The organism is Variovorax soli, assembly GCF_031454625.1.
Lineage (GTDB): Bacteria > Pseudomonadota > Gammaproteobacteria > Burkholderiales > Burkholderiaceae_C > Variovorax > Variovorax soli_A.
The window spans coordinates 166,918-223,578 of the sequence record NZ_JAVDRF010000006.1 but is presented as its reverse complement, the minus strand read 5'-3'; the positions used below and the strand labels follow the sequence as shown (position 1 = coordinate 223,578).

Annotated in this window: 54 protein-coding genes (2 of these 54 cut by a window edge); 36 read left to right on the top strand and 18 right to left on the bottom strand. The window is 67.7% G+C overall.

Going from position 1 to position 56,661, the window contains the following annotated elements; all coding sequences use genetic code 11:
- Both pcnB and hda read right to left on the bottom strand, forming a co-directional pair.
- A protein-coding gene (gene pcnB, locus J2739_RS16270) for a polynucleotide adenylyltransferase PcnB (RefSeq protein ID WP_309903447.1) crosses the window boundary here: on the bottom strand, positions 1-808 show its 5' portion. 767 nt of this gene lie to the left of the window's left edge; only the first 808 of its 1,575 coding nucleotides appear in the window; its start codon is at positions 806-808; its stop codon lies off the left edge, out of view.
- Between the two features lie 27 nt (positions 809-835).
- Positions 836-1,522, bottom strand: a complete 687-nt coding sequence (hda, locus tag J2739_RS16265; protein WP_309903445.1) for a DnaA regulatory inactivator Hda — start codon at positions 1,520-1,522, stop codon at positions 836-838.
- A gap of 208 nt (positions 1,523-1,730) precedes the next feature.
- Here hda and purM point away from each other — a divergent pair, with 208 nt between their 5' ends.
- The 6 genes from purM to J2739_RS16235 all read left to right on the top strand — a co-directional run bounded on the left by purM (position 1,731) and on the right by J2739_RS16235 (position 8,959).
- Positions 1,731-2,771, top strand: coding sequence for a phosphoribosylformylglycinamidine cyclo-ligase (gene purM, locus J2739_RS16260; protein ID WP_309903443.1), 1,041 nt, complete (start codon positions 1,731-1,733; stop codon positions 2,769-2,771).
- 16 nt (positions 2,772-2,787) lie between these two features.
- Entirely contained in the window at positions 2,788-3,846 is a 1,059-nt protein-coding gene (locus tag J2739_RS16255; RefSeq protein WP_309903442.1) for an AI-2E family transporter, read from the top strand.
- Between the two features lie 110 nt (positions 3,847-3,956).
- On the top strand, positions 3,957-4,529 hold the full coding sequence (locus J2739_RS16250; protein WP_309903440.1) for an isochorismatase family protein: 573 nt from the start codon (positions 3,957-3,959) through the stop codon (positions 4,527-4,529).
- Positions 4,530-4,550: 21 nt separating this feature from the next.
- Positions 4,551-5,546 (top strand): GlxA family transcriptional regulator, encoded by a 996-nt coding sequence (locus tag J2739_RS16245; RefSeq protein ID WP_309903438.1) that lies wholly within the window; start codon positions 4,551-4,553, stop codon positions 5,544-5,546.
- 183 nt (positions 5,547-5,729) lie between these two features.
- A complete protein-coding gene (locus tag J2739_RS16240) occupies positions 5,730-6,794 on the top strand; it encodes a glycosyltransferase family 4 protein (RefSeq protein ID WP_309903436.1) in 1,065 nt (354 codons plus the stop codon).
- 14 nt (positions 6,795-6,808) lie between these two features.
- Positions 6,809-8,959 carry an amylo-alpha-1,6-glucosidase gene (locus J2739_RS16235; protein WP_309903434.1) on the top strand — a complete coding sequence of 717 codons (2,151 nt, stop codon included), beginning with the start codon at positions 6,809-6,811 and terminating at the stop codon, positions 8,957-8,959.
- Between the two features lie 12 nt (positions 8,960-8,971).
- Here the strand turns inward: J2739_RS16235 and J2739_RS16230 are convergent, their stop codons facing one another.
- The 3 genes from J2739_RS16230 to murJ are packed head-to-tail and all read right to left on the bottom strand — an operon-like array spanning position 8,972 to position 11,865.
- A complete protein-coding gene (locus J2739_RS16230) occupies positions 8,972-9,394 on the bottom strand; it encodes a bleomycin resistance protein (protein ID WP_309903432.1) in 423 nt (140 codons plus the stop codon).
- Positions 9,394-10,245 (bottom strand): SirB1 family protein, encoded by an 852-nt coding sequence (locus J2739_RS16225; protein ID WP_309903430.1) that lies wholly within the window; start codon positions 10,243-10,245, stop codon positions 9,394-9,396. Before J2739_RS16225 ends, J2739_RS16230 begins: the two co-directional genes overlap by 1 nt.
- A 54-nt stretch (positions 10,246-10,299) precedes the next feature.
- A complete protein-coding gene (murJ, locus tag J2739_RS16220; RefSeq protein ID WP_309903428.1) occupies positions 10,300-11,865 on the bottom strand; it encodes a murein biosynthesis integral membrane protein MurJ in 1,566 nt (521 codons plus the stop codon).
- 118 nt (positions 11,866-11,983) lie between these two features.
- Here murJ and rpsT point away from each other — a divergent pair, with 118 nt between their 5' ends.
- A complete protein-coding gene (gene rpsT / locus J2739_RS16215) occupies positions 11,984-12,295 on the top strand; it encodes a 30S ribosomal protein S20 (protein ID WP_309903426.1) in 312 nt (103 codons plus the stop codon).
- A gap of 110 nt (positions 12,296-12,405) precedes the next feature.
- On the opposite strand, the gene J2739_RS16210 is transcribed toward rpsT, so the two are convergent.
- The gene (locus J2739_RS16210) at positions 12,406-12,738 is read right to left on the bottom strand and encodes a DUF3579 domain-containing protein (protein WP_309903424.1); all 333 of its coding nucleotides are present in this window, start codon (positions 12,736-12,738) and stop codon (positions 12,406-12,408) included.
- Between the two features lie 162 nt (positions 12,739-12,900).
- Between J2739_RS16210 and J2739_RS16205 the strand changes: the two genes are divergently transcribed.
- The 6 genes from J2739_RS16205 (at position 12,901) to J2739_RS16180 (ending at position 19,175) form a co-directional block, all read left to right on the top strand.
- Entirely contained in the window at positions 12,901-14,106 is a 1,206-nt protein-coding gene (locus J2739_RS16205; RefSeq protein ID WP_309903422.1) for an aspartate aminotransferase family protein, read from the top strand.
- A complete protein-coding gene (gene argF / locus J2739_RS16200) occupies positions 14,103-15,035 on the top strand; it encodes an ornithine carbamoyltransferase (RefSeq protein WP_309903419.1) in 933 nt (310 codons plus the stop codon). The genes J2739_RS16205 and argF overlap by 4 nt, the downstream gene beginning before the upstream one ends.
- Positions 15,036-15,120: 85 nt before the next feature.
- The gene (gene kynB, locus J2739_RS16195) at positions 15,121-15,759 is read left to right on the top strand and encodes an arylformamidase (RefSeq protein WP_309903417.1); all 639 of its coding nucleotides are present in this window, start codon (positions 15,121-15,123) and stop codon (positions 15,757-15,759) included.
- Positions 15,760-15,764: 5 nt separating this feature from the next.
- Positions 15,765-17,051: a kynureninase gene (kynU, locus tag J2739_RS16190; RefSeq protein WP_309903623.1), complete on the top strand. Its 1,287-nt coding sequence runs from the start codon at positions 15,765-15,767 to the stop codon at positions 17,049-17,051.
- A 13-nt stretch (positions 17,052-17,064) separates the two neighbouring features.
- Positions 17,065-17,901, top strand: coding sequence for a tryptophan 2,3-dioxygenase (kynA, locus tag J2739_RS16185; RefSeq protein ID WP_309903415.1), 837 nt, complete (start codon positions 17,065-17,067; stop codon positions 17,899-17,901).
- A 26-nt stretch (positions 17,902-17,927) separates the two neighbouring features.
- Entirely contained in the window at positions 17,928-19,175 is a 1,248-nt protein-coding gene (locus J2739_RS16180) for an SMI1/KNR4 family protein (RefSeq protein WP_309903413.1), read from the top strand.
- A 4-nt stretch (positions 19,176-19,179) separates the two neighbouring features.
- Here the strand turns inward: J2739_RS16180 and J2739_RS16175 are convergent, their stop codons facing one another.
- From J2739_RS16175 to J2739_RS16160, 4 genes are read right to left on the bottom strand one after another with little or no spacing between them, the layout of a single operon-like run.
- Positions 19,180-20,361 carry an FAD-dependent monooxygenase gene (locus J2739_RS16175; RefSeq protein ID WP_309903622.1) on the bottom strand — a complete coding sequence of 394 codons (1,182 nt, stop codon included), beginning with the start codon at positions 20,359-20,361 and terminating at the stop codon, positions 19,180-19,182.
- 5 nt (positions 20,362-20,366) lie between these two features.
- The gene (locus J2739_RS16170; RefSeq protein ID WP_309903412.1) at positions 20,367-20,636 is read right to left on the bottom strand and encodes a DUF6587 family protein; all 270 of its coding nucleotides are present in this window, start codon (positions 20,634-20,636) and stop codon (positions 20,367-20,369) included.
- Position 20,637: 1 nt separating this feature from the next.
- Entirely contained in the window at positions 20,638-22,536 is a 1,899-nt protein-coding gene (gene feoB, locus J2739_RS16165) for a ferrous iron transporter B (protein WP_309903410.1), read from the bottom strand.
- Positions 22,529-22,810: a FeoA family protein gene (locus J2739_RS16160; RefSeq protein ID WP_106555306.1), complete on the bottom strand. Its 282-nt coding sequence runs from the start codon at positions 22,808-22,810 to the stop codon at positions 22,529-22,531. Before J2739_RS16160 ends, feoB begins: the two co-directional genes overlap by 8 nt.
- Positions 22,811-22,919: 109 nt before the next feature.
- Between J2739_RS16160 and J2739_RS16155 the strand changes: the two genes are divergently transcribed.
- Positions 22,920-24,383: a C13 family peptidase gene (locus J2739_RS16155; protein WP_309903408.1), complete on the top strand. Its 1,464-nt coding sequence runs from the start codon at positions 22,920-22,922 to the stop codon at positions 24,381-24,383.
- Positions 24,384-24,408: 25 nt separating this feature from the next.
- Here J2739_RS16155 and J2739_RS16150 read toward each other — a convergent pair whose 3' ends face one another.
- The gene (locus J2739_RS16150; protein WP_309903406.1) at positions 24,409-27,276 is read right to left on the bottom strand and encodes an aconitate hydratase; all 2,868 of its coding nucleotides are present in this window, start codon (positions 27,274-27,276) and stop codon (positions 24,409-24,411) included.
- A gap of 29 nt (positions 27,277-27,305) precedes the next feature.
- Entirely contained in the window at positions 27,306-27,455 is a 150-nt protein-coding gene (locus J2739_RS16145; RefSeq protein WP_309903404.1) for a hypothetical protein, read from the bottom strand.
- On the opposite strand from J2739_RS16145, the gene J2739_RS16140 reads away from it, so the two are divergent.
- A complete protein-coding gene (locus J2739_RS16140; RefSeq protein ID WP_405053899.1) occupies positions 27,445-28,296 on the top strand; it encodes a helix-turn-helix domain-containing protein in 852 nt (283 codons plus the stop codon). The genes J2739_RS16145 and J2739_RS16140 overlap by 11 nt on opposite strands.
- Before the next feature lie 37 nt (positions 28,297-28,333).
- Here J2739_RS16140 and acnB read toward each other — a convergent pair whose 3' ends face one another.
- The 5 genes from acnB to J2739_RS16115 form a co-directional block, all read right to left on the bottom strand.
- Complete coding sequence (gene acnB / locus J2739_RS16135) at positions 28,334-30,919, bottom strand: bifunctional aconitate hydratase 2/2-methylisocitrate dehydratase (RefSeq protein ID WP_309903400.1); 2,586 nt, start codon at positions 30,917-30,919, stop codon at positions 28,334-28,336.
- Positions 30,920-30,987: 68 nt separating this feature from the next.
- The gene (locus J2739_RS16130) at positions 30,988-31,548 is read right to left on the bottom strand and encodes a hypothetical protein (protein WP_309903398.1); all 561 of its coding nucleotides are present in this window, start codon (positions 31,546-31,548) and stop codon (positions 30,988-30,990) included.
- Positions 31,549-31,579: 31 nt separating this feature from the next.
- Positions 31,580-32,581, bottom strand: coding sequence for an HpcH/HpaI aldolase/citrate lyase family protein (locus tag J2739_RS16125; RefSeq protein WP_309903396.1), 1,002 nt, complete (start codon positions 32,579-32,581; stop codon positions 31,580-31,582).
- Positions 32,578-33,354 carry a trans-aconitate 2-methyltransferase gene (tam, locus tag J2739_RS16120; RefSeq protein ID WP_309903394.1) on the bottom strand — a complete coding sequence of 259 codons (777 nt, stop codon included), beginning with the start codon at positions 33,352-33,354 and terminating at the stop codon, positions 32,578-32,580. Before tam ends, J2739_RS16125 begins: the two co-directional genes overlap by 4 nt.
- Before the next feature lie 22 nt (positions 33,355-33,376).
- Complete coding sequence (locus J2739_RS16115) at positions 33,377-34,363, bottom strand: malate dehydrogenase (protein WP_309903392.1); 987 nt, start codon at positions 34,361-34,363, stop codon at positions 33,377-33,379.
- A 190-nt stretch (positions 34,364-34,553) separates the two neighbouring features.
- On the opposite strand from J2739_RS16115, the gene J2739_RS16110 reads away from it, so the two are divergent.
- From J2739_RS16110 to accD, 19 genes are all read left to right on the top strand, one after another.
- Entirely contained in the window at positions 34,554-35,315 is a 762-nt protein-coding gene (locus J2739_RS16110) for a GntR family transcriptional regulator (RefSeq protein ID WP_309903390.1), read from the top strand.
- A gap of 168 nt (positions 35,316-35,483) precedes the next feature.
- Positions 35,484-35,930, top strand: coding sequence for a succinate dehydrogenase, cytochrome b556 subunit (gene sdhC / locus J2739_RS16105; protein WP_309903388.1), 447 nt, complete (start codon positions 35,484-35,486; stop codon positions 35,928-35,930).
- 51 nt (positions 35,931-35,981) lie between these two features.
- Positions 35,982-36,347, top strand: coding sequence for a succinate dehydrogenase, hydrophobic membrane anchor protein (gene sdhD / locus J2739_RS16100; RefSeq protein WP_309903386.1), 366 nt, complete (start codon positions 35,982-35,984; stop codon positions 36,345-36,347).
- 5 nt (positions 36,348-36,352) lie between these two features.
- Positions 36,353-38,164: a succinate dehydrogenase flavoprotein subunit gene (gene sdhA / locus J2739_RS16095; protein WP_309903384.1), complete on the top strand. Its 1,812-nt coding sequence runs from the start codon at positions 36,353-36,355 to the stop codon at positions 38,162-38,164.
- 22 nt (positions 38,165-38,186) lie between these two features.
- Positions 38,187-38,888, top strand: coding sequence for a succinate dehydrogenase iron-sulfur subunit (locus J2739_RS16090; protein ID WP_106555149.1), 702 nt, complete (start codon positions 38,187-38,189; stop codon positions 38,886-38,888).
- A gap of 14 nt (positions 38,889-38,902) precedes the next feature.
- Entirely contained in the window at positions 38,903-39,205 is a 303-nt protein-coding gene (locus J2739_RS16085) for an FAD assembly factor SdhE (RefSeq protein WP_309903382.1), read from the top strand.
- 24 nt (positions 39,206-39,229) lie between these two features.
- Positions 39,230-40,540: a citrate synthase gene (gltA, locus tag J2739_RS16080; protein ID WP_309903380.1), complete on the top strand. Its 1,311-nt coding sequence runs from the start codon at positions 39,230-39,232 to the stop codon at positions 40,538-40,540.
- 118 nt (positions 40,541-40,658) lie between these two features.
- Positions 40,659-40,799 (top strand): entericidin A/B family lipoprotein, encoded by a 141-nt coding sequence (locus J2739_RS16075; protein ID WP_162576220.1) that lies wholly within the window; start codon positions 40,659-40,661, stop codon positions 40,797-40,799.
- 125 nt (positions 40,800-40,924) lie between these two features.
- Positions 40,925-41,869: a LysR substrate-binding domain-containing protein gene (locus tag J2739_RS16070; protein ID WP_309903378.1), complete on the top strand. Its 945-nt coding sequence runs from the start codon at positions 40,925-40,927 to the stop codon at positions 41,867-41,869.
- A gap of 38 nt (positions 41,870-41,907) precedes the next feature.
- A complete protein-coding gene (gene leuC, locus J2739_RS16065) occupies positions 41,908-43,329 on the top strand; it encodes a 3-isopropylmalate dehydratase large subunit (protein ID WP_309903376.1) in 1,422 nt (473 codons plus the stop codon).
- A gap of 19 nt (positions 43,330-43,348) precedes the next feature.
- The gene (leuD, locus tag J2739_RS16060; protein WP_309903374.1) at positions 43,349-43,999 is read left to right on the top strand and encodes a 3-isopropylmalate dehydratase small subunit; all 651 of its coding nucleotides are present in this window, start codon (positions 43,349-43,351) and stop codon (positions 43,997-43,999) included.
- Positions 44,000-44,030: 31 nt separating this feature from the next.
- Positions 44,031-45,119, top strand: coding sequence for a 3-isopropylmalate dehydrogenase (gene leuB / locus J2739_RS16055; RefSeq protein ID WP_309903372.1), 1,089 nt, complete (start codon positions 44,031-44,033; stop codon positions 45,117-45,119).
- An 87-nt stretch (positions 45,120-45,206) separates the two neighbouring features.
- Positions 45,207-46,349 carry an aspartate-semialdehyde dehydrogenase gene (gene asd, locus J2739_RS16050; protein ID WP_309903370.1) on the top strand — a complete coding sequence of 381 codons (1,143 nt, stop codon included), beginning with the start codon at positions 45,207-45,209 and terminating at the stop codon, positions 46,347-46,349.
- A 255-nt stretch (positions 46,350-46,604) separates the two neighbouring features.
- The gene (locus tag J2739_RS16045) at positions 46,605-49,193 is read left to right on the top strand and encodes a motility hub landmark protein FimV (protein WP_309903368.1); all 2,589 of its coding nucleotides are present in this window, start codon (positions 46,605-46,607) and stop codon (positions 49,191-49,193) included.
- A 25-nt stretch (positions 49,194-49,218) separates the two neighbouring features.
- Positions 49,219-50,031: a tRNA pseudouridine(38-40) synthase TruA gene (gene truA / locus J2739_RS16040; protein WP_309903366.1), complete on the top strand. Its 813-nt coding sequence runs from the start codon at positions 49,219-49,221 to the stop codon at positions 50,029-50,031.
- Positions 50,028-50,714, top strand: a complete 687-nt coding sequence (locus J2739_RS16035) for a phosphoribosylanthranilate isomerase (RefSeq protein WP_309903364.1) — start codon at positions 50,028-50,030, stop codon at positions 50,712-50,714. The genes truA and J2739_RS16035 overlap by 4 nt, the downstream gene beginning before the upstream one ends.
- A gap of 48 nt (positions 50,715-50,762) precedes the next feature.
- Positions 50,763-52,040, top strand: coding sequence for a tryptophan synthase subunit beta (gene trpB / locus J2739_RS16030; protein ID WP_309903363.1), 1,278 nt, complete (start codon positions 50,763-50,765; stop codon positions 52,038-52,040).
- Positions 52,037-52,882: a tryptophan synthase subunit alpha gene (gene trpA / locus J2739_RS16025; protein WP_309903361.1), complete on the top strand. Its 846-nt coding sequence runs from the start codon at positions 52,037-52,039 to the stop codon at positions 52,880-52,882. Before trpB ends, trpA begins: the two co-directional genes overlap by 4 nt.
- 104 nt (positions 52,883-52,986) lie before the next feature.
- Positions 52,987-53,859: an acetyl-CoA carboxylase, carboxyltransferase subunit beta gene (accD, locus tag J2739_RS16020; RefSeq protein WP_309903358.1), complete on the top strand. Its 873-nt coding sequence runs from the start codon at positions 52,987-52,989 to the stop codon at positions 53,857-53,859.
- Positions 53,860-53,875: 16 nt separating this feature from the next.
- Here the strand turns inward: accD and J2739_RS16015 are convergent, their stop codons facing one another.
- Positions 53,876-54,436 carry a YggT family protein gene (locus tag J2739_RS16015; protein ID WP_309903621.1) on the bottom strand — a complete coding sequence of 187 codons (561 nt, stop codon included), beginning with the start codon at positions 54,434-54,436 and terminating at the stop codon, positions 53,876-53,878.
- Positions 54,437-54,485: 49 nt separating this feature from the next.
- Here J2739_RS16015 and J2739_RS16010 point away from each other — a divergent pair, with 49 nt between their 5' ends.
- Together J2739_RS16010 and lysS are read left to right on the top strand one after the other, a co-directional pair.
- A complete protein-coding gene (locus tag J2739_RS16010) occupies positions 54,486-55,133 on the top strand; it encodes an LON peptidase substrate-binding domain-containing protein (protein WP_309903356.1) in 648 nt (215 codons plus the stop codon).
- Positions 55,134-55,212: 79 nt separating this feature from the next.
- Positions 55,213-56,661: the 5' portion of a lysine--tRNA ligase gene (gene lysS / locus J2739_RS16005; RefSeq protein ID WP_309903354.1), read on the top strand. The gene runs 84 nt beyond the window's last position; the window shows 1,449 of its 1,533 coding nt (coding positions 1-1,449); the start codon lies at positions 55,213-55,215; its stop codon lies off the right edge, out of view.

Here is a 56,661-nt window from a genome sequence, read left to right as displayed (position 1 = left end):
GCATCTCGTCGAACAGGCGGCTCTGGGGCACATCGGCCAGCAGCCTGCTGCAATCGACCAGTGGGGCCGCTGTCTTGGGCTCCAGCGAGAAGCCCAGCGCCGCCAGCTTGGCCGAGAAGCGGATGGCGCGGATGATTCGCACCGGGTCCTCGCGATAGCGCGTGGCCGGGTCGCCGATCATGCGCAGCGTGAGCTTCTTGGCGTCCTTGATGCCGTTGTGGTAGTCGACCACGATCTGGCTCGCCGGGTCGTAGTACATCGCGTTGACGGAGAAGTCGCGCCGCGCTGCATCTTCCTCCTGCGGGCCCCACACGTTGTCGCGCAGCACGCGGCCGCTCGCATCCACCGCATGCTTCATGCCGGCGAGCTCGCCCTTGCTGGTGCGCTCGTTGCCGGCCACCTGCTCGGCCCCGGCACTGTCCATGTAGGCACGGAAGGTCGACACCTCGATCACCTCGTGCTCGCGCCCGCGTCCGTAGACCACGTGCACGATGCGGAAGCGCCGGCCGATGATGAAGGCGCGCCGGAAAAGGCTCTTGACCTGTTCGGGCGTCGCATTGGTGGCCACGTCGAAGTCCTTCGGCCGCAGACCCAGCAGCAGGTCGCGCACCGCGCCGCCGACCACGTAGGCCTCGTAGCCGGCGCCCTGCAACGTGGTGACCACGTTCCTGGCGCGCTCGTCCACCAGCTGCGGGTCGATGCCGTGCACCGAGGCCGGCACCTCCTGGCGCTTGCCGAAGCGGTTCTTGCCGCCGGCGCCTGCGGCACCGGACTTGCCCAGGAGTTTGTCGATGAATTTCTTGATCATTGGAAAGCTTCGGCGCGGGACGCGCCCTCATTCATTTTCGAGCATCGACCGGATCAGCGGGATCGTGATCGCACGTTGGGTCTGCAAGGCATAGCCGTCGAGCTGCACGAGCAGCTCCATCAGGCTGCCCAGATCGCGGCTGAAGCGGTGCAGCATGAAGTCCAGCACCTCGTCCACCAGCATCACGCCGCGGTTGTCCGCGGCCTGGCGCAGCACGGCGCGCCGCTCCGATTCGCTCAATACCTGCAAGTGGAACACATGGCCCCAGCCCAGGCGCGTGCGCAGGTCCTCGCGCAGCTGCAGGTCGGCCGGCGGCACCGCGCCCGCCGCCACCACGCCGCGCTGGAGGCTCTGCGCATTGACGAACCAGTTGAAGGCCGCGTGCTGTTGGACTGCGGTGTACAGATGCACGTCATCGAGCAGCACCGCGCCCCAGCGATCGTCGAAGTCGGGCGGGTCCGACAGCCCCGCATGCAGCCAGCCCACGCTCGCGCCCTGTTCGCGCAGGGCATTTCGAACCGCCTCCAGCAGATGCGTCTTGCCGCTGCCGCTCTCGCCCCACAGGTAGGTCGGCACCGGCGAATGCAGCGTGGACGAATGCGCGTCGCCGACCCACAGCCGCAAGTGCCGCAGCGCCGGCTCGTTGGGCCCGGCGAAGAAGCCGTCCAGCGTCGGACCGGAGGCGAGGCCGATATCGAGCGCGAGTTGCTTCATGCCGGGGCCGCCATGGGCGGCTGGAAGGGCGCGGATGACGCGGTGGTTGGGTTCATGGGACAGGCGGGAGCGCCGAACGACGAGCCGAAGGCGCGGGGCAATGGGGCCCTTAAAATCGTGGGGAATTCTATCGGCCCGACCGCCCCGGTTGCTGGCGCCATTCTCCTCCTCTCTTCGATCCCTCCCTTCTTTTCGCCCGGCCCGCCCCATGAACTCCACCTCGCCCAACCCGCTCAGCTACAAGGACGCCGGCGTCGACATCGATGCCGGTGACGCGCTGGTCGACCGTATCAAGCCGCTGGCCAAGAAGACTCTGCGCGAGGGCGTGCTGGCAGGCATCGGCGGCTTCGGCGCGCTGTTCGAGGTGCCCAAGCGCTACAAGGAGCCGGTGCTGGTAAGCGGCACCGACGGCGTGGGCACCAAGCTCAAGCTGGCTTTCGAATGGAACATGCACGACACCGTGGGCATCGACCTGGTGGCGATGAGTGTCAACGACGTGCTGGTGCAGGGTGCCGAGCCGCTGTTCTTTCTCGACTACTTCGCCTGCGGCAAGCTCGACGTGGACACGGCCGCCGCGGTGGTCGGGGGCATCGCCAACGGATGCGAGCAAAGCGGCTGCGCGCTGATCGGCGGCGAGACCGCCGAGATGCCCGGGATGTACCCGGCCGGCGAGTACGACCTGGCCGGCTTCGCGGTCGGCGCCGTCGAGAAATCCAGGATTCTCACCGGCCGGGACGTCAAGCCAGGCGATGTGGTGCTGGGCCTGGCCTCCGCCGGCGTGCATTCCAACGGCTTCAGCCTGGTGCGCAAGGTGATCGAGCGTGCCGGCGACCAGTTGCCCGCCACGCTGGACGGCCAGGCCTTCCGCGCAGCCGTGATGGCGCCGACCCGGCTCTACGTGAAGCCGGTGCTGGCGGCGCTCGCTACGCACCCGATCAAGGCCCTGGCCCACATCACCGGCGGCGGGCTGCTGGAGAACATCCCGCGTGTGCTGCCCGAGGGCACCGCCGCGCATCTGAAAAAGGGCAGCTGGCCGCAAAGCGAGCTCTTCGCCTGGCTGCAGAAGGTGGCAGGCATCGACGACCTGGAAATGAACCGGACCTTCAACAACGGCATTGGCATGGTGGTCGTGATCGACGCCGCCGAGGCCGCCGCCTGCGCGGCCACGCTGCGCGGGGCGGGCGAAACGGTGCACGAGATCGGCGTCATCGCGGAGCGCGGCGCCGGCGTCGCCGTGGTCGTGGCCTGAGGAAGGTCGCCATCGCGTGAGCGTCGTCGCTCCCCTCCCTTCGCGCAAGCTGGTCACGGCGAGCTACCTCCTCATCGCCGGGGCCCTGCTGCTGATCATGTGGCAGGGCCTGCTGCCGGGCCTGCTGTGCGTCTGCATCGGCTTTCTGGGCACCCGCTCCGTCGCGCGCTCGCTCGATGCCGGCCTGGCCCGGCTGCTGCCCGCGAAGTCGCGTCCGGACCTCGTGGACCCGCCCTCGTCCTGGTCGCGCATCGTTGCCGCGACGCTGGTGCCGCTGGCGCCGATCGGCCTCGGGATCCTTGCCTTCTCGGAAGCGCGCGACTTCGTGCTCAACGCACCCGAGCAGTACCAGGAACTGCTCGACTACATCGCTCGCACGGTGCTGGAGCTGCGGCTCAAGCTGCCGCCCGACATCGGCGCCTACCTGCCCGAGGGCACGCCCGAGGTGCAGCGCATCATCGCCGGCTACCTGCGCGCCAAGGCCGGCGCGCTCGCGCTGACCGGGCGCGCCTGGCTGGGCGGCCTGCTGTTCGCCTACGTCGGCCTGATCGTCGGCGCCCTGGCGGCGGCGGCGCGGCACGCAACCGCCGGCCGCCCACTGGCCGAGCTGCTCAAGAAGCGCATCACGCTCTTCGGCGAAGCCTTCGGCCAGATCGTCGCCGCGCAGTTCTGGATTGCAGGCTTCAACACCCTGCTCACCGCGGTCTTCCTGCTGTTCGTGCTGCCGCACTGGGACCTGCACCTGCCCTACACGCCGGCCCTGATCACGCTCACCTTCGTCGCCGGGCTGGTGCCGATCGTCGGCAACCTGCTGTGCAACACGGTGATCACGCTGGTCGGCCTGTCGGTCTCGCCGATTACCGCGCTGGCCTGCCTGGCCTTCCTGATCCTGATCCACAAGGGCGAGTACTTCATCAATGCCAAGGTGGTGGGGGCCCGCACGCAGATGGGCGTCTGGGAGCTGCTGGCCGTGATGTTCGTGGCCGAGGCGGTCTTCGGGCCGGCCGGCCTGGTGGCGGCCCCGCTGTTCTACGCCTACCTCAAGAAAGAACTGCAGGCGGCCGGGCTGGTGTGAGGCCGGGCATGTCCTGATCTGATCGATTCCTGTCCCGCACGAAGCGGACGAAAGCTCGTTCGGCGAGAAAAATAAGGTGCATCATCCAACCAACCCAGGAGCGTGCACCAATGAAGTCTTGTCTGATAGTGATCGATGCCCAGGAATCTTTTCGCCATCGCCCCTATTTCACGCCGCGCGATCTGGCCACCTACGCCGCCGCGCAGAACGCGCTGATCGAAGGCTGCGCGGCGGCCGGCATCCCGATCGTGCGCATCTTCCACGTCGACGGTCCCGCCCGCGCCGACAACCCCTTCGCCATCGAGTCCGGGCACGTGAGCCCGCTGGCCGAGCTGGCGCCCTTCGAGGCGGCCGCCACCTACACCAAGCATCGCCACAGCGCCCTGGTCGGCACCGGGCTCGACGTGTGGCTGACGCAGAACGGCATCGGCCGGCTGATCGTCAGCGGCATCCGCACCGAGCAATGCTGCGAAACGACGACGCGCCACGCGTCGGACCTGGGCTGGGCCGTCGATTTCGTCAGCGACGCCACGCTGACCTTCGACATGACGCAGCCCGACGGCCGCCCGCTTTCCGCTGCCGACATCAAGGCCCGGACTGCCACCGTCCTGGAAGGCCGCTTCGCCAGGGTCTGCAGCGTCGAGCAGGCCCTCGAGCGGGCCGGTGCGCTGGCCGCGGCCTGAGTGGGCGAGGGCGAAGGCGGCATGCGCAGCGCGACGTGCATCCGGGCGGTCTTCGTGCTGCTGCCGAACAGCCTGGTGCTCGACTGGGCCGGGCCGGCCGAGGCGCTGCGCATCGCCAACCAGCAGCTGCGCGCCGCCGGGCAGCCCGAGCGCTTCTCGATCGAGTTCGTCTCCCCGAGCCCTGCGTCGACCGGCTCCGTCGGCGTGACGCTCAGCGGGCTGGCGCCGCTGCCCGCGCATTGGGATGAGCGCCCCGCCTGGATCGTGCTGGTGGGCGTCCCTGGCCACGCGGTTCCTATCGACGGCGAGGAGACCCAGACCTTGCTGCGCTGGCTGCGCGGGCAGCGCCTGGAGCGCGGCCGTCTCGAATTGGTGACCATCTGCGCCGGCGCCCTGCTGGCCGCGCATGCGGGCATCCTGGCGGGACGGCGCGCCACCACGCACCACCACCACCTCGACGAACTGCGGCGGGTGGAACCGCGCTGCGAGGTGGTGGCCAACCGCGTGTTCGTGACCGATCCACCGCTCTACAGCAGCGCTGGTGTGACGACCGGCATCGATCTGATGCTGCACCGCATCGCCGACCTTTGCGGCGAAGCACTGGCTGCGCAGGTCGCGCAGACCATGGTGGTGGCGCTGCGGCGCGGTCCGCAGGACCCGGAGCTCTCGCCCTTCCTGGCTTATCGCAACCACCTCCATTCCGCACTGCACCGCGTGCAGGACGCCGTGGGCGAGGCGCCGCAGGGCGACTGGAGCGTCCCGCGCATGGCCCAGGTGGCGCACACCTCCCCACGTCACCTGACGCGTCTGTTCGTCGAGCATGCCGGCGTCCCGCCGCTCGAATACCTGAGGCGCCTGCGCCTGGCCACGGCGCGGCTGGCGCTCGACTCGGGCGCCAACGTCACCCGCGCGGCCGAGCTGGCCGGCTTCGCTTCCGACACCCAGTTGCGGCGGGCCTGGCGGCAGTTCGGCGGAGAAGGATCGCCTTCGCGTCACCGGCGCGGCGCCCCCGTCTGAGCCTGCGGCCGCGGCCGCTGCCGCTGCCGCCGACGCTGCCTTGCACCTGCAGCGCCTTGTGCGATTTGTCCTATTCAAAAATCGCCTTCATTCGGCCCCGGCCTGGCCGCAGCCGGTGCTCTTCTAGCGCCTCGCCTGTTTCAAGTTTCAAGTTCACACTGGGGATTCGGGGGGCCAGCGGCCATGAAGATCGCACAAATCGCACCGATGTACGAATCCGTACCACCGCGCCTGTACGGCGGGACCGAACGTGTCGTGGCCCACCTCTGCAATGCGCTGGTGAGCCAAGGCCACGATGTCACCTTGTTTGCCTCGGCGGAAGCCCATACGCGGGCGCGGCTGGTCGCGATGCGCGAACAGGCCCTGCGGCTGGACCCGGCGCCTCTGAAATCGGATCTGGCCAGCCATCTGGTGCTGCTGCAGGAGGTCCGGCGCCAGGCCCGCGACTTCGACGTGCTGCATTTCCACATCGATCTGCTGCATTTCCCCTTCTTCGAGGACATCGCCGATCGCACGCTCACCACGCTGCATGGGCGGCTGGACCTGAAGGACCTGCCCGAAGCCTATGCGCAGTGGAACCAGTACCCGCTGGCGTCCATTTCCAGGCACCAGCGCACCCCGCTGCCTTTCGCCCGCTGGCACGGCACCGTTCATCACGGGCTCGATCCGGCGCTCTACCCCTTCCAGGCGCAGGCAAGCGGCGACTACCTTGCCTTCCTGGGCCGCATCTCGCCCGAGAAAAGGCCCGACCGGGCCATCGCGATCGCCACGCGCGCGGGACTGCCGCTGAAGATCGCGGCAAAGATCGATACGGTGGACAGGGAGTACTTCCGGGAGCAGGTCCAGCCGCTGCTCGACCATCCGCTGGTGGAATGCATCGGGGAGATCGGCGACGCCGAGAAACCCGCCTTCCTCGGCGGGGCGCGCGCCCTGCTCTTTCCCATCGACTGGCCGGAGCCCTTCGGCCTGGTGCTGATCGAAGCCATGGCCTGCGGGACGCCCGTCATCGCCTGGCGCTGCGGCTCGGTTCCGGAGGTGGTGGACCACGGGGTCAGCGGCCTGATCGTCGCCGACGAGGAGGAGGCGGTGGCAGCCGTTCATGCCATCGGCGCGCTCGACCGCAGGGAGGTTCGAGCGACCTTCGAGCGACGTTTTTCTGCGGGGGCCATGGCCAAGGCCTACGTCGAGCTGTATCGTCGGCTTCCTGCGCACGACACGGACGGCACTTCCTACCCCAAAGCGGCATGAACATGAATCAAGGAATGACCACGGAACCGCCGCTCGCCGAGCTCGACGTCGAGACGGTCCTCGAACGCAATCCGCAGCGGCTTTTCGTCTTGAAAGAGGGAGACACCTTCCTGGTGGCCGACGTCTACGGCGACATCACGGGAGAAGCCGACGGGCTGTTCCACAACGACACGCGCATGCTGTCCACCTTCCTCCTGCGGCTGGCGGGCCGCCGGCCTTCGCTGCTGTCGGGTGCCGTGAGCCAGGACAACCTGTTCTTCACGGCGAACATGACCAACCATCCGCTGCCGCTGCTCGGCAACCCGGCCACGCCGGAGGGCGTCATTCACCTGGAGCGCAAGCGCTTCATCTGGAACGATCGCATCTTCGAGCGCATCAGCGTGCGCAACTACGGCGACCAGCGGGTGCAGGCGCCGCTGACGCTGCATTTCGCAGCCGATTTCCATGACATGTTCGAGGTGCGCGGCCAGCATCGCCTGCAGCGTGGCGCGCGCGAGCCGTCGCTCCTGAAGGAGCGCGGCGTGGAGCTGCGCTACCAGGGACTCGACGGGCTGCGGCGAAGCATGTGCATCGAGTTTTCCGAAAAGCCCGAGCAGATCGACGAACGGCACGCCGAATTCATCGTCCAGCTCGATCCGCAGCAGCGCTGGACCCTGCATGCCGAGATCGGCCCCTCTCTTGCGGACGCCGGCTGCTCCCGCTTCCGCCAGGCCGCGGCTGCGGCGCGCCGCAGCATGCGAACGCGCCAGCGGCGCGGCGCGCGCGTGTTGGCCTCGGGCCGCGTGTTCCAGTCGTGGCTGGACAAATCGCGTGCCGACCTGGCCCTGCTGACCACCGACCTGCCGACCGGGCCGTACCCCTACGCCGGCATTCCATGGTTCTCGACGCCGTTCGGGCGCGACGCGATCGTCACCGCGCTGCAGACGCTGTGGCTCGACCCCGGCCTCGCGCACGGCGTGCTGTCCTTCCTGGCGCACAACCAGGCGCAGCAGACCTCGACCTTCCGCGACTCCGAGCCCGGCAAGATCATGCACGAGACGCGCAAGGGCGAAATGGCAGCGGTGAACGAGCTGCCCTTCGCCAAGTACTACGGCGGGGTCGACACGACACCGCTGTTCGTCATGCTGGCAGGCGCCTACGCGGAACGGATGGGAGACCCTCGCGTGCTGGATGCCTTCTGGCCGGCGCTGGAAGCCGCAGCCCGCTGGATCGAGCGGAACGCGGCCAGTCATCCCACCGGTTTCCTGAGCTACGCGCGCGGCGAGACGACCGGCCTGGCCAATCAGGGCTGGAAGGACAGCAACGACTCGGTGTTCCATGCCGACGGCAGCACGCCGCAGGGGCCGATCGCGCTGGTCGAGGTGCAGGGCTACGCCTACCGGGCCTATGCTGTGATGGCCGAGCTGTCGCGCCTGCGCGGGGACGTGGATGCCGCGCGCCACTGGCAGCAGAGCGCCGTCGCGCTGCAGGCTGCGGTCGAGCAGCACTTCTGGCAGGAGGACATGCAGTTCTATGCGCTGGCCCTGGACGGTCTCGGGCAGCCCTGCCGGGTGCGGGCCTCGAACGTGGGGCATCTGCTGTACACCGGCCTTCCGCGCGCCGATCGCGGCCGCGCGGTCGCCACCCAGCTGCTGTCGCGCGCGTTCAACTCCGGTTGGGGCATTCGCACGCTGCCGCCCGAGGCGGCGCGCTTCAACCCGATGTCCTACCACAACGGCTCCGTCTGGCCCCACGACGTCGTTTTGTGCGGCGCGGGGGTCGCCCGCTACGGCGAGCGCGATGGGCTGGTGCGGCTGCTGAATGGCATGTTCGAGGCTGCAACGCATTTCGGCATGCGGCTGCCCGAGCTCTTCTGCGGCTTCGAGCGCGCGCCGGGCGAAGCGCCCATCGCCTATCCCGTCGCCTGCCTGCCGCAGGCCTGGGCATCGGGTTCGATCTTCATGCTGCTGCAAGCCTCCCTCGGCCTTCAGCTCGATGCCCACCGCGGTCTCATTCGCGTCGAGGAGCCGCGCCTGCCGGACGGTATCGATCATCTGAACGTCCGGCATCTGCAGCTCGGCACGCAGAAGCTCGACTTGAACTTTCAGCGCCTGGGCGACCGCGTCGTTGCGTTCATCGACCGGCAGGAAGGCCCGTCGCCGGTCAAGCTGTCCCTGAAGCTCTGACGCGCGCTGCGCTCAGAGGTAGCCGCAGAAGCGCAGCACGTGCCCATCGGGCTCGCGGATGGCGAACTCGCGGAGTCCCCAGGGCTGGGACATCGGCGGCTCGATCACGCTGACGCCGCGCTTCACATAGGCCGCATGCAGGCCGTCGACGTCCTGGCCGACATGGATGACGATCTCGCCGCGCCAGGCCTGGGCCTCGCGCCGGCCGCACTGCCACAAGCGGATGTAGACCGGATCGCCATAGCTGCGGTCGCCCTTTTTCACCCGCGCATAGCTCGGCGGCTCGCCGGCGATGAAGTCCAGCTCGAAGCCCAGCACGTCGCAGAAATAGCGTGCCGCTCGGGCCGCGTCGGACACCGGCAGCACCGGCTGCACACCGTGGAATTCATGCAGCGTGCCCAGGTCGGCAGCTGCGGTCTTGCTGTCCTGAGTCATCAGTATTCGGCGCGGCGCAGGGCGGCGACGCGCTCCGCGATGGCATCGATGTCGAGCGCATCCTCGGCATGCGCCAGGTAGGTCTCGAGGTCGCGGACCGCGAGCGCGGTATTGCCCTGCTCCGCATGGGCCAGGCCGCGGTCGCGGTGCTCGCCCCAGGCCTCGGGGAACAGCGCGACCAGCCGGTCCTGCACGGCGATCGCGCGCTGCCAGTCCTCCTGCGAGCGATGGATCTCCTTCAGGTTGCGCAGCATGCGCCCGATGATCTCGCGCGGCGAGGCCGGCTGCAGGTACAGGCCCAGCGGCACGTCGAAATCGCCGACCAGCCCGCTGCTGCGCTTGTAGGGCTCGAGTCGCTCGCTGAGCTCCTCTCGCGAGAGCGACTTGCCGGTGAAAGGGTCGATCACCACCTGCCCCTTGGGCAGAGTGACCTTGAGCATGAAATGGCCCGGAAAGCCCACGCCGCGCGCCTGCAGCCCGAGGCCCTGCGCCAGCTCCATCCACAGCACGGCCAGCGAGATCGGGATGCCGCGGCGCGTGCGCAGCACCGCGTTGAGATAGCTGTTGTCGGGGTCGTAATAGTCGTTGACGTTGCCGCCGAAGCTCAGGTCGTGGAAGAAGAACTGGTTGAGGGCCCGCAATCGCTGCAGCGGCGCCGCATCGGCAGGGAGGCGCCGCTTGAGGCGCGCCAGCAGCTGATCGACATCGCCGAGCACCTGCTGGACATCGAGCTCGGGGTATTCGTCCTGGGCCAGGCTGGCGGCGGCTTCGAGCAACGGGAAGTGATCGTCACTCTTGACAAGCGACTCGAAGTACTCGAGTGCGGTGGGCGCCTGGAAGCTGAACGTCATGTGTCTTTGTAGAGGAGGCCGCGCCGAGCGTCAAGGCGGCGCATGCAACAGGGATCAACGGCGCACGAGGCTGCGCAGCTTGACGCCCGCGAGCGCCAGCACCGCGAAATACAGCAGCGCCCCGCCCATCACGAGCGCCGCCAGCAGGCCGATGCGATGCAGGCGCTGCGCCTGCAGTGCGATCCAGTCGAAATGCCGGCTGCCCCAGACCAGCAGGACGGTCAGCGCGGTGGTGCCCGCCAGCACCTGCAGCAGGAAGCGGCCCCAGCCGGGCTCGGGCCGGTAGCTGCCGCGGCGCAGCAGGCCGACGAGCAGCCAGAGCGCATTGATCATCGCGCCGATGGCGATCGTCAGCGTGAGCGCCGCGTGCTGCAGCAGCGGCACCAGGGCCACGTTGAGCAGTTGCGTGAGCACCAGCACCGCCACCGCAATGAGCATCGGGGTGCGCGTGTCGTGCTTGGCGTAGTAACCCGGGGCCAGTACCTTGACGGCCACCAGGCCGACCAGGCCGACGCCGTAGCCCATCAGGGCCAGGCTGGTGCGCTGCACGTGGTACTCGCTGAAGGCGCCGTTGTGGAACAGCACGGCGACCAGCGGTCGCGAAAAGACCAGCAGCGCCAGCGCGCAGGGCACCGACAACAGCACCACCAGGCGCAGGCCCCAGTCGAGCATTGCCGAGTACCGGGCGTCGTCCTGGGCGGCGCGCGCGGCCGCGAGCTGCGGCATCAGCACCACGCCGAGCGCCACGCCCAGCAGCGCGGTCGGGAACTCCATGAGCCGATCGGCGTTCGTGATCCAGCTCACGCTGCCGGTCGCGAGATGGGAGGCGATTTGCGTGTTGATCAGCAGCGAGATCTGCGCCACGCTGACGCCGATGAGCGCCGGCAGCATCAGCCGCGCGACCCGGCGCGTGCCCGGGTCGGCCCAGGCGGTGCGGATCGCGCCGAAGCCGAGGCCGATGCGCGGCATCATGCCGAGCCCCCGCAGCGCCGGGATCTGCAGCGCCAGCTGGAGGAGGCCGCCCACCATGACGCCCACGCATTGCGCATAGATCGGCTCGATGCCCAGGCGCCGGAACCAGGGCGCGCCGGCGACGATGGAGAGGATCAGCGCCACATTCAACAGCACCGGCGCCGCGGCCGGCACGGCGAACCTGCGCCAGGTGTTGAGAATGCCGCCTGCCAGCGCCACCAGCGACATGAAGCCGATGTAGGGGAACATCCAGCGCGTCATGACGACCGCGGCGTCGAAGCTCTGGGGGTTCTTCTGCAGGCCGCTGGCCATGGCCCAGACCATCAGCGGCGCGCCGATCACACCCGCTGCGCAGAGCAGCACCAGCGTCCAGGTCAGCAGGGTTCCTACATGGTCCACGAGCGCCTTGGCGCCCGTGTCGCCGCCCTGCGTCTTGCAAGCGGCCAGCACCGGCACGAAGGCCTGGCTGAAGGCGCCCTCACCGAACACGCGGCGGAACAGGTTGGGGATGCGAAAGGCCACGTAGAAAGCGTCGGTCATCGCGCTGACGCCGAAGACCGAGGTCATGAGGACGTCGCGGATGAGGCCGGTGATGCGGGAGGCGAGCGTCAGCAGGGAGACGGTGGAGGCGGATTTGAAGAGCGACACGGCCGGAAGTGTATGTGCCTGCTCCTTGCAGCCCGGGGCAACGCAACGCGCTGAACCCCATGGCCTATAATGGAAGGCTTTGCCGCATCATCCGCAGACACTGTAAGGAACACCAGCCATGGCATCCACCAAGCCCAAGAAGAAGAACCCGCGCCTCGCGTCGGGCCGCAAGCGCGTCCGCCAGGACACGAAGCTCAACGCCGCGAACACCTCGCTGCGCTCCAAGTACCGCACCGCCGTGAAGAATGTCGAGAAGGCCGTCGTGGCCGGCGACAAGACCAAGGCGGCAGAACTCTTCGCGAAGGCCCAGAGCATCGTCGACACCGTCGCCGACAAGGGCATCTTCCACAAGAACAAGGCTGCTCGCGACAAGAGCCGCCTGGCGGCCAAGGTCAAGACCCTGGCCCTCGCCGAAAAGGCCGCCGCCTGACGTTTTCAGGCAAGCCCGGACCGGCGTCTCGCCAGTCCGCCGTTTGATCTGGGTGCGCTGCAGCAAAGTGAAAAACCGCCTTCGGGCGGTTTTTTCATGGGCGCAGGCTTTTAGCTCCGGGTGCCTGCCGGCGGCACGGCATCGGGCACCAGGCAGGCCTCGGCCACCTGCAGGTTGTTGTCGCGTGCGAAGTTCATCACGAAGTCCCAGGCCATCACCTCGGCATCGCGCAGCTCGGCCCTCACCACCACGCACTTGATGCCGTTGATCACCGTCGGCACGCACCAGGGCGAATAGCTCAGATGGCTGTCCGGCTGCGGGCCGCCCGGTCGGAACGAGCACATCACGCCCGCCAACCGCTCGGCCCAGTCGCTCGGGCGAAAGGTCCGGCCGTCGTGGGTGATGCCCTGGATGAAGATTTCTTTGGGGGTGGGGGAAACCATGGATTGCGCGAAGGGCGCAGACAGGTGCTGCGCTGCAACAATGGATTCTATCCGGGAGGGTCCCGCGAGCGACAGCCAAGCGCACATCGCTGTGATGCGCAATCCTCAACGCCGCCCTCGAGACGGCCCCCTAGAATCCCTTTTCCCCTTTTCGGAGATCGTATGAGCGCCACTGCCGCCCCCTCCTCGCCCCACGTCATGAACACCTATGGCCGCCTGCCGATCGCGCTGTCGCATGGCCAGGGCTGCCGAGTCTGGGACACCGAGGGCCGAGCCTATCTCGACGGACTGGGCGGCATCGCGGTTAACACCCTGGGCCACAACCACCCCGAGCTGGTGCCCGCGCTGCAGGAGCAGATCGCCAAGCTGATTCACAGCTCCAATTACTACCACGTGCCGGGCCAGGAACAGCTGGCGGCCAAGCTCACCGAGCTCTCGGGCCTGACCAACGTCTTCTTCTGCTCCACCGGCCTGGAAGCCAACGAAGCCGCGCTCAAGCTGGCGCGCAAGTTCGGGCATGACAAGGGCATCGAGCGCCCCGAGATCGTGGTCTACGAGGCGGCCTTCCACGGGCGCAGCATCGCCACCCTGTCGGCCACCGGCAACCCGAAGGTGCAGAAGGGCTTCGAACCGCTGGTCGAAGGCTTCATCCGCGTGCCGCTCAACGACATCGCAGCGCTGAAGAAAGCGACCGAGGGCAATCCGAACGTGGTGGCCGTGTTCTTCGAGACCATCCAGGGCGAAGGCGGCATCCATCCCATGCGCTGGGAGTACCTGCGCCAGGTGCGCCAGCTGTGCGACGAGCGCGACTGGCTGATGATGATCGACGAGGTGCAGTGCGGGATGGGTCGCACCGGCAAGTGGTTCGCGCACCAGTGGGCGGGCATCAAGCCGGACGTGATGCCGCTGGCCAAGGGCCTGGGCTCGGGCGTGCCGGTCGGCGCTGTCGTGGCCGGCCCGCGCGCGGCCAACATCTTCGGCCCGGGCAACCACGGCACCACCTTCGGCGGCAATCCGCTCGCCATGCGCGCAGGCAACGAGACCATCCGCATCATGGAAGAGCACAAGCTGCTCGACAACGCGGCCAATGTCGGCGCGCATCTCAAGGGCGCGCTGGAACGCGAGCTGGGCGGCCTGGCCGGCGTGAAGGAGATCCGCGGCCAGGGGCTGATGCTGGGCATCGAGCTCGACCGCCCCTGCGGCGTGATCCTCAACCGCGCCTGCGAGGCCGGCCTGCTGCTGAGCGTGACCGCCGACAGCGTGATCCGCCTGGTGCCGCCGCTCATCCTCAGCGTGGCCGAGGCAGACGAGATCGTCTCCATCCTCGCGCCGATCGTGAAGACCTTCCTCCAGGAACCCACGCCATGACGACGGCGCCGGCCTTGCGCCACTACCTCCAGTTCTCGGATTTCACCGCCGACGAATACGCCTATGTCTTCGAGCGGGCCGCGCTCATCAAGAAGAAGTTCAAGGCCTACGAGAAGCACCAGCCGCTGACCGACCGCACCCTGGCCATGATCTTCGAGAAGGCCTCGACGCGCACCCGCGTGAGCTTCGAGGCCGGCATGTACCAGCTCGGCGGCAGCGTGGTGCACCTGACCACAGGCGACAGCCAGCTCGGCCGCGCCGAGCCCATCGAGGACAGCGCCAAGGTGATCAGCCGCATGGTCGACCTGGTGATGATCCGCACCTTCGAGCAGACCAAGATCGAGGCCTTCGCCGCGCACTCGCGCGTGCCGGTGATCAACGGCCTGACCAACGAGTTCCACCCCTGCCAGATCCTGGCCGACATCTTCACCTTCATCGAGCACCGCGGCTCGATCAAGGGCAAGACGGTGGCCTGGGTCGGCGACGGCAACAACATGGCCAACACCTGGCTGCAGGCCAGCGAGATCCTGGGCTTCAAGGTGCATGTGAGCACGCCCAGCGGGTACGAGGTCGACCAGTCGATCGCCGGCATCCGCTCGGCCGACAGCTACCAGGTCTTCAAGGACCCGATGGAAGCCTGCCGCGGCGCCGACCTGGTGACCACCGACGTCTGGACCAGCATGGGCTACGAGGCCGAGAACGAGGCTCGCCGCGCTGCCTTCGCCGAATGGTGCGTGGACGAGGAGTTGATGCGCGCGGCCCAGCCGGATGCCCTCTTCATGCACTGCCTGCCCGCGCACCGCGGCGAGGAAGTGCAGGCCGAGGTGATCGACGGCCCGCAGTCGGTGGTCTGGGACGAGGCCGAGAACCGCATGCATGCGCAGAAGGCGCTGATGGAGTTCCTGCTGCTCGGCCGCCAGGGCGGCTGATCGGCCGAGCGGCGGCCCGCCGATGTTTGCGTTTTGTTGGAAATAACCGACACCACGACCCTGTTCACGGCGCTAACTTCGCGCCATGAACCCACGCATCTGGGATATCTCGCCGCCGGTGCATGAAGGCGCGCCGGTCTTTCCCGGCGACACGCCCTACCGCCAGCGCTGGGCCGCGACCATCGCGCCGGGCTGCCCGGTCAACGTCAGCGAAATCACGCTCTCGCCGCACGTCGGCGCGCATGCCGACGCGCCGCTGCACTACGACGCCGAGGGCGCGACCATCGGTGCGTTGGATCTCTCTCCCTATCTCGGCCCTTGCCGCGTGATCCACGCCATCGCGCGCGGGCCGCTGGTCGAGTGGGCGCACATCGCACATGCCGTCGAACGGCTGCCGCCGCGCGTGCTGGTGCGCACCTACCAGCGCGCGCCCGTGGACCGCTGGGACGGCGCGCTCGCCGCCTACGCGCCCGCCACCATCGAACGGCTGGCTGCGCTCGGCGCGAAGCTGATCGGCATCGACACCGCCAGCATCGACCCGGCCGACAGCAAGACGCTGGACAGCCACCAGGTGATCCGCCGCCTGGATCTGCGCGTGCTCGAGAACCTCGTGCTCGACGAGGTGCCCGAGGGCGACTACGAACTCATCGCGCTGCCGCTCAAGCTGGTGACGGCCGATGCCTCCCCGGTTCGCGCGGTCCTGCGCGAGCTCACGAGCCCATGACACCCATGACCATGACCTTCGACGACTGCCGGCGCCTCGACGCCGAAGACCCCCTCGCCACCCTGCGCGGCCAATTCATCCTGCCCGAGGGCGTGATCTACCTGGACGGCAACTCGCTCGGCGTGCTGCCCGGCGCTGCGCCGGCGCGCATCGCCGAAGTGGTGACGCAGGAATGGGGCGAAGGCCTGATCCGCTCCTGGAACAGCGCGCGCTGGATCGACTTGCCGCAGCGCCTCGGCGACAAGCTGGCTCGCCTCATCGGCGCCGCCCCAGGCGAAGTGGTGTGCACCGACGGCACCTCCGTCAATCTCTACAAGGTCCTGTTCGCCGCGCTCTCGCAGATGATCCCGACCGGGCGGCGCGTGGTGATCAGCGAGCGCAGCAACTTCCCGACCGACCTCTACATCGCCGAGTCGCTGTGCCGCGAGCGCGGCTTCACGCTGAAGCTGATCGATGAAAGCGAGCTGCCCGCCGTGCTGGACGAGCAGGTGGCCGTGCTGATGCTGACCCACGTGAACTACCGCACCGGCGCCATGCACGACATGAAGACCCTCACCGCCGCCGCCCATGCCGCGGGCGTGCTGACGGTGTGGGACCTGGCGCACAGCGCGGGCGCGGTGCCGGTCGCGCTCAACGACAGTGGAGCCGATTTCGCGATCGGCTGCGGCTACAAGTACCTCAATGGCGGCCCGGGCGCGCCGGCCTTCGTGTGGGTGCATGCGCGCCACGCCAGCCGCTTCGAGCAGCCGCTGTCGGGCTGGTTCGGCCACGCGGCGCCCTTCGAATTCAGCCCGCACTACCGCCCGGCGCCGGGCGTGGCACGCTACCTCTGCGGCACCCAGCCCATCATCGCGCTGTCCGCGCTGGAATGCGGGATCGACACGGTGCTTGCTGCGGAGCCTTTCGACGGCAAGGGCGGCAGCATGGCAGCCCTGCGCGCCAAGTCGCTGGCGCTGACCGATGCCTTCATCGCCCTGGTCGAACAACGCTGCCCGGGCCGCTTCACGCTGATCACGCCGCGCGAGCACGCCAGGCGCGGCTCCCAGGTCTGCCTCGCGCTCGCCGACGGCGGGGCGGGCGCCTACGCCATCGTGCAGGCGCTGATCGCCCGCGGCGTGATCGGCGATTTCCGCGCCGGCGACACCCGGATGCCCGACATCCTGCGCTTCGGCTTCACGCCCTTGTACCTCGGCTTCGAGGATGTCTGGAACGCCGTCGAGCACCTGGTGCAGGTGCTGGAGCACGAGGAATGGAAGCAGCCCGAGTTCACCCAGAAGCTGGCCGTGACCTGAAGAAAGCCCCCTCATGAGCACCGAAAAGATCGTTCACGAAGAAAAGGCGCAACTCGACTTCAGCGCCTCGATGAGCTACAGCGACTACCTCAGCCTGGACGCCATCCTCAACGCCCAGCATCCGCGCTCGCCCGCGCACGACGAGATGCTCTTCATCGTGCAGCACCAGACCAGCGAACTGTGGATGAAGCTGATGCTGCACGAGCTGCGCGCGGCGATCCGCTGCGTCGCCGAGGACGATCTCGCCAGCGCCTTCAAGATGCTGGCGCGCGTCTCGCGCATCATGGAGCAGCTGGTGCACGCCTGGGACGTGCTGGCCACCATGACGCCACCCGAATACAGCGCGATGCGGCCCTATCTCGGCAGCTCCAGCGGATTCCAGAGCTGGCAATACCGCTGCATCGAGTTCGCGCTCGGCAACAAGAACGCTGCCATGCTCAAGCCGCACGCGCACCGGCCTGAACTGCTGGCGGAAGTCGACGCGGCCTGGCGCGCGCCCTCGCTCTACGACGAGGCGCTGCGCCTGCTGGCGCGGCGGGGCTTCGCCATTCCGGCCGACCATGTCGAGCGCGACTGGACCCGGCCTTACGAGATCAGCGACGGCGTCGAGCAGGCCTGGCTGGTGATCTACCGCGACCCGAAGCAGCATTGGGAGCTCTATCAGCTGGGCGAGGAGCTGACCGACCTGGAAGACGCCTTCCGCCTCTGGCGCTTCCGCCATGTGACCACCGTGGAGCGCGTGATCGGCTTCAAGCGTGGCACGGGCGGCACGGGCGGCGTAAGCTACCTGCGCAAGATGCTCGATGTGGTGCTTTTCCCTGAGATCTGGAAGCTGCGCACCGACCTGTAGGCCCGACAACGACCAAGGAAACGACGATGAGTGATCACTTTGCCGACGACGAGCTGAGCCTTCTGCGCGAGCACGGTATCGTGCTGTTCGCCGAGCGCGTGATCTTCGACGCCCAGCCGCCGATGACGGTGGAGCAGATCGCAGCCGTGCAAGCGCTTTGCGCCGGACCGATCCCGCCCGAGCTGGTCGCGCTCTGGCAGCGCACCGCGGGCGGCCGCATCGACTACGACCTGCACCTGCGCATGAACGGCTACGAGGAAGCGGTCAGCTGGACCGACCTCTTCTGGGACGGCAGCGGCACGGGCAACAGCCTTCAGACCTGGATCGCGCATGAACAGCAAGGCGCGCAGGAAGCCGCCGCCGCCAGCGGCCAGCCTTGGGATGGCCGGCTCACCGCCTTGCCCTTCGGCGGCTTCGAGGACAGCGACCGCATCTACGCCGTGGTCGAAAAGGGCGCGGATTATGGCCACATCCTCGCCTGGAAGCAGGGCCTGCCCGAGGCCTGGGCGCACGCCATGCACGAGGACGGCATGACCACCATCGCGCACGACCTGCCCGCAGCCTTCGCCGCGCTGCACCTGGAGGAAGACCCCCTGGAGCCTGCCGGCGATTACTTCACCGGCCAGGCGCTGCTCGCGTACCTCGACGAGCGGCACCAGTCGCACGGCCTAGCGCTCGAGTTGATGGACAAGCTGGTGGCCTTCTACCGCCGCGCCATGGTCGACTGGCGCACGCCGCTGTCCGCGGGCACGCTGGAGAGGGATGGACGCCTTTCGCGCATCGCGCTGCGTCATGCGATCGCGGCCGACGATCCGGCGCTGATCGCCAAGCTGGCCGCTACCGGCGTCGCGTTCGACGGACCCCTTCACGGGAGCGCGACGGCCACCGACCTGGCGCTCGCGCACGGGGCGCACCACGCGGCGGAAGCGCTGGCACGCGCGGGCGCGCCCGTGTCGCCCGATGCCCTGGACGCCATCGACAGCGCGGTCTCGCCCGAGCTGGCGACGCTGCTGCTCGCGCGGGGCGCCCAGCCCAGCGCGACCGCCATCGCGGAGTGCGTGGCCTGCGGCGCGCCGGCGGCGGCGCGGGTGATCGCCGACGCGTACCGCCAACAACACGACGACCTGCCGGAAGCCTTCGAGGCCGCGCGCAACGGCATGCTCGCCGAACTCGAGCGATCGCTGGCCGAGGTGCGCACCGGCAAGATCAGCCATTACCTCGGCGCCGAGGGGCTGGCCGAGCGCGTCGACCACCTCCAGAGCTTCGAGCTCTGATCACTCAGCCGCCGTAGAGCCACGGCACGTCGAGCAGCCGTGCCCCCAACAGCCGCAGGGCCGTGTCGCGGCCCAGTCGCATCAGGCCGGTCGCATGAAAGATCTCGCCGTTGCGGCGCGCGCGCGCCTGCACCTGCGCATTGCGTTCCCAGCGCGCCTCCGCATAGCGCGCGAGACGCGGCGGCACGTCCTCCGCGGTGCAGCCGTCGAGCGCCTCGGCCAGCGCCACGCCGTCCTCGATCGCCATGCCCGCGCCCTGGGCCAGGTAGGGCAGCATCGGATGCGCGGCGTCACCGGCCAGGGCCACGCGCTCACCGGCCATCTGCTCGGGACCGCTGAGCGGTGGCCGGTCGCAGAGCGTCCAGGCGCGCCAGGCGGGCATCGCCTCCAGCAGGGCCTGCAGGCCGGCGCCGGTGCGGCCGGTGGCGGCCTGCAGCGCGGCCAGGCTGCTGGCCTGGTCCCAATCGCGCGCATCGCCTGCCGGAGCGGCCTCGGCCAACACCACCACGTTGAGCGCCTCGCCGCGACGCACCGGGTAGGCCACCGCATGCAGGCGCGGACCGAGCCAGACGCAGATCTGCGTGCTGCGCAGCGCCGCCGGCAACGCCGACTGGTCGACCAGGGCGCGCCAGGCCGTGTGGCCGGTGGTGCGCGGCGGGGCAGCGTCCTCCACCACCCGTGTGCGCAACGCGCTCCAGAGGCCGTCGGCGCCGATCAGCGCATCGCCCTCCCATGCCCGAGTGCCGGTGCTCGAGACGCAGACCGCGCCCGCCCGCGCCACGGCCTCGGTGATCCGCGTCCCCGTGTTGAGGGTGACCGCGCCGCTGCCGCGCACGGCCGCCAGCAGCAGCGCATGCAGGTCGGCGCGATGCACGCAAAGATAGGGTGCGCCATAGCTGCGCAGCATTGCGTTGCCGAGCGGCAGGCGCGCGATTTCGCCGCCGTGCACCGCACTGCGCACCACGAGGACCTCGGGCTTCGCGGCGACGCGCATCAGCGGCTGCCACACGCCGAGTGCCTGTAAGCGGCGCGCGACGTTGGGACCGAGCTGGATCCCCGCACCCACTTCGGCGAAGGCCACGGCCTGTTCGAACAGGTCGACCCGATGGCGGCGGCGGCCCAGGGCGAGCGCGCTCGCCAGGCCCGCAATGCCGCCGCCTGCGATCAGGACATGAGCGGCGCGCATGCCGCTCAAGGTGCGGAAGTCTTGTGCCTGGCTCTCGCCGAGGAATCGTCAGCGATGCCGCAACTGCCGCAGCTGTCGCACGAACCGCAGCCCGAGGTCTTGGCCAGCGACGCGGCCAGTTGCTGCGCCCGCTGCGCATCGACCAGGCCCGCGCGCTGCGAGCCCGAAGCGAGCCGGGCGGCCGCAGCGCGGCGCCAGCCTGCGGGCATCCAGCGCCAGGCGGCGTAGAGCGCCGCCAGCGCGACGATCAACCCGACGATGATCTGTTGCGTCATCTCATCCTCCTGTGAGTGCCAGGGCCACACGATAGGTAATCCAGCACGCCATGTAGGCAAGGGCGAACAGGTAGCCGGCCATGACCCACACGTAGCGCCAGGAGCCCGTTTCACGCTTGACAGCGGCCAGCGTCGAGATGCACTGCGGCGCGAACACGTACCAGACCAGCAGCGACAGCGCCGTGGCGAGCGACCAGCTGCCGGCGATCAGCGGCTGCAGCTGGCCCGCGACGTCGTCGCCGGTGGCCGAAAGCGCATACACCGTGCCGAGCGCGCCCACGGCGACCTCGCGCGCCGCCATGCCGGGCACCAGCGCGATTGAGATCTGCCAGTTGAAGCCGATGGGGGCGAAGAGATGCTCCAGGACGCGGCCGATCATGCCGGCCAGGCTGTACTGGATCGCCGGGCCGGTCGCACCCGCGGGCGGCGAGGGGAAGGTGGACAGGAACCACAGCAGGATCGTCAGCGTCAGGATGATGGTGCCCACCCGCTGGATGAAGATCCATGCGCGTTCGTACAGGCCCAGCGCCAGGTTGCGCGGATTGGGCCAGCGGTAGGCCGGCAGCTCCATCATCAGCGGCGAGCGCTGCTGGCTATGGCGGAACCGCTTCATGACCCAGGCCACGGCCATGGCGGAGACGATGCCGAAGACGTACAGCGCGAACAGCACCACGCCCTGCAGGTTGAACACGCCGCCCACGGTGCGCGCCGGGATGAAGGCCCCGATCAGCAGCGCATAGACCGGCAGCCGCGCCGAGCAGGTCATCAGCGGCGCGATCATGATGGTCGTCAGCCGGTCGCGCCAGTTGCTGATGGTGCGCGTCGCCATCACGCCGGGAATCGCGCAGGCGAAGCTCGACAGCAGCGGGATGAAGGAGCGGCCCGACAGCCCCACCGTGCCCATCACGCGGTCGAGCAGGAAGGCGGCGCGGGGCAGGTAGCCCGAGTCTTCGAGCGCCAGGATGAACAGGAACAGGATCAGGATCTGCGGCAGGAACACGATCACGCCGCCCGCGCCGGCGATGATGCCGTCGACCAGCAGGCTCTGCAGCATGCCCTCGGGCACCAGGTGCTTCACCAGCTCGCCGAAAGCGGCCGTGCCTTCCTTGATCGCATCCATGGGCACCGTGGCCCAGCTGAACACGGCCTGGAACATCAGGAACAGCGTGACCGCCAGCACCACCATGCCCCACAGCGGATGCATCACCACGCGGTCGATGCGGTCGCTGGCGGCCAGGCTGCCCGCCGGCTCGCGCACCGCTGCGGCCAGGATGCGGCGCACCTCGCGCTGCGTGGCCAGCACGTCGTCGAGGCCGGGCGCCTGCCACCGCGCCGGCTGGGCGACCACAACCGGCGCATCGAGCTGCGCCAGCAGGCCCTGCGCGCCTCCCGCATTCACGCCGACCGTCTCGATCACCGGCACGCCGAGCTCGCGCGCCAGCAAGGGCACGTCGATCACGATGCCCTGCTTCTTCGCCATGTCGATCATGTTGAGCGCCACCACCATCGGCAGGCCCAGGCGCCTGGCTTCCAGCACCAGCCGCAGGTTGAGCCGCAGGTTGGTCGCGTCGGTCACGCACACCAGCAGGTCGGGCAAGGCCTCCTCGCTGCGGCCGGTGACGACGTCGCGCGTGACCGCCTCGTCGGCCGAGAGCGCATTCAGGCTGTATGCACCGGGCAGGTCGAGCACGGCCACGCGCCGGCCGGCCGCCGTGCGCAGCAGGCCTTCCTTGCGCTCGACCGTCACGCCGGCATAGTTGGCGACCTTCTGGCGGCTGCCGGTGAGCAGGTTGAAAAGCGCGGTCTTGCCGCAGTTGGGATTACCCAGCAGCGCGATGCGGCCCGGCGGCGCTGACGAAACGGCGGCGCCGGGCTGGAAGTTCAGGGTCGCCTCAACCATGGTGCGCGGCTCCCGGCAGGACGCGAACCAGCGCGGCCTCGTGCCGGCGCAGTGCGAAGGTGGTGTGCCCCAGGCGCACGGCCAGCGGCTCGCGGTTCGGCACGCCGCTGGCGACGATGCGCACCACTTCGCCGGGCACGAAACCGATCTCGGTCAGGCGAAGGACGAGGTCGCGCGCTTCCGCTTCCTCAGGCCTGGACACGTCGAGCACGGTGGCCCACTGGTGGCTGGGGAGCTGGTCGAGGCTGATGGCGGCCGTCGCCGCGCCGTTCATGGAGGTCACCCGAAGATCCAAAATCGACAAAATGAGAATTATTCTCGAAAACGGGCGTCTTGGGCGAGTCGAAAGCCAAGTATCCATGTCGGGCAGGCATGATCAGGCCATGACCGACCCGCAGCCTGACCCGCCACTCGCCCCCCGATCCGGCCTTCCGTCCGCCGCTGCCGATGAGGCGCCTGCGCCGCCGGCGGCTGCGCACGCCCCGCTCCGGCAATGGATCGTCGAGGGGCTGCGCGCCTCGGTGCTCCTGCCGCCTCGCATCGAGGCCTCCCCCACGCCATGGCAACTGCTGCTCCTGGTGCTGCTTCCGAGCCTGCTGTCCATCGGCGCGGCGCGGCTACAGATCGAGGGCCCGGCCACCTTCCACCCTCTGCCGGCGCTCCAGTCCTTCTGGGCGATCACACTGTCGCTGTGGGTCGGCTGGTGGACGCTGAGCACCACGTCCACGCGAGGCGCCCTCGGTCGCTGGTTCGCCCTCGGCACCTGGGCTGCCCTGCCCTGGAGCCTGCTGATGGCCGGCATGTCCCTGGCGTATTTCCGAGGTTGGCTGCCGAGCGTGCTGACCACGGTGCAGGGCTTCTGGGCGGTCTATGGGTCGCTGATCGGGATCGGCCTGGTTGCGGCGATCCGCCTGATGGCGCGCTGCGTCATGAGTCCGTCGCGGCTGGCGATCTTCGTGCCGGGCGTGCTGGCGATCAATGCGCTCGGCATCTGGCAGGGCCTGCAGGAACAGCAGAACGTCTGGCAGGAAGACACCCGCTCCGCGGCCGCAGAACCCGAGCGGCCCCGGCTGCACCTGACCCAGGAAATCTTCGAGGCGCAGCAGGCCGTCTGGCAACGCGCCGTCGACGGCATCGCGCCCCGGCGCGCCGGCGAGGCCCAGGTCTACGGCCTGGTGTTCGCGCCCTATGCCTCGGAGGATGTGTTCCTGCGCGAGAGCGCCATGGTGGGGACGCTGCTGGAGGAGCGTTTCGACGCCCGCGGCCATGTACTGCGCCTGATCAACCACGCGACGACCTCGGAGGAACTGCCCTGGGCGACGCCCCTCAACCTGCGCCGCGCCGTGCAAGCGATGGCCGCGCGCATGGACCGTGAGCACGACGTGCTGGTGATCTACTTGACCTCCCACGGCGCCAACGACTTCAAGCTGGCTTCCGCCCACTGGCCGCTCGTCGTGCCCCGGCTGACACCGCAGGAACTGCGCGAGACGCTGGATGCAGCCGGCATCCGGCACCGGGTGATCGCGATCTCGGCCTGCTATGCGGGCGGCTGGATCGAACCGCTGGCCACCGATCAAAGCCTGATCATGACGGCGGCCGATGCCGAGCACACCTCCTACGGCTGCGGCCATCGCTCACCGCTCACCTTCTTCGGCCGCGCGGTGTTCGACGAGGCGCTGCGCAAGACGCGCTCCTTCGAGGCAGCGTTCGCGCAGGCAGTGCCGGTGATCCGGCAGCGCGAAATCGATGCCGGCAAGGAGGACGGCTTTTCGAATCCGCAGATCCACGTGGGCGCAGGCATCCGGCCCGTGCTGGACCGGCTGGCGCAGCGGCTCGGCAAAGACTGAGTCCTTGTCGAAAGCGAGCCTGATCTCAGGCTGCGAGCAGTTGCCTCAGCACGAACGGGAGAATGCCCCCGTGCTTGTAGTAGTCGACCTCGATCGGCGTGTCGATGCGCAAACGCACCGTCACCTCCTGGTGCGTGCCGTCGGCGCGGTGCACGACGATCTTCACGTCCATCTGCGGCTTGAGCTCGCCGCCGATCACCACGTCGATCTTCTCCTCGCCGGTCAGCCCCAGGCTTTCCCATGAATCGGCGCCGCGGAACTGCAGCGGCAGCACGCCCATGCCGACCAGGTTGGCGCGGTGGATGCGCTCGAAGCTGCGCGCCACCACCGCCCTGATGCCCAGGAGCTGCGTGCCCTTGGCCGCCCAGTCGCGCGACGAGCCGGTGCCGTATTCCTCGCCGCCGAAGATCACGGTGGGGACCCCCTGCTCGATGTACTTCATCGCCGCGTCGTAGATGAACATCTTCTCGCCGCCGGGCTGGAACAGCGTCACGCCGCCCTCCTCGCGCGAACCGTCGGGGCCGGCCGGGATCATCAGGTTCTTGATGCGCACGTTGGCGAAGGTGCCGCGCATCATCACGTCATGATTGCCGCGGCGCGAGCCGTAGCTGTTGAAGTCAGCCTTCGAAACGCCGTTGGCCTTGAGCCAGATGCCGGCGGGCGAGCTCTCCTTGATCGCCCCGGCCGGCGAGATGTGGTCGGTGGTGATCGAGTCGCCGAACAGGGCCATGATGCGCGCGCCGGTGAAGCCGGCGTCCGCGGCATGCGGCTGCATCTTGAAACCCTCGAAGAAGGGCGGCTCGGCGATGTAGGTGGACTTCGGCCAGTCGTAGACCTGGCCGGTCGTGCCCTTGATGCTGCTCCACAGCTTGCCCGGGTTGTCCTGGATCTGCTCGTAGTTCTTGCGGAAGGCCTTGGCGTTCATCGCATAGTGCAGGTTCTCGTCGATCTCCTTCGCGCTGGGCCAGATGTCGCCCAGGTAGACGTCCTTGCCCTTCTTGCCCTTGCCCAAAGGCTGGGTCATGAGGTCGACCATCACGTTGCCCGCGATCGCATAGGCCACCACCAGCGGCGGCGAGGCCAGGAAGTTGGCCTTGATGTTGGGATGGATGCGGGCCTCGAAGTTGCGGTTGCCCGACAGCACGGCCGCACCCACCAGGTTGTTGCTGGTGATCGCCTCGTTGATCTCGGGCGCCAGATCGCCCGCATTGCCGATGCAGGTGGTGCAGCCGTAGCCGGCCAGGTAGAAGCCCAGCTTCTCGAGATAGGGCAGCAGCTGCGCCTTCTGGAGGTACTCGGTCACGATGCGCGAGCCCGGCGCGAGCGAGGTCTTGATGTGCGGCTTGACGCGCAGCCCCGCCTCCACCGCCTTCTTGGCCAGCAGGCCGGCGGCCAGCAGCACGCTGGGGTTGGAGGTGTTGGTGCACGAGGTGATGGCGGCGATCAGCACGTCGCCGTTCCCGATGGTCACGCCGTCGGCCTTGGTGTGGGCGGCGGTCTCGCCCACGTGCGCGGCTTCGGCCGTCGGCTTGTTGTCGGCCATCTCGACCACCTGCCTCGGCGCACCCGGCTTGGGGTCGGCCGGCGGCTTCTCGGCCGATTCGCCGTTGTACGCGAGCGAATAGCGCGCCCGCAGCTTGTCGGCCGGCTGGTTGAAGCCGTTGGCCTCGATGGGCTTGCTGTAGAGCTCGGAGAACTTGGTCGCCAGGTGCCCGAGGTCGATGCGGTCCTGCGGGCGCTTGGGGCCGGCCAGGCTGGGCGTCACGGTGCCCAGGTCGAGCTTGACGACCTTGGTGTAGTTCAGCTCGCCGGGCGCCGGCATGCCGAACAGGCCCTGCGCCTTGTAATAGGCCTCGAAACGCTCGATTTCCTTGTCGGTGCGGCCGGTGCCCCTGAAATAGGCGACGGTCATCTCGTCCACCGGGAAGAAGCCCATGGTCGCGCCGTACTCGGGGGCCATGTTGCCGATGGTTGCGCGGTCGGGCACGGGAATGGAGGCGGCGCCCGGCCCGAAGAACTCGACGAACTTGCCCACCACCTTCTCGCTGCGCAAGATGTTCGTGACGTAGAGCACCAGGTCGGTGGCGGTGACACCCTCGCGCAGCTTGCCGCCGAGCTCGAAGCCCACCACGTCGGGCGTCAGGAAGTAGACCGGCTGGCCCAGCATCGCGGCCTCGGCCTCGATGCCGCCGACACCCCACCCCACCACGCCGATACCGTTGATCATGGTCGTGTGGCTGTCGGTGCCCACCAGCGAGTCGGGGTAGTAGACCGGGGGGTCACCCTGGTCGTGCGGGCTCTTGTAGACGCCACGCGCGAAGTACTCGAGGTTGACCTGGTGCACGATGCCGAAGCCGGGCGGCACCACGCGGAAGGTGTCGAAGGCCTGCATGCCCCATTTCATGAACTGGTAGCGCTCGTTGTTGCGCTGGAACTCCAGCTTCATGTTCAGGTCGAGCGCTTTCGGCGTGCCGTAATAGTCGACCATCACCGAATGGTCGACCACCAGGTCCACGGGCACCAGGGGCTCGATGGTCTTGGGCGCCTTGCCCAGCGACTTGGCCACGCTGCGCATCGCGGCGAGGTCGGCGAGCAGCGGCACGCCGGTGAAATCCTGCAGCACCACACGCGTCACCACGAAGGGGATCTCTTCGGTGCGCTCCGCGCCCGGCTGCCAGTTGGCCAGCTGCTCGACATGCTCGGCCGAGACCTTCTTGCCGTCGCAGTTGCGCAGCACCGACTCGAGCACGATGCGGATCGAGACCGGCAGTTTGTCGATATTGGGGTATTGCCTGGCGAGTTCCTTGAGGGACCAGTATTTGCCGGCTTTGCCCGATGCTGTCTTGAAGGTCTTGAGCGTGGAAGCAAAGGCGTGCACCGGTTCTCGGGCCATGAGGAACTCCTTGGATTCGTGGAAGCACCTCAAAGATAGCAGGGTTCGATGACGGCAGGCGGCACGGCGCGGCGCATCCCTGCGCCGCAGGCCCTCAAAGCCACGCCGCCGCCCCGCATCCGGTCGATGACCTGCGAGGTCATGGCCGCCCGGCGCGGCTTCACTAGGATGCTGGCCATGAGCACGCCTTCTATGCCGCCCACCGCCGCAGATTCCTTCGGCGCGCACCTGCGCCACTGGCGCCAGCACCGCCGCCTGAGCCAGCTCGACCTGGCGCACGAGGCCCAGGTCTCCACCCGCCACCTCAGTTACGTCGAGACCGGCCGCGCGGAGCCCAGCCGCGAGATGGTGCTGCGCCTGGCCGAGCGCCTGGAGGTGCCGCTGCGCGAGCGAAATACGCTGCTGGTCGCCGCCGGCTACGCGCCGATGTACCGGCAGCGCTCGCTCGACGATCCGGCGATGGCCCCCGCCCGGCAGGCGGTGCAGCGGGTGCTGGAGGGGCACGAGCCCTTTCCTGCGCTGGCGGTGGACCGCCACTGGAACCTGGTGGCGCACAACGCGCTGGTGCCCCTGCTGATGGCCGGCGCAGCGCCGGCGCTGCTGCAGCCGCCGATCAACGTGCTGCGGCTCAGCCTGCACCCGGAGGGCGTCGCGCCGCGCATCGCCAACCTGGCGCAGTGGCGCGCGCACCTCCTCGAACGGCTGCAGCAGCAGATCGCGGCCACCGGCGATGCAGCGCTGGTCGCGCTGCACGACGAGCTCGCGGCCTACCCCTCGCCGCAGGTGAGCCACGACACGCCGGCCAACAACAGCGAACTGGCCGGCGTGGCCGTGCCCTTCCAGTTCGTGATGCCGCAGGGCGTGCTGAGCTTCATCAGCACGACCACCATCTTCGGTACGCCGGTCGATGTCACGCTGCAGGAGCTGGCGGTCGAATCCTTCTTCCCCGCGGATGCGCAGACGGCTGCGGCCCTGGCCGCGATGAGCCAGGGAAAAGAAGCAGAAAAAAAGCCCGCCTAGTTGCGGGCTCTTGCTGCTGCGCCGGCGCGAACAGCGATCAGGCTGCGACCTTGGCTGCCACTCCCGTGTAATCCTCGATCTTGTCGAAGTTCAGGTATTGGTAGATCTGGTCGCTGGCGGCCTCGAGCACGCCGGTGCTGGCCATGTACTCTTCCTTGGTCGGAATGCGGCCCAGGCGTGAGCAGATGGCGGCCAGCTCGGCGCTGCCCAGGTACACGTTGGTGTTCTTGCCGAGGCGATTCGGGAAGTTCCGAGTGCTGGTCGACATCACGGTCGCGCCTTCGCGCACCTGGGCCTGGTTGCCCATGCACAGCGAGCAGCCCGGCATCTCGGTGCGCGCACCCGCATTGCCGAAAACGCCGTAGTGGCCTTCCTCGGTGAGCTGGTGCGCGTCCATCTTGGTCGGCGGCGCGATCCACAGCTTGACGGGGATGTCTCGCTTGCCTTCCAGCAGCTTGGAGGCTGCGCGGAAATGGCCGATGTTGGTCATGCACGAGCCGATGAAGACCTCGTCGATCTGGGCGCCGGCCACGTCCGACAGCGTCTTCACGTCGTCCGGATCGTTGGGGCAGGCCACGATGGGTTCGTGGATGTCGGCCAGGTCGATCTCGATCACCGCGGCGTACTCGGCGTCGTCGTCGCCCTTCAGCAGCTGCGGGTCCTTCAACCAGGCTTCCTGCGCGGCGATGCGACGGCCCAGCGTGCGAGCATCGGCATAGCCCTCGGCGATCATCCAGCGCATCAGCGTGATGTTGCTGTTGATGTACTCGATGATCGGCTCCTTGTTCAGGTGCACCGTGCAGCCGGCTGCCGAACGCTCGGCCGAAGCGTCGCTCAGCTCGAAGGCCTGCTCCACCTTGAGGTCCGGCAGGCCTTCGATCTCGAGGATGCGGCCCGAGAAGATGTTCTTCTTGCCCTTCTTCTCGACGGTCAGCAGACCCTGCTTGATGGCGTACAGCGGGATCGCGTTGACCAGATCGCGCAACGTGACGCCGGGCTGCATCTTGCCCTTGAAGCGCACCAGCACCGACTCGGGCATGTCCAGCGGCATCACGCCGGTCGCGGCCGCGAAGGCCACCAGGCCGGAGCCGGCCGGGAAGCTGATGCCGATCGGGAAGCGGGTGTGGCTGTCGCCGCCGGTGCCCACGGTGTCGGGCGTCAGCAAGCGGTTGAGCCAGCTGTGGATCACGCCATCGCCCGGGCGCAGCGAGACGCCGCCGCGCGTGGAGATGAACTCCGGCAGCTCGTGGTGCGTCTTCACATCGACCTTCTTGGGGTAGGCCGCCGTGTGGCAGAAGGACTGCATCACCAGGTCGGCACTGAAGCCCAGGCAGGCCAGGTCCTTGAGTTCGTCGCGCGTCATCGGGCCGGTGGTGTCCTGGCTGCCGACCGAGGTCATCTTGGGCTCGCAATAGGTGCCGGGGCGTACGCCCTGTCCTTCAGGCAGGCCGCAGGCGCGGCCGACCATCTTCTGGGCCAGCGAGTAGCCCTTCTTGGTGTCGACCGGGCTGACCGGCAGGCGGAACAGCGTCGAGACGGGCAGCCCCAGCGCTTCACGCGCCTTCGCCGTGAGGCCTCGGCCGATGATCAGCGGAATGCGGCCGCCGGCGCGCACCTCGTCGAACAGCACCTCGCTCTTGACCTTGAACTCGGCGATGACCTTGCCGTCCTTCAGCGCCTTGCCCTCGTAGGGGCGCAGCTCGACCACGTCGCCCATCTCCATCTGGCTCACGTCGAGCTCGATGGGCAGGGCACCGGCGTCTTCCATCGTGTTGTAGAAGATCGGCGCGATCTTGGCGCCCAGGCAGACGCCGCCGAAGCGCTTGTTGGGGATGAACGGAATGTCCTGGCCGGTGAACCAGAGCACCGAGTTGGTGGCGCTCTTGCGCGACGAACCGGTGCCGACCACATCGCCCACATAGGCGACCAGGTGGCCCTTGTCCTTCAGCGACTCGATGAACTTGACCGGGCCGCGCTTGCCGTCCTCTTCAGGCGTGATGCCGGGGCGGGCGTTCTTGAGCATCGCGAGCGCATGCATCGGGATGTCGGGGCGCGTGGTGGCGTCGGGCGCGGGCGAGAGGTCGTCGGTGTTGGTCTCGCCGCTCACCTTGAACACGGTGATGGTGAGGCTTTGCGGCACTTCCGGGCGGCTGGTGAACCACTCGGCATCGGCCCAGCTCTGCAGCACGGCCTGGGCGTTGGCATTGCCCTTGTCGGCCTTTTCCTTGACGTCGTGGAACTGGTCGAACATCAGGAGGGTCTTCTTCAGCCCCTCGGCGGCGACACCGCCCACCTCGGCATCGTCGAGCAGGTCGATCAGCGGGCCGATGTTGTAGCCGCCCAGCATGGTCCCCAGCAGCTCGGTGGCGTGGGCGCGCGAGACGAGCAGGCTCTTCTCGCTGCCATGGGCCACCGCAGCCAGGTAGCTCGCCTTGACCTTCGCCGCATCGTCCACGCCGGCCGGCACGCGGTGCGTAAGCAGGTTCAGCAGGAACTCGCCGTCCTTGGCGGTCGCGGTCTTCATCAGTTCGATGACTTCGCTGGTCTGCTTGGCCGACAGGGGCAGCGGCGGGATGCCGAGCGCGGCGCGCTCGGCGACATGGTCAACGTAGGCTTGCAACATTTTTTCTCTTCTCCGAGATCGGAACCGGTGTGGCGGCCGAAGCAAAAGGCGGGCCGCCGGCGCCTTGATTACTTCTTGGGAGCGTCCGCGCCGTCGAACAGGCTCTTGGGCGGGTTCTTCTTCATGTCTTCCGCCACCGTGGCCTGCTCGCTGGCCTGGCATTCATCGGCCAGGCGCAGGCCCTGCTTCTGGCTCATCAGCATGGACTTGTTGCCCAGCTGCAGCCACATGGCTTCGGCCTTGGGATCCTCCAGGCGAATCGCGCCCGTGCGGCTGTTGACCGGGTGCATGAAGTACTTGGTGCTGCCGTGCGTCAGGACGAAGAAGCCGGGCTTCTTCTGGCTGGCCTCGATCGCCACGCTGGCGCCGAGCTCGCACTTGATGGTGCCGGTGAGCACGCGCTTGGAGACTTCCATGTCCTCGGGCGTCAGCACGACGTCGGACTCTTCGCTGATGGGCTTGCCTTCCTCGATCTTCTTGATGACGCGCTTGGGCACCACCTTCTGCGTGACTTTCTTGGCCGTCTTCGCGGCCCGCTCCTTGAGCGGCGGCTTGGCCGGCGTCTCCTGGGCCAAGGCCGACAGGGGCAACGCGAGCGCGACAGCGGCGATCAGGGCAATTTTCTTCATGGGTGTCTGTTCCTTTGAGGAGGTGTGGTTTTCAGGATGACGCCGCCGCAAACCATGCCTGCGCTTCCGGCGGCAGCGCACGGCCGGTGGCGTGCGCCCGCGAAAGCACGTGCCAGAAATGACGGTAGCTTGCGCGGTCGTGCAATGTGCCATCAAAACTGACCGGCGCCCAATCGGCAGCGGCCGCCGACGCTATGATTTTTGTAGCCATTTGAATCTGCCGCTCGTCCGGCGCGAAGGCCTCGAGGATGGGGCGGATCTGATTCGGATGGATGCTCCACATGCGCGTGTAGCCGAACTCGCGGGCGGCCTTCTTCGCGGCGCCGCGCATGGCATCGACATCGTTGAATTCGGTTACCACGCAATGCGAAGGCACCTTGCCGTGCGCGTGCGCGGCCGAGGCGATCTCGAGCTTGGCACGCACCACCAGCGGATGGGTGAACTGGCCCGCCGCGCCCATGCCCTCCGCGGGAATCGCGCCGCCATGGGCCGAGACAAAGTCCATCAGGCCGAAGCTCAGCGACTGCACGCGCGGGTGGGAGGCGATCTCGAAGGCTTGATGCACCGCGAAGGGCGATTCGATCAGCACATGCAGCGGCAAGGCCTCCGCGCCGGCGGCATTGAGCGCCTGGACCGCCTCGCGCACATCCGCGGCCGACTCGACCTTGGGCACCATCAGGTGGCTCAGGCGATGGCCGGCCCGCCCCGCGATAGTGACCACGTCCCCGGCGAAGGCCGGATGGTCGACCGGATGCACGCGCACGCCGACGCGCATGCCGGGCGCGGCAGCCAGCGCGAGTTCGGTGACGAGCGCCGCGTGTTCGGCCTCGCCGCCCACGGGGGCACCGTCTTCGCAATCGAGGGTGACGTCGAACACGCAGGCGCCGAACTCCTGGGCCATCTCGGCCTGCAGCGCGAGGCTCTTGCGCATGCGCGCCTCGACGCCGCTGTAGTGATCGCACACCGGCAGCACCACGCCGCCGGCCTGCGCGCCGAGCAGCACTTCCCGTGGATGGGCGGCGGATTCGCTCATGGCTTTCGCTGCGCGACGATGAACATGCGCGGGAAGGCCAGCAGCCGCTTGCCGTCCGTTCGCGCGGGATAGGCGCCATCGACGCGCCGCTCGTACTCGGCCAGGTAGCTCGCCTGCAGATCGGTCGGCAGCCGGTCGACGAAGGGCTTGAGGCCGGTGCCGCGCACCCATTCGACGATCGCGGCCGCCGAGGCCATCGGGTGCTGGTAAGCAGTGCGCCAGACGTCGACCTGTGCCGCTTCGGCGGCCAGCAGGTCGTAGTACCCGGCCAGCGGCAGCAGCAGGGCGCGCAGTCCGTCGGCATCGCCGATACGCTCGGCCCACGGCGCCTCCGACGCGACTTCGCGCATCAGCCGGTGCGTGGCCTCCTCGCGGTTGTCGGGCATCTGGACGGCGAGCACGCCACCAGGCGCCAGGGCGGCGAACAGGCGCGGGACCAGCGTCTCATGGTCCGGCACCCATTGCAACGAGGCATTGGCGTAGATGAGATCGGGCGGCGACTCGGGCTGCCAGCTCGCGATGTCGCTGAGTTCGAAGCGCGCCGCGGGCAGGCGCTCGCGCGCGCTCTTCAGCATCGCTTCGGAATTGTCGGTGCCGATCACCTCGGCACCGGGGAATCGCTGCACCAGCAGCTCGGTGGAATTGCCGGGGCCGCAGCCCAAGTCGACCGCACGGGTCGCGGCGGACAGCGGAACCCGCGCCAGCAGTTCCCGTGCGGGGCGCGTGCGCTCGTCCTCGTAGCGACGGTAGAGCGCAGGATTCCAGTCGAGCATGCCGGTGACTGAGGGGTTGCGCTTACAGCAGGTGGGCGACGCCAGCCTGCTCGTCCTGCAGTTCCTTCAGGGTCTTGTCGATGCGTTCCTGGCTGAACTTGTCGATCTCCAGGCCTTCGACCAGCTTGTATTCGCCGTTCTCGGTGGTGACCGGGAAGCCGAAGATCACATCCTTGGGAATGCCGTACTGGCCGTCGGAAGGGATGCCCATCGTGACCCACTTGCCGTTGGAGCCCAGGGCCCAGTCGCGCATGTGGTCGATGGCGGCGTTGGCGGCCGAGGCAGCCGAGGACAGGCCCCGCGCCTCGATGATGGCGGCGCCGCGCTTGCCCACGGTGGGCAGGAACACCTCGGCGTTCCAGACCTGGTCGTTGATCAGGTCCTTGACGCTCTTGCCGCCGACGGTGGCGAAGCGGTAGTCGGCGTACATCGTGGGCGAGTGGTTGCCCCAGACGGTGAGTTTCTCGATGTCGCCCACGGCGGTACCGGTCTTGGCCGCGATCTGGCTGGCGGCGCGGTTGTGGTCCAGGCGCAGCATGGCGGTGAAGTTCTTGCGCGGCAGGCTGGGCGCGCTCTTCATCGCGATGTAGGCGTTGGTGTTGGCCGGGTTGCCGACCACCAGCACCTTGACATTGCGGCTGGCGACCTTGTCGAGGGCTTTGCCCTGGGCGGTGAAGATCTGCGCGTTGGCGGCCAGCAGGTCGGCACGCTCCATGCCGGGGCCGCGTGGACGGGCGCCGACGAGCAACGCGTAGTCGGCATCCTTGAAGGCGACCAGCGGATCGCCGGTGGGGATCACGCCCGCCAGCAGCGGGAAAGCGCAGTCCTCGAGCTCCATGATCACGCCCTTGAGCGCCTTCTGCGCTTTCTCGTCCGGGATCTCGAGCAGTTGCAGGATGACCGGCTGGTCCTTGCCGAGCATCTCGCCGGAGGCGATACGGAACAGCAGGGCGTAACCGATTTGGCCGGCGGCGCCGGTGACGGCAACGCGAACAGGCTTTTTGCTCATGGGAAAACTCCAGGAAAAGTGAATACGGTGCGCGGTCGCGGGTGCGGCCGCGGAGGTCGGGCCGGGCGATGCGCCCGGTCGCATAGGCCGGCTCGGATTTTATGCCGATTTGCACTTTCGATGGCGCCAGTCTTGTGTCTTATATAAGATGTCGGCCGGAACGCGCCGCGATGGCGCGTCCGGCCCTGCCATGACCACCTCCACCACCGCGCTTGCCGAGTCGGCGACGCCCTCGTTCAGCCCGCTCTACCAGCAGATCAAGTCCTTGATCCTGCAGAGCCTGCACGCCGGCGAATGGAAGCCGGGCGAGCCGATCCCGAGCGAGATCGAGTTGGCCGCCCGCTTTCGCGTGAGCCAGGGCACGGTACGCAAGGCCATCGACGAGCTGGCGGCCGAGAACCTGGTGGTGCGTCGCCAAGGCAAAGGGACCTTCGTCGCCACCCATGCCGAGCAGCATGTGCAATACCGCTTTCTCAAGCTGGTTCCCGACAGCGGCAACGCCGACGGCGAAGGCCCCGCCGAGCGCGAAATCGTCGACTGCAAGCGGTTGCGCGCCAGCGCCGATATCGCGCGCCTGCTTGCGCTTCGCACCGGCGATGCAGTGCTGCAGGTGCGGCGCGTGCTCGCCTATGGCGGCAAGCCCACCATCCTCGAAGACCTCTGGCTGCCCGGCGCTCCCTTCAAGGGCCTCACCGCCGAGCGCCTGAATGCCTGGCACGGGCCGATGTACGCGATGTTCGAGACCGAGTTCGGCGTCCGCATGGTGCGCGCAGAGGAAAAGATCCGTGCCGTGCTGCCGGACGAGGCGCAGGCCGCGCTGCTCCGGGTCAGCACCGCCACGCCGCTTCTGAGCGTGGAGCGCGTGGCCCACACCTACCACGACACCCCGATGGAGCTGCGCCGCGGCCTCTACCGCACCGACACACACCACTACCGCAATGAGCTCGGCTGAGCACCTCGGCGCTGCGGCCATCCGGCTGGCGTGGCGCGAGCATCCGAGCGGAACACTGCGTTCACAGTTCGGCGTCAGCGGCACGATGGTGCGTTGCAATAGAATTTTGCGTTGTTTGCATTTCCGCCAAAGAACAAGCCGCCCCCGCTAAAAATTCCGAAAGTCCCCATGACAGAGCTGGCCACACCACCCCGACCACAGCGGCGCGAGTTCCGCAACATCAACGCTTTCACCGACCTGACGACCTACCGGCTTCCACCGGCCGGCCTGGTGTCGATCCTGCACCGCATCAGCGGCGTGCTGATGTTCCTGCTGCTGCCCTTCGTGATCTGGATGTTCGACACATCGGTGTCCTCCGAGTACTCCTATGCCCGCTTCAAGGCCGCCTTCAACAGCGGCCTTGGTTTCGTTCCAGGCTGGTTCCTCAAGCTGATGGCGCTGGCGCTGATCTGGGCCTACCTGCACCACTTCATCGCCGGCCTGCGCCATCTCTGGATGGACGTGAGCCATGCCGCGGTCAACAAGGAATTCGGCCAGAGCTCGGCCATCGCCACGCTCGCCATCAGCATCCTGCTGACGGTCGCGCTGGGTGCCAAGCTCTTCGGCCTTTATTGATTTGCGGGACAGATCTTCATCTCTGTCCCCAACTGACCAGGAAACTGACTCATGTCTGTGAACTACGGCTCCAAACGCGTCGTCGTCGGCGCGCACTACGGACTTCGCGATTGGCTCAGCCAGCGCATCACCGGCGCCCTGATGGCGCTCTTCACCATCATCCTGCTGGCACAGGTGCTCTTCACGCGCGGGCCGATCGGCTACGACGCCTGGGCCGGGATCTTCGCCGCGCAGTGGATGAAGGTACTCACCTTCGTGGTGATCGCCTCTGTGCTCTATCACGTGTGGGTCGGCATGCGCGACGTCTGGATGGACTACGTCCAGCCGGTCGGCATCCGTCTCGTCCTGCAGGTTTTCACGATCGTCTGGCTTGTGGCATGCGCGGGTTGGGCCATTCAAGTGCTCTGGAGAATCTAAGCGCCATGTCTTCCTATACCAAAGAACAGATCACCAAGCGCAAGTTCGACGTCGTCATCGTCGGCGCCGGCGGCTCCGGCATGCGCGCTTCGCTGCAGCTGGCGCGTGCGGGCCTGAACGTTGCCGTGCTGTCGAAGGTCTTCCCCACCCGCTCGCACACCGTGGCAGCGCAGGGCGGCGTCGGCGCCTCGCTCGGCAACATGAGCGAAGACAACTGGCATTACCACTTCTACGACACGATCAAGGGCTCCGACTGGCTCGGCGACCAGGACGCGATCGAGTTCATGTGCCGCGAGGCTCCGAAGGTGGTCTACGAGCTCGAGCACTTCGGCATGCCCTTCGACCGCAACCCGGACGGCACCATCTACCAGCGCCCCTTCGGTGGGCACACGGCCAACTACGGCGAGAAGCCGGTGCAGCGCGCCTGCGCCGCGGCCGACCGCACCGGCCACGCGATGCTGCACACGCTGTACCAGAAGAACGTGGAAGCGCGCACCCAGTTCTTCGTCGAGTGGATGGCGCTCGACCTGATCCGCGACGCCGAGGGCGACGTGGTCGGCGTGACCGCGCTCGAGATGGAAACCGGCGACCTGCACATCCTGCAGGCCAAGACCGTGCTGCTGGCCACCGGCGGCGCAGGCCGGATCTTCGGTGCCTCGACCAACGCCTTCATCAACACTGGCGACGGCCTGGGCATGGCGGCGCGCTCGGGCATCCCGCTGCAGGACATGGAGTTCTGGCAGTTCCATCCGACGGGGGTGGCCGGCGCCGGCGTGCTGCTGACCGAGGGCTGCCGCGGCGAGGGTGCGATCCTGATCAACAGCAACGGCGAGCGCTTCATGGAGCGCTATGCGCCCACGCTGAAGGACCTGGCCCCGCGCGACTTCGTCTCGCGCTCGATGGACCAGGAGATCAAGGAAGGCCGCGGCTGCGGTCCCAACAAGGACTACGTGCTGCTCAAGATGGACCATCTGGGCGCAGAGACCATCCACAAGCGGCTGCCTTCGGTGTACGAGATCGGCGTCAACTTCGCCAACGTCGACATCACGAAGGAGCCGATCCCGGTGGTGCCCACCATCCACTACCAGATGGGCGGCATTCCCACCAACATCCACGGTCAGGTCGTGGTGCAGAAGAGCGAGGACAACAGCGCCGTGATCAATGGCCTCTATGCAGTGGGCGAATGCTCCTGCGTGAGCGTGCACGGCGCCAATCGCCTGGGCACCAACTCGCTGCTCGACTTGCTGGTGTTCGGCCGCGCCGCCGGCAACCACATCGTCGAGTTCAACGAAAAGACCCGCGAGCACAAACCGCTCCCGGCCGACGCCGCCGACCGCACGCTGGAGCGGCTGAACCAGCTCGAGGCCTCGACCTCGGGCGAATACGCGCAGGACGTGGCGGGCGAGATCCGCGCGACGATGCAGAAGCACGCCGCCGTGTTCCGCACCCAGGCGTCGATGGACGAGGGCGTCACCAAGATCGCGGCAGTGCGCGCACGCGTCGCCGACGTCACGCTCAAGGACAAGTCACGCGTCTTCAACACCGCGCGCATCGAGGCACTGGAGGTCGACAACCTCATCGAGGTGGCGCAAGCCACGATGGTCTCGGCCGCCGCACGCAAGGAATGCCGCGGCGCCCACACGGTCGAGGACTACGAGCGCCCGGCCGACGATCCTGTCGCGCCACTGGGCCGCGACGATGCGAACTGGATGAAGCACACGCTCTGGTACAGCGAGGGCAACCGCCTGTCGTACAAGCCCGTCAAGTTGAAGCCGCTGACGGTCGATTCGGTGCCACCCAAGGTCCGTACGTTCTAAGACACACCACAAGGTTTCCACGATGAAGCGCACATTCCAGATCTACCGCTACGACCCCGACAAGGACGCCAAGCCCTATATGCAGACGGTGGAGGTCGAGCTCGACGGCCACGAGCGCATGCTGCTCGACGCCTTGATGAAGCTCAAGGCGCAGGACCCTTCGCTGTCCTTCCGCCGCTCCTGCCGCGAAGGCGTCTGCGGCTCGGATGCGATGAACATCAACGGAAAGAACGGCCTGGCCTGCCTGACCAACATGAACACGCTCAAGGGCACGGTGGTGCTGAAGCCGCTACCCGGCCTGCCCGTGATCCGCGACTTGATCGTGGACATGACGCAGTTCTTCAAGCAGTACAACTCGATCAAGCCCTATCTGCAGAACGATACGGTGCCGCCCGAGAAGGAGCGCCTGCAATCGCCCGAGGAACGCGACGAGCTCAACGGCCTCTACGAATGCATCCTGTGCGCGAGCTGCTCGACCAGCTGCCCGAGCTTCTGGTGGAACCCCGACAAGTTCGTCGGCCCGGCGGGCCTGCTGCAGGCTTACCGCTTCATCGCCGACAGCCGCGACGAGGCCACGGCCGAGCGCCTGGACAACCTGGAAGACCCGTACCGCCTGTTCCGCTGCCACACCATCATGAACTGCGTGGACGTGTGCCCGAAGAGCCTGAACCCGACCAAGGCCATCGGCAAAATCAAGGAACTGATGGTGCGGCGCGCCATCTAGCCATCCGCGACCTCATGCCATCCGCCGCCGACCTCGACCAGCCGATCAGCGAACGCGCGCTGAGCAAGCTCAAGTGGCGCTGCAGGCGCGGCTTGCTCGAAAACGACCTGTTCATTGCCCGCTTCTTCGAGCTGCATGAGCAAAGCCTGACCTGCGGGCAGGCGCAGGCGCTGGAGACATTGATGGACCTGTCGGACAACGATCTGCTCGACCTCTTGCTCCGAAGAAAGGAGCCCGAGCCTGGATGGGCCGGCGCCGAAGTGATCGAACTGTTGCAGCTGATGCGTACCGAAGGCGCGCACCCCCTCGCTTCCTGATCAATTTTTTGAAAGACACTCGCAATGAAAGCATCCGACACCAAAGCCACCCTGTCGTTCAGCAACGGCGGACAGAACGTCGAGCTGCCGATCTACAAGGGCACCATGGGTCCCGATGTGATCGACATCCGCAAGCTCTACGCCCAGACGGGAATGTTCACCTACGACCCGGGCTTCATGTCGACGGCCTCGTGCGAGTCGGCCATTACCTATATCGACGGCGACAAGGGTGAGCTGCTCTACCGCGGTTACCCGATCGAGCAGCTCGCGACCAACTGCGACTTCCTCGAGACTTGCCACCTGCTGCTGTACGGCGAGCTGCCGAACGAAGGCCAGAAGGCCGGCTTCACCAAGCTCGTGACCAACCACACCATGGTCAACGAGCAGATGCAGTTCTTCCTGCGCGGCTTCCGCCGCGACGCGCACCCGATGGCCATCATGACCGGCCTGGTCGGCGCGCTCTCGGCCTTCTATCACGACAGCACGGACATCAACAATCCGAAGCATCGCGAGATCGCGGCGATCCGCCTGATCGCGAAGATGCCGACACTGGTGGCCATGGCCTACAAGTACACCATCGGCCAGCCGTACATGTACCCGAAGAACAACCTGAGCTACGCGGGCAACTTCCTGCACATGATGTTCGCGACGCCGTGCGAGGAGTACAAGGTCAGCCCGGTGCTCGAGCGCGCGCTCGACCGCATCTTCATCCTGCACGCCGACCACGAGCAGAACGCCTCGACCTCCACCGTGCGCCTGTGCGGTTCCTCCGGCACCAATCCCTTCGCCGCGATCGCGGCCGGCGTGGCCTGCCTCTGGGGCCCGGCCCACGGCGGCGCCAATGAGGCGGCGCTCAACATGCTCTACGACATCCAGAAGGCCGGCGGCGTCGACAAGATCGGCGAATTCATCAAGCAGGTCAAGGACAAGAACTCGAACGTCAAGCTGATGGGCTTCGGCCACCGCGTCTACAAGAACTACGACCCGCGCGCCAAGCTGATGCAGGAAACCTGCCGCGAGGTGCTCGGCGAGCTGGGCCTGGAGAACGACCCGCTGTTCAAGCTCGCCATGGCGCTCGAAAAGATCGCACTCGAGGACGAGTACTTCGTCTCGCGCAAGCTCTACCCGAACGTGGACTTCTACTCGGGCATCGTGCAGCGCGCGATCGGCATCCCGGTGCCGCTGTTCACGGCCATCTTCGCGCTGGCGCGCACGGTGGGCTGGATCGCCCAGCTCAACGAGATGATCGGCGACCCCGAGTACAAGATCGGCCGCCCGCGCCAGCTCTTCGAAGGCTCGCCCAAGCGCGACGTGCAGCCGCTCAGCCGACGCTAAGCGTTCGCGGCGCTCACTCGGGAAAGCTGCCCTCGGGCAGCTTTTCTGCGTTTTGGCTGACATCGGATGGCTGAAGGCAGGCGCACGCTGCGAAGCACTTTCAACGAAGGAGTTCGCCATGAAGAAGCTTGCCGCATTGATCGCCGTCGCGTTCACCCTGGCCGTGCCGCTGCACGGATGCAACACCTGGAGAGGTGCGGGCCAGGACGTCCAGAAGGCCGGAGAAAAGATGGAGGACTCCTCCAAGAAGCGGCAATAGCGCGCTTTGCCCGCGGCACACATCGCACCCGGGCAATCGTGTCATCGCGCATCGCGATGACCGCCTCCCAAAAACAGAGGGAAAATAGAGGCCTCCATCTCCAGATGAGATGACAGCGCCTCTTCATGATCTCCTCCGAACGCAGCTTCGCCCGTCGCATCGACCTCACGTCGTTGCAGCTGTTCGTGGCTGTCTGCGAGCTCGGCAGCATCGGACGCGCGGCGGAGCGTGAATTCATCGCCGCCTCCGCCATCAGCAAGCGGCTGTCGGACCTGGAGACCACGCTCGCGACCCCCCTGCTCTACCGCCACGCGCGCGGCGTCGACCTGACGCCGGCCGGCGAGAGCCTGTTGCACCACGCCCGCTCGGTCCTCTACAGCCTCGAAAAGATGCAGGGCGAACTCAGCGAGTACGCCGACGGCGTGCGCGGCCACGTGCGGGTGCATGCCAATATCTCGGCCATCGTGCAATTCCTGCCGGAAGACCTCGGCGCCTTCACGCGCGAGCACGACGCGATCAAGATCGACCTCGAGGAGCACCTGAGCAGCGAGGTGGTGCGTGCGGTCCACGAAGGTGCGGCCGACCTGGGCATCTGCCACATCCCCGAGGGCGCCAGCGAGCTTCAAAGCTTGTCATACCGCCATGACTCGCTGGTTCTGATCGTGCCCGAGGGCCATCCGCTGGCAGGCCAGCGCGCGATTGATTTCGCCGATTCCCTGGCCTTCGACCATGTAGGCCTGCACACGAACAGTTCCATCTACGTCGCCATGCACCAGGCGGCACTGGACGCCGGCCGCACGATCAAGCTGCGCATCCACGTCACCGGCCTGGACGCCATGTGCCGAATGATCGAGAACGGCCTCGGCATCGGCGTGATGCCCTTGCGCGCCTTCGAGCTCATGCAAGGCGGTATCGGCCGCGGCCTGCGCAGCGTGGCGCTTGACAATGCCTGGGCCCAGCGCGAGATCCGGCTGGTGGCGCGCGACTTCTCCACGCTCCCCGTTGCTGCACGCATGCTGGTCAAGCACCTGCATGCACCGGACGCGGCGGCCGATCCGCTGGCGGCCTAGTACGAACCCCTCCCCTCCCCACGAAAGAGACCATCACCATGGCACGCACGCTCTACGACAAGCTCTGGGACGAACATGTCGTCCACACCGAGGAAGACGGAACCTCGATCCTGTACATCGACCGCCACCTGGTGCACGAGGTGACCAGCCCCCAGGCCTTCGAAGGGCTGCGCGAGGCGGGCCGCAAGTTGTGGCGCATCAGCTCGGTGGTCGCGACCGCCGACCACAACACGCCGACCACCCACTGGGAGCGCGGCTACGACGGCATCGACGATCCGATCAGCAAGGAACAGATCACCACCCTGGACAGCAACATCAAGGAGTTCGGCGCCGCCGCCTTCTTTCCCTTCCTGAGCAAGCGCCAGGGCATCGTGCATGTGATCGGCCCCGAGTCGGGCGCCACGCTTCCGGGGATGACGGTGGTGTGCGGCGATTCTCACACCTCCACCCACGGTGCCTTCGGCGCGCTGGCGCACGGCATCGGCACCAGCGAGGTCGAGCACGTGATGGCCACGCAGACGCTCCTGGCCAAGAAGGCGAAGAACCTGCTCGTCAAGGTCGACGGCAAGCTCGCGGCCGGCTGCACTGCCAAGGACATCGTGCTGGCCATCATCGGGCGCATCGGCACCGCGGGCGGCACCGGCTACACCATCGAGTTCGCCGGCTCGGCCATCCGCGACCTCAGCATGGAAGGCCGCATGACCGTGTGCAACATGGCGATCGAGGCCGGCGCGCGCGCCGGTCTGGTGGCGGTGGACGAGAAGACCATCGCCTACATCAAGGGCCGGCCGATGGCACCCACCGGCGTCGAGTGGGACCAGGCCGTCGAGTACTGGAAGACACTGCAGTCCGACCCGGGCGCGCACTTCGACAGCGTGGTCGAGCTCGATGCCGCGCAGATCAAGCCGCAGGTCACCTGGGGCACCTCGCCCGAGATGGTGGTGCCAGTGGACGGCCGCGTGCCGGACCCTGACAAGGAGAAGGACGCCAACAGGCGCGGCGCCATCGAGCGCGCCCTCGACTACATGGGCCTGGAGCCGAACAAGGCGATGAACGACATCTTCATCGACAAGGTCTTCATCGGCTCGTGCACCAACAGCCGCATCGAGGACATGCGGGAGGCCGCGGCCATGGTCAAGAAGCTGGGCCAGAAGGTGGCGAAGAACGTCAAGCTCGCGATGGTCGTGCCCGGCTCCGGCCTGGTGAAGGAACAGGCCGAGCGCGAAGGCCTGGACCAGATCTTCAAGGCCGCAGGGTTCGAGTGGCGCGAGCCCGGCTGCTCGATGTGCCTGGCGATGAACGCCGACCGGCTGGAGCCCGGCGAGCGCTGCGCCTCGACCAGCAACCGCAATTTCGAAGGCCGCCAGGGCGCCGGCGGTCGCACCCACCTGGTGAGCCCGGCCATGGCCGCGGCCGCCGCGGTGCACGGCCATTTCGTCGATGTCCGCCAATTCGCCTGAACGCCAAGGAGCCATCACCATGCAGAAGTTCACCGTCCACAAAGGCCTCGTCGCGCCCATGGACCGCGAGAACGTCGATACCGACGCCATCATTCCCAAGCAGTTCCTGAAGTCGATCCGGAAGACCGGCTTTGGCCCCAACTTGTTCGACGCCTGGCGCTACCTCGATCCGGGCGAGCCGGGCCAGGATCCGGCCTCGCGCAAGCCCAACCCAGACTTCGTGCTCAATCAGCCGCGCTATGCGGGCGCCTCCATCCTGCTGGCGCGCCAGAACTTCGGCTGCGGCTCCTCGCGCGAGCACGCGCCCTGGGCACTCGACCAGTACGGCTTTCGCGCCATCATCGCGCCTAGCTACGCGGACATCTTCTTCAACAACAGCTTCAAGAACGGGCTGCTGCCGATCGTGCTGTCCGAATCGCAGGTGGCCCAGTTGTTCGATGAGACCTTTGCCTTCCCGGGCTACAGCCTGACCATTGACCTGGAACGCCAGGTCGTCGTCAAGCCCGATGGCCGCGAGATCGCCTTCGAGGTGCAAGCCTTCCGCAAGTACTGCCTGATCAACGGGCTGGACGACATCGGGCTGACCTTGCGCCACAAGGACAAGATCCAGGCCTTCGAGGCGGAGCGCCTGGCCAGGAAGCCCTGGCTTGCGCACCAGCTGATCGCCTGACCCCTTCTCTTCATCCTTCCAGAACGACCTCATGAAAATCGCAGTTCTTCCCGGTGATGGCATCGGCACCGAAATCGTGGCCGAGGCCATCCGCGTCCTCGACGTGCTGGACCTGTCCTTCGAGATGGAATCGGCCCTGGTCGGCGGCGCTGCCTACGAAGCCAACGGCCATCCGCTGCCCGAGTCCACGCTGAAACTGGCCAAGGAGGCCGACGCGGTGCTGTTCGGCGCCGTGGGCGACTGGAAGTACGACCGCCTCGAGCGCTCCCTGCGTCCCGAGCAGGCCATCCTGGGCTTGCGCAAGAACCTCGGCCTCTTCGCGAACTTCCGCCCGGCCATCTGCTACGAGCAGCTGGTCGGTGCCTCCAGCCTCAAGCCCGAGCTGATCGCCGGCCTGGACATCCTCATCATCCGCGAGCTCACCGGCGACATCTACTTCGGCCAGCCGCGGGGCCGCCGCACGGCCGTGGACGGCCACTTCCCAGGTGCCGAGGAGGCCTTCGACACCATGCGCTACTCGCGCCCCGAGATCGAGCGCATCGCGCATGTCGCCTTCCAGGCGGCGCGCAAACGCAGCAAGCGGGTGACCAGCGTGGACAAGGCCAACGTGCTCGAGACCTTCCAGCTCTGGAAAGACGTGGTGACCGAGGTCGGCAAGGAATACCCCGATGTCGAACTCGACCATATGTACGTGGACAACGCCGCGATGCAGCTGGTCAAGGCACCGAAGAAATTCGACGTGGTGGTCACCGGCAACATGTTCGGAGACATCCTCTCCGACGAGGCGGCCATGCTGACCGGCTCGATCGGCATGCTGCCCTCGGCCTCGCTCAATGCCAGCAATCAAGGCCTGTACGAGCCCAGCCACGGCAGCGCGCCCGACATCGCCGGCAAGGGGGTCGCCAATCCTTTGGCTACAATTCTGTCCGCTGCCATGATGCTCCGCTTCTCCCTGAACCAAGCCGAGGCTGCCGACCGGATCGAGTCGGCGGTCAAGCACGTGCTGGCGCAGGGCCTGCGGACGGCAGACATCTGGTCGGAGGGCACGACCAAGGTCGGCACGCGCGAGATGGGCGACGCCGTGGTGGCAGCCATCACCAAAAAGACGATTACCGGCTAACCGCAGCCCGCTTCGTCACGCCCTTCCCCGGCTCGACGAGCCGGGCGCAAAGAAAAGACGACTTTTTTTCACAAGGGCAAACTGAAAATGGCGAACGCAACTCAACCTCTGGTCGGTCTCGTAGGCTGGCGCGGCATGGTCGGCTCGGTCCTGATGGATCGCATGCAGGCCGAAGGCGACTTCCGACTGATCGAGCCGCTGTTCTTCTCCACCTCGAACGCCGGCGGCAAGGCCCCGGCCATGGCGAAGAACGAGACCACCCTGAAGGACGCGCACGACATCGAAGCGCTCAAGAAGTGCGACATCGTCATCACCGCCCAGGGCGGCGACTACACGACTGCAGTCTTCCCCAAGCTGCGCGCTGCGGGGTGGAATGGCCACTGGATCGACGCCGCGTCCACCCTGCGCATGAACGACGATGCGATCATCGTCCTCGACCCGGTCAACCTGCCGGTCATCCAGACGGCCCTCGCGAAGGGCGGCAAGAACTGGATCGGCGGCAACTGCACCGTCAGCTGCATGCTGATGGGCGTGGGCGCCCTCTACAAGGCCGGATTGGTCGAGTGGATGACGAGCATGACCTACCAGGCGGCCTCGGGCGGCGGCGCGCAGCACATGCGCGAGCTTCTCACGCAGTTCGGAAGCCTGAACGCCGAAGTGCGCGCCCTGCTGGACGATCCGAAGTCGGCCATCCTCGAGATCGACCGCAAGGTGCTGGCCCGCCAGCAGTCGCTGAGCGCCGCCGAGACCGCCAACTTCGGCGTTCCGCTGGGCGGCAGCCTGATCCCCTGGATCGACAAGGACCTGGGCGACGGCTCCAGCAAGGAAGAGTGGAAGGCCGGCGCCGAAACCAACAAGATCCTCGGGCAGGGTGCCGCCTTCGGAACCGCAGCCACGCCGGTCGACGGCTTCTGCGTGCGCGTTGGTGCGATGCGCTGCCACAGCCAGGCGCTGACCTTCAAGCTCAAGAAGGACGTGCCGCTGGCCGACATCGAGGCGCTGATCGCCGGGGACAACGCCTGGGCCAAGGTGGTGCCGAACACCCGCGAAGCCACTCTGCAGGGGCTGACGCCGGTCGCGGTGACCGGCACCATGAACATCCCTGTCGGCCGCTTGCGCAAGCTCGCGATGGGCCCAGAATACCTGGGTGCCTTCACCATCGGCGACCAGTTGCTGTGGGGAGCCGCCGAGCCGCTGCGGCGCATGCTGCGAATTCTGCTCGAGGCATGATGCGGACCGGGCGTTCCCCTGAACGCCCGTCGTTGTGATGTCGCAACGCAGAAAAGGCGCCGAAGTTGGCGCGCACTGGGTAGATAAGGCCTGTCGCCTTGTCAGTGCGGGGTGATGATGTTAACGTCCTCTTACACTTTCGGGCCCAAATTGCCCTCTACCAGCATGACACGTCATCCGTTGCCTGCGGCCCGACTCCCGGCCTTGCGTCTTCCCGCCCGCGCTCAACTCTCTGTTCTCAGTACGGCGGTCGCCTTGGCGCTGGGGTTGGTGAGCTTCGACGCCGCAGCGCTGGCCCTCGGGCGGCTCAATGTGCAATCGGCTTTGGGCGAGCCCCTGCGTGCCGAGATCGAGGTCACCGAGATCGCACCGGGCGAGGCGGATGGGCTCAAGGTCAACATCGCCCCGGTCGATGCCTTCAATGCCGCTGGCGTGCCCTACAACGCGGTCCTGGCCGATGTGCGGACCAGCCTGCAGCGCCGCGCGGACGGCCGCTACGTGGTGCGCCTGACCACCACGCGCATGCTGGGCGAGCCTTTCGTCGATCTGCTGGTCGAGGCCAACTGGAACTCCGGTCGCGTCGTTCGCGATTACACCGTGCTGCTGGACCCGCCGAGGAGCCGCACCGCAACGGCGGCTGCGCCGATCGCGCCGACGGCGCCGCAAATCAGCGCCGCGCCGGCCCCGCGCAGCGCGGCCGCGACGGAAGCGCCCATCCGCCGCGCGCCCGCCGCGCCCGCCGCAGCGGTTGCGGCCGCCCCGGCAGCCCCGGCGGCCAGCGAGCGCAGCGTGCGCACCGGCTCGGGCTCCAGCTCGGGCGAGCAACAGGTGACGGTCCAGCCCGGCGACACTGCAGGCAAGATCGCTGGCGCCTACAAGTCGGCCGATGTTTCCCTCGACCAAATGTTGGTGGCCCTGCTGCGCGCCAACCCCAGCGCCTTCATCGGCGGCAATGTGAACCGGATCAAGGCCGGGGCCGTGGTCGACGTGCCGAACGCATCGCAAGCCGCCGCCGTCCCGGCCGACGAGGCCAAGCGCACGGTCACGGCGCAAAGCCGCGATTTCGGCGACTACCGCCGCCGCCTTGCCGAGAACGCACCCGCCTCGCAGGTCGCCGATGCCGACCGGCAGGCAAAGGGCAAGCTGCAGGCGAACGTCGAGGACCGCAATGCCGCCAACGCTGCCGCCGACAAGCTGCGCATCACCCAGGGCGGCGCTGGCCGGCAAACCGAGGAGCAGCTGGCCCGGAGCCGCCAGGCCCAGGAAAGCAGCACGCGCGTTGCCGAGCTGTCGAAGAACATCGATGAACTGAACAAGCTGCAAGCCGCCAGCGGCACCTCCCCGGCCGCGGCCGCGGGAAGCACGGCGGCGACAGCGGCTCCTGCGCCGGCCACCGCGGGCACCTCGGCGACACCCGCCCCAACGGCATCGGCGGCCAGTCCCGCCGCACCTGCTCTTCCCGCAGCGCTTGCGCCCGCGGCCAGCGCGACAGCCGGTGAACCGGCAGCACCTGGCGCGGCGCCCACGCCGGCGCCCGAGGCAGCCGCTTCCGCCGCCGTACCGGCAGCCACTGCGCCAGCGCCGGCCGCTGCCAAAGCGCCCGCCCCCGCCCCTGCGCCCGGCTTCCTTGACGAACTGCTCGCGAACCCGCTGATCCTCGCCGGGGCAGCGCTGATTGCGCTGATGGTCGGCTTCCTGCTCTACCGTGTTCTGGGCCGCAAGCGCCGCGAGGCCGGCGAAAGCGTGTTTCTGGAAAGCCGCATCCCCAAGGATTCGTTCTTCGGTGCCAGCGGCGGCGAATCCGTGGACACCAAGAACCGTGGCAACTCGGTCGTTTCCTCCCTTTCCTACTCGCCGAGCCAGCTCGACGCCGGCGACGTCGACCCGGTGGCCGAGGCCGACGTCTACCTGGCCTACGGCCGCGACCTGCAGGCCGAGGAGATCCTGCGCGAGGCACTGCGCGTCAACCCGGAGCGCACCGCCATCCATCTCAAGCTGCTCGAGATCCACGCCAAGCGGCGCGACCTGCGCGCTTACGAGGCGCTGGCGTCGGAGGTGCACAAGCTCACCGGCGGCGCCGGCACCGACTGGAACCGCGTGGTGGAGATGGGCAAGGAGCTGGACCCGGGCAATCCGCTGTACGAGTCGGGCGGCCGGAACGTGACGCCCGCTGAAGCTGCTGCTTTCGCAGGCACCCTGGCCGCTGCAACGGCAGCGCCGGCGGCGGTCGCTCCCGTGCCCGCCCCGGTCGTCGCGGCGCCGCCCCCTGCTTTCGTGCCCTCGGTCGCTCCGCTCGATTTCGACCTGGACCTCAGCAAGCCGGCGCCGCTCGCGCCGGCTGCCTCCGTGGGGGCCAGCCTGCCTCCGCAAATCCAGGTGCCCTCTCCCGCACAGCCCGCACAGCCAGTGCTGCGCGCGGCCGCCACGAACGGAAGCCATTCGGGTCCCACCGTTCCCTCCTCCAAGCTCGACCTGCACAACGACTTCGATACGGCCCCAGGCCTCCTGGAGCCCACCACGGTGCGCGCGCCACTGACTTCCGATGAGGATATGACGCAGCCGGCTACGCTGCGCGCCGGACTGCCGGGCGATTCCGGCTTCATCGAGTTCGACATGAGCTCGATGGCGGGGCTTCGCGCCCCGGCCGACACCGAGCGCGGCCGCCTGGAACCGATGGCAGAGGAAAGCAACGAAAGCCCCCACGCCATCAAGCTGTCGCTGGCGCGTGAGCTGAAGGCGCTGGGCGATGTCGAGGGCGCCCGCTCGCTGGTAGAGGAAGTGGCCGCCGAGGCTTCGGACGAGGTCAAGGCCGAAGCCAAGCAACTGCTCGGCCAGCTGCGCTGATCGGCGGATCGGCGCCGATTTCCCTGTGAGGCTGGCCCTCGGCGTCCGCTACAACGGCCAGGCTTATGACGGCTGGCAAAGCCAGCCCTCGGGCCGCACAGTCCAGGACAAACTGGAAGGCGCCCTCGGCCGCTTCGCGGACCAGCCCATCTCCACCCTTTGCGCGGGGCGCACCGATGCCGGCGTGCACGCGCTGATGCAGGTGGTGCACTTCGACACTTCCATCGAGCGCGAGCCCTTTTCGTGGGTGCGCGGCACCAACCGTTACCTGCCGGACGACATCGCCGTGCAATGGGCGCAGCCCGTGCCCGACCGGTTCCACTGCCGCGCCAGCGCCTTGACGCGGCGCTATCTCTACGTGCTGTCACAGTCGCCCGTGCGCCCGAGCCTGGATGCGGGCCGCGTCGGCTGGTCCATCCATCCGCTCGATGGCGATGCGATGCGAGCCGCCGCCGCCATGCTGCTGGGCCGCCACGACTTCAGCTCGTTCCGGGCTTCGGCCTGCCAGGCGCTGTCGCCCATCAAGGACCTGCGGCGCATCGAGATCACGCGCCGGGGCGACACCGATCGCTGCCGCTGGCACTTCGAATTCGAGGCCGATGCCTTCCTGCACCACATGATCCGCAACATCATGGGTTGCCTGGTCCGCGTCGGCCACGGCAAGGCGCCGCCGGAATGGATGCAGGAAGTCCTCGAAGCCCGCAGTCGGCTGGTCGCCGCGCCCACCTTCTCGCCCAACGGCCTCTACTTCCTGGGGCCGCTCTACGAGGCCGGATGGGGTCTTCCGCCCGAGGCCACCTTGCAGGCCGGGGGCGCTGCGTATGATGGCCCGCCATGATCGCCGCGCCCTCCACTGCCCGCACACGCATCAAGATCTGCGGGCTCACGCGCGAGCAGGACGTGGATGCCGCGATCGAAGCCGGCGCCGATGCCGTGGGCTTCGTGCTCTACCCGGCCAGCCCGCGCGCCGTGACCACGCAACGCGCGCGCGAGCTGGCTTCGCGCCTGCCGCCTTTCATGACGCCCGTGCTGCTGTTCGTCAACGAGCCGGCGGCAGCGGCCCTGGAGGCGCTGCAAAACGTCCCGGGCGCCATGGCCCAGTTCCACGGCGACGAGTCGCCCGAGCAATGCTGGGAGGCCACCGGCCGTGGCGCCCACCGCTTCATGCGTGCGGCCCGCATTCCACTCGGCACCGCCGGGGCCGGCTTCGACCTCGTAAAATACGCGTCCGATTACTCCCGCGCCCAGGCCATCCTGCTCGACGCCCACGTCGAAGCCTATGGCGGTGGCGGCAAGGCATTCGATTGGTCACTTCTTCCACCCGCCGTCGACGCTCACCTCGTCTTGAGTGGTGGGCTCGCACCTGCAAACGTGGGCGATGGCATCCGCCGGTTGCGCACGGCCGCGAAGTCGCTGGCCGTTGACGTGAGCTCCGGCGTCGAGGCCGCCAAGGGCATCAAGGACGCCGCGAAGATCCGCGAATTCGTGGCCGCCGTGCGGGCGGCCGATGCATTGACCTAGCGTGTCACCCGGCTCGATCGTCGGGCGGCCCGCCCACCCATCGAGACCATGAACAGCTACCAACAACCCGACGCCAGCGGCCATTTCGGCATCTACGGCGGCAGCTTCGCCAGCGAGACGCTGACCCACGCGATCAACGAATTGCGCGAGGCCTACGCCAAGTACAAGGACGACCCCGCCTTCCAGGCCGAATTCCGCTACGAGCTCGCGCATTTCGTGGGCCGGCCCTCGCCGGTCTACCACGCCGCGCGCACCAGCCGCGAGATGGGCGGCGCGCAGATCTACCTGAAGCGCGAGGACTTGAACCACACCGGCGCGCACAAGGTCAACAACACCATCGGCCAGGCCATGCTCGCCCGGCGCATGGGCAAGCCGCGCGTCATCGCCGAAACCGGGGCCGGCCAGCACGGCGTGGCCACTGCCACCATCTGCGCGCGCTACGGCCTCGAATGCGTGGTCTACATGGGCAGCCAGGACGTGAAGCGCCAGAGCCCCAACGTCTACCGCATGAACCTCCTCGGCGCGACCGTGATCCCCGTGGAATCGGGCAGCAAGACCTTGAAAGACGCGCTCAACGAGGCCATGCGCGACTGGGTCACCAATGTCGAGAACACCTTCTACATCATCGGCACCGTGGCGGGCCCGCACCCCTACCCGATGATGGTGCGCGACTTCCAGAGCGTGATCGGCGACGAATGCATCGCGCAGATGCCGGCCATGCTGGCCGCCCAGGGCATCACCGGCGAGGCCGAAGGTCGCCAGCCGGACGTGGTGGTCGCCTGCGTGGGCGGCGGCAGCAACGCCATGGGCATCTTCCATCCCTACATTCCTTTCACGGGCACGCGCCTCGTCGGCGTCGAAGCGGCCGGCGAAGGACTGGACAGCGGCAAGCACGCCGCCTCGATCCTTCGCGGAAGCCCCGGCGTGCTGCACGGCAATCGCACGTACCTGCTGCAGAACGAGGACGGACAGGTGACCGAGACCCACAGCATCAGCGCCGGGCTCGACTATCCCGGCGTGGGACCCGAGCACGCCTACCTGGCGGACATCGGCCGCGCCGAATACGTGGGGGTGACCGACGCCGAGGCGCTGGAGGCCTTCCACTACCTGTGCCGCACCGAGGGCATCATCCCCGCGCTCGAATCCAGCCACGCGGTGGCTTATGCCATGAAGCTCGCGAAGACCATGCGCCCCGACCAGTCGATCCTGGTCAACCTCTCGGGCCGCGGTGACAAGGACATCGGCACCGTGGCCGACCTGTCGGGCGTCGACTTCTACGACCGGCCGTCGATGCGCGGCCTCAGCGTGAAGGGAGGCCGGGCATGAGCCGCATCGCCGCCACCTTCGCACGTCTGCACGAACAGGGCCGCAGGGCGCTGATTCCCTACGTCACGGCCGGCTTCCCCTACGCCGACATCACGCCCGATCTGATGCATGGCATGGTGGAAGCGGGCGCCGACGTGATCGAGCTCGGCGTGCCCTTCTCCGATCCGATGGCCGACGGTCCCGTGATCCAGGCTGCCGGCGAAGCTGCGCTCGCACTGGGCGTCGGCATGAAGCAGGTGCTGGCCATGGTGAGCACCTTCCGCCGTAAGGATGACGCGACGCCGGTCGTCTTGATGGGCTACGCCAACCCGATCGAGCGCTACGACGGCGTGCACGGCAAGGGCAGCTTCATTCGCGACGCCGCGACTGCAGGCGTCGACGGCCTGCTGGTGGTCGACTATCCGCCCGAGGAATGCGAGGACTTCGCCGCCGGCCTGCAGGCGCACGGCATCGACCTGATTTTCCTGCTGGCGCCCACCAGCACCGCCGAGCGCATGGCGCAGGTCGGTCGCATTGCCACGGGGTATGTCTATTACGTCTCTCTCAAGGGCGTGACGGGCGCCGGCCACCTCGACACCGAGGCCGTCGGCCGGATGATCCCCCGCATCCGCGAGCACGTGAAACTGCCGGTCGGCGTGGGCTTCGGTATCCGCGACGCACGAAGCGCGCAGGCGGTCGGCTCGACGGCCGACGCCGTGGTGATCGGCACCCGCATCATCCAGCTCATCGATGCGCAGCCGCGCGAACAGGTGGTGCCGCTGGTGCGCGAATTCCTGGCCGAGATCCGGGAAGCGCTGGATGCGCTGCCGGCTGCGACGGCCAAGAATGCGGCTGGCCGATAATCGCGGGGTTTGCGCCCTTGCGCCCGGCCCTGCTCCCGCTGGCGGGATCGGGGCGCTACTCCTCGCGAAGGCCGCCTTCGCGACCACTTCAAACTGGAGCCTCCATGAGCTGGCTTGAAAAACTGCTTCCGCCCAAGATTGCGCCCACCGACCCGAGCGAGCGCCGCCAGATGCCCGAGGGCCTCTGGATCAAGTGCCCGAGCTGCGACACCGTGCTCTACAAGACGGACCTGGAGCACAACCAGAACGTGTGCCCGAGCTGCGGCCATCACCACCGCATCGGCGCGCGGGCGCGCATCGATGCCTTCCTGGACTCCGAGGGCCGCTACGAAGTGGGCCAGGAGGTGCTGCCCGTCGACGCCCTCAAGTTCAAGGACAGCCGCAAGTACCCCGAGAGGCTCAAGGAGGCGCTGGAGAACACCGGCGAGACCGATGCGCTGGTGGTGGTGGGCGGCTCGGTCCACAGCATCAACGTCGTGGTCGCCTGCTTCGAATTCGATTTCATGGGCGGCAGCATGGGCAGCGTGGTCGGCGAGCGCTTCGTGCGCGGCGTCGAGACTGCGATCGAGCAGAAAGTGCCCTTCATCTGCTTCACCGCCACCGGCGGCGCGCGCATGCAGGAAGGCCTGCTGTCGCTGATGCAGATGGCCAAGACCAACGCAGCGCTCACGCGCCTGGCCAAGAAGGGCCTGCCCTACATCAGCGTGCTGACCGATCCCACCATGGGCGGCGTGAGCGCCGGTTTCGCCTTCGTGGGCGATGTGGTGATCGCCGAGCCCAAGGCGCTGATCGGCTTTGCCGGCCCGCGCGTGATCGAATCGACCGTGCGCGTGACACTGCCCGAAGGCTTTCAACGCGCCGAGTTCCTGCAGACCAAGGGCGCGATCGACTTCATCTCCGATCGCCGCGAACTGCGCAAGACGATCGCCAGCACGCTCGCGATGCTGTTGCGCCAGCCCGCCGACGCCGTGATCTGACCGGGGACAGTCAGCCTTAGCGGCCCATGCCGAAGACCGTCGCCATCAAGCTGCCCAGCACGATGGCGCCGATCTGCAGCAGAACGATGGCGGCGAGCGGCGAGAGATCCACGCCGCCCACCAGCGGGATGAAGCGACGCAGCGGCCGCACCAGCGGTTCGGACAGCCGCGCGATCAGGTCCTGCAGCATCGACGACGCATTGGGCACCCACGAGAGAACGGCGTAGACGATCAGCAGCGCGGTCAGCCCCGACACCGCCAGCTGCATCAGGCCGATCAGCGACACCAGCGGCAGGATCGCCCAGCGCCCGAGCGCCCCGATCAGCGCCCACAGCACCAGGAACTTGAGCATCACCAGCAGCCAGGCGGCCACGGCGCTCGCCAGGTCCCAGCGCTTCACCGCGGGCACGATTCGCCGCAGCGGCAGCACGATCCAGTCGGTGATTGCGAACACGAAGCGCCCCAGCGGATTGCCGAAGGGCACGCGGTGGTACTGCATGTACAGGCGCAGCAGGCACGCTCCGCCGAGGAGGCCGACGATCACGTCGAGGAGAAACGATGGGATCTGGTAGAACATGGCGCGCGGTCGTGAACGGAATGCGATGATAGCCACGCAAGGTTCCTCGATGACCACCCACCCCCTCCCGCAGCCTCTGCCCCTCTTCCCGCTGGGCACGGTGCTCTTTCCCGGCGGCTTCCTGCCCCTGCGCATCTTCGAAGTGCGCTACCTCGACATGATCGGCAAATGCCACAAGGCCGGCACGCCCTTCGGCGTCGTGAGCCTGACGCAAGGCACGGAAGTCCGCCGCCCGGGTGCCGAGGCGGAGCGCTTCGCCGGCATCGGCACGCTCGCCGAGATCCGCGAGTTCGATGCCCCGCAGCCCGGGCTGATGCAGATCGCGTGCCTCGGCACGCAACGCTTTCGCCTGCGCTCCAGCGCGTTGCAGAAGCACGGGCTCTGGACTGCGGAAGCCGAGCCCGTCCCCGATGACGTGGCGCTCGACGTGCCCGACGATCTGCGAACCGTTTCCGATGCCCTGCGCCGACTGGTGGAGACCCTGGAGGAGCGCCGTCGCCTCGAAGGCGGCGAGCAGGTGCGCTTGCCGGTTCAGGCGCCCTTCCGCTTCGACGACTGCGGGTGGGTGGCCAACCGCTGGTGCGAGCTCTTGCCCGTGCCGGTGGAACTCAAGCAACGCCTGATGGAACTTGAAAGCCCCTTGATGCGCCTCGAGCTCGTCGGCGACCTGCTCGCGCGCACCGGCATCACCAAGTAGGCAGCAGCGGTCTTCAGGGGCACCACCCGGCTAAAATCGCCGGTTGCGCGCGACCACCTGCGCCCCTACTTCTCCCCTCATGTCCGACGTCCTCCCCTCTCCCGCCTCCACCCCCGATGACAACCAGCTCATTGCCGAACGGCGCGAGAAGCTGAAGACGCTGCGCGCGGCGCAGGCCGAGGGGAAGGGCGTTGCCTTCCCGAATGACTTCAAGCCCGCAGACCGCGCCGCGGCGCTGCTCGCCGCGCACGGCGAAACGGAGCCCGAAGCGCTGGAAGCCACACCGATCGACGTCAGCGTAGCGGGACGCATGATGCTCAAGCGGGTCATGGGCAAGGCCAGCTTCGCCACCGTGCAGGATGCCACCGGCCGCATCCAGCTCTACGTCACGCGCGATGCCGTCGGCGAAGAGGCCTACGCCGAGTTCAAGCGCTGGGATCTCGGCGACATCGTCGGCGCCGAAGGCACCGCCTTCAAGACCAAGACCGGCGAGCTTTCCGTCAAGGTCACGAAGCTGCGCATGTTGACCAAGAGCCTGCGGCCGCTGCCCGACAAGTTCCACGGCATGGCCGACCAGGAGCAGAAGTATCGGCAGCGCTACGTCGACCTGATCACCGACGAGGCGGCGCGCGAGCGCTTCACCGCGCGCAGCCGCGCCGTCAGCGCCCTGCGCGAATTCATGGTGAGCCATGGCTTCCTCGAGGTCGAGACGCCGATGCTGCACCCGATTCCCGGCGGCGCCAACGCCAAGCCCTTCAAGACGCACCACAACGCCCTCGACCAGGAGATGTTCCTGCGCATTGCGCCCGAGCTCTACCTCAAGCGCCTCATCGTCGGCGGCTTCGAGCGCGTGTTCGAGATCAACCGGAGCTACCGCAACGAGGGCATCTCGGTGCGGCACAACCCCGAGTTCACGATGATGGAGTTCTACGCGGCCTACTGGAACTACCGCGACCTGATGGACTTCACCGAGACGCTGATCCGCGCCATCGCGCAGAAGAGTGTCGGCAAGCTCCAGCTCGAGTACCAGGGGAAGCCGGTGGACCTGAGCCAACCCTTCGAACGGCTCACCATCCGCGAGGCGATCGCCAGGCACACCGAAGCCGGCGCGAACGCCGACGATGCCGCCTGGCTGCGCGCGTCGCTTCGCAAGCTCGGCCTGAGCGAAGAAAAGGACAAGCTCTCCCAGCGCAGCCTGGCGAGCCTGCAGGTCATGTACTTCGAGGAGACGGTGGAGGAGAAGCTCTGGCAGCCCACCTTCATCATGGAGCACCCGACCGAGATCTCGCCGCTGGCGCGCGCCAACGACGAGCGCCCCGAGGTGACGGAGCGCTTCGAGCTCTACATCACCGGCCGCGAGTTCGGCAACGGTTTCAGCGAGCTCAACGACGCCGAGGACCAGGCCGCGCGCTTCAACGCCCAGGTCTCGGCCAAGGACAGCGGCGACGACGAGGCGATGTTCTTCGACCACGACTTCGTGCGCGCGCTGGAATACGGCATGCCGCCCACCGGCGGCTGCGGCATCGGC

Coding starts and splice junctions, on each gene's coding strand:
- hda (WP_309903445.1), bottom strand. CDS start 1,522: ATGAAGCAACTCGCGCTCGATATCGGCCTCGCCTCCGGTCCGACGCTG.
- purM (WP_309903443.1), top strand. CDS start 1,731: ATGAACTCCACCTCGCCCAACCCGCTCAGCTACAAGGACGCCGGCGTC.
- J2739_RS16250 (WP_309903440.1), top strand. CDS start 3,957: ATGAAGTCTTGTCTGATAGTGATCGATGCCCAGGAATCTTTTCGCCAT.
- J2739_RS16245 (WP_309903438.1), top strand. CDS start 4,551: ATGCGCAGCGCGACGTGCATCCGGGCGGTCTTCGTGCTGCTGCCGAAC.
- J2739_RS16240 (WP_309903436.1), top strand. CDS start 5,730: ATGAAGATCGCACAAATCGCACCGATGTACGAATCCGTACCACCGCGC.
- J2739_RS16235 (WP_309903434.1), top strand. CDS start 6,809: ATGACCACGGAACCGCCGCTCGCCGAGCTCGACGTCGAGACGGTCCTC.
- J2739_RS16230 (WP_309903432.1), bottom strand. CDS start 9,394: ATGACTCAGGACAGCAAGACCGCAGCTGCCGACCTGGGCACGCTGCAT.
- J2739_RS16225 (WP_309903430.1), bottom strand. CDS start 10,245: ATGACGTTCAGCTTCCAGGCGCCCACCGCACTCGAGTACTTCGAGTCG.
- rpsT (WP_309903426.1), top strand. CDS start 11,984: ATGGCATCCACCAAGCCCAAGAAGAAGAACCCGCGCCTCGCGTCGGGC.
- J2739_RS16210 (WP_309903424.1), bottom strand. CDS start 12,738: ATGGTTTCCCCCACCCCCAAAGAAATCTTCATCCAGGGCATCACCCAC.
- J2739_RS16205 (WP_309903422.1), top strand. CDS start 12,901: ATGAGCGCCACTGCCGCCCCCTCCTCGCCCCACGTCATGAACACCTAT.
- argF (WP_309903419.1), top strand. CDS start 14,103: ATGACGACGGCGCCGGCCTTGCGCCACTACCTCCAGTTCTCGGATTTC.
- kynB (WP_309903417.1), top strand. CDS start 15,121: ATGAACCCACGCATCTGGGATATCTCGCCGCCGGTGCATGAAGGCGCG.
- kynU (WP_309903623.1), top strand. CDS start 15,765: ATGACCATGACCTTCGACGACTGCCGGCGCCTCGACGCCGAAGACCCC.
- kynA (WP_309903415.1), top strand. CDS start 17,065: ATGAGCACCGAAAAGATCGTTCACGAAGAAAAGGCGCAACTCGACTTC.
- J2739_RS16180 (WP_309903413.1), top strand. CDS start 17,928: ATGAGTGATCACTTTGCCGACGACGAGCTGAGCCTTCTGCGCGAGCAC.
- J2739_RS16175 (WP_309903622.1), bottom strand. CDS start 20,361: ATGCGCGCCGCTCATGTCCTGATCGCAGGCGGCGGCATTGCGGGCCTG.
- J2739_RS16170 (WP_309903412.1), bottom strand. CDS start 20,636: ATGACGCAACAGATCATCGTCGGGTTGATCGTCGCGCTGGCGGCGCTC.
- feoB (WP_309903410.1), bottom strand. CDS start 22,536: ATGGTTGAGGCGACCCTGAACTTCCAGCCCGGCGCCGCCGTTTCGTCA.
- J2739_RS16160 (WP_106555306.1), bottom strand. CDS start 22,810: ATGAACGGCGCGGCGACGGCCGCCATCAGCCTCGACCAGCTCCCCAGC.
- J2739_RS16155 (WP_309903408.1), top strand. CDS start 22,920: ATGACCGACCCGCAGCCTGACCCGCCACTCGCCCCCCGATCCGGCCTT.
- J2739_RS16150 (WP_309903406.1), bottom strand. CDS start 27,276: ATGGCCCGAGAACCGGTGCACGCCTTTGCTTCCACGCTCAAGACCTTC.
- J2739_RS16140 (WP_405053899.1), top strand. CDS start 27,445: ATGCTGGCCATGAGCACGCCTTCTATGCCGCCCACCGCCGCAGATTCC.
- J2739_RS16145 (WP_309903404.1), bottom strand. CDS start 27,455: ATGGCCAGCATCCTAGTGAAGCCGCGCCGGGCGGCCATGACCTCGCAG.
- acnB (WP_309903400.1), bottom strand. CDS start 30,919: ATGTTGCAAGCCTACGTTGACCATGTCGCCGAGCGCGCCGCGCTCGGC.
- J2739_RS16130 (WP_309903398.1), bottom strand. CDS start 31,548: ATGAAGAAAATTGCCCTGATCGCCGCTGTCGCGCTCGCGTTGCCCCTG.
- J2739_RS16125 (WP_309903396.1), bottom strand. CDS start 32,581: ATGAGCGAATCCGCCGCCCATCCACGGGAAGTGCTGCTCGGCGCGCAG.
- tam (WP_309903394.1), bottom strand. CDS start 33,354: ATGCTCGACTGGAATCCTGCGCTCTACCGTCGCTACGAGGACGAGCGC.
- J2739_RS16115 (WP_309903392.1), bottom strand. CDS start 34,363: ATGAGCAAAAAGCCTGTTCGCGTTGCCGTCACCGGCGCCGCCGGCCAA.
- J2739_RS16110 (WP_309903390.1), top strand. CDS start 34,554: ATGACCACCTCCACCACCGCGCTTGCCGAGTCGGCGACGCCCTCGTTC.
- sdhC (WP_309903388.1), top strand. CDS start 35,484: ATGACAGAGCTGGCCACACCACCCCGACCACAGCGGCGCGAGTTCCGC.
- sdhD (WP_309903386.1), top strand. CDS start 35,982: ATGTCTGTGAACTACGGCTCCAAACGCGTCGTCGTCGGCGCGCACTAC.
- sdhA (WP_309903384.1), top strand. CDS start 36,353: ATGTCTTCCTATACCAAAGAACAGATCACCAAGCGCAAGTTCGACGTC.
- J2739_RS16090 (WP_106555149.1), top strand. CDS start 38,187: ATGAAGCGCACATTCCAGATCTACCGCTACGACCCCGACAAGGACGCC.
- J2739_RS16085 (WP_309903382.1), top strand. CDS start 38,903: ATGCCATCCGCCGCCGACCTCGACCAGCCGATCAGCGAACGCGCGCTG.
- gltA (WP_309903380.1), top strand. CDS start 39,230: ATGAAAGCATCCGACACCAAAGCCACCCTGTCGTTCAGCAACGGCGGA.
- J2739_RS16075 (WP_162576220.1), top strand. CDS start 40,659: ATGAAGAAGCTTGCCGCATTGATCGCCGTCGCGTTCACCCTGGCCGTG.
- J2739_RS16070 (WP_309903378.1), top strand. CDS start 40,925: ATGATCTCCTCCGAACGCAGCTTCGCCCGTCGCATCGACCTCACGTCG.
- leuC (WP_309903376.1), top strand. CDS start 41,908: ATGGCACGCACGCTCTACGACAAGCTCTGGGACGAACATGTCGTCCAC.
- leuD (WP_309903374.1), top strand. CDS start 43,349: ATGCAGAAGTTCACCGTCCACAAAGGCCTCGTCGCGCCCATGGACCGC.
- leuB (WP_309903372.1), top strand. CDS start 44,031: ATGAAAATCGCAGTTCTTCCCGGTGATGGCATCGGCACCGAAATCGTG.
- asd (WP_309903370.1), top strand. CDS start 45,207: ATGGCGAACGCAACTCAACCTCTGGTCGGTCTCGTAGGCTGGCGCGGC.
- J2739_RS16035 (WP_309903364.1), top strand. CDS start 50,028: ATGATCGCCGCGCCCTCCACTGCCCGCACACGCATCAAGATCTGCGGG.
- trpB (WP_309903363.1), top strand. CDS start 50,763: ATGAACAGCTACCAACAACCCGACGCCAGCGGCCATTTCGGCATCTAC.
- trpA (WP_309903361.1), top strand. CDS start 52,037: ATGAGCCGCATCGCCGCCACCTTCGCACGTCTGCACGAACAGGGCCGC.
- accD (WP_309903358.1), top strand. CDS start 52,987: ATGAGCTGGCTTGAAAAACTGCTTCCGCCCAAGATTGCGCCCACCGAC.
- J2739_RS16015 (WP_309903621.1), bottom strand. CDS start 54,436: ATGTTCTACCAGATCCCATCGTTTCTCCTCGACGTGATCGTCGGCCTC.
- J2739_RS16010 (WP_309903356.1), top strand. CDS start 54,486: ATGACCACCCACCCCCTCCCGCAGCCTCTGCCCCTCTTCCCGCTGGGC.